Annotated in this window: 49 protein-coding genes and 1 pseudogene (1 of these 50 running past the window's edge); 18 read left to right on the forward strand and 32 right to left on the reverse strand. The window is 61.3% G+C overall.

Translation table 11 applies throughout. The features are described from left to right. Nucleotides 1-148 precede the first annotated feature (148 nt). The 9 genes from PMI28_RS04165 to PMI28_RS04135 all read right to left on the reverse strand — a co-directional run bounded on the left by PMI28_RS04165 (nt 149) and on the right by PMI28_RS04135 (nt 8,983). Nucleotides 149-1,528 carry a PepSY-associated TM helix domain-containing protein gene (locus PMI28_RS04165; RefSeq protein WP_007991230.1) on the reverse strand — a complete coding sequence of 460 codons (1,380 nt, stop codon included), beginning with the start codon at nt 1,526-1,528 and terminating at the stop codon, nt 149-151. 110 nt (nt 1,529-1,638) lie between these two features. Next, nucleotides 1,639-3,756: a TonB-dependent copper receptor gene (locus tag PMI28_RS04160; RefSeq protein ID WP_007991232.1), complete on the reverse strand. Its 2,118-nt coding sequence runs from the start codon at nt 3,754-3,756 to the stop codon at nt 1,639-1,641. Between the two features lie 191 nt (nt 3,757-3,947). Next, a complete protein-coding gene (locus tag PMI28_RS04155; RefSeq protein ID WP_007991233.1) occupies nt 3,948-4,391 on the reverse strand; it encodes a DUF2946 domain-containing protein in 444 nt (147 codons plus the stop codon). Nucleotides 4,392-4,412: 21 nt separating this feature from the next. Further along, a complete protein-coding gene (locus PMI28_RS04150) occupies nt 4,413-4,892 on the reverse strand; it encodes a copper chaperone PCu(A)C (RefSeq protein ID WP_007991235.1) in 480 nt (159 codons plus the stop codon). 46 nt (nt 4,893-4,938) lie between these two features. Continuing rightward, a complete protein-coding gene (locus PMI28_RS30035; protein ID WP_007991238.1) occupies nt 4,939-5,337 on the reverse strand; it encodes a DUF2946 domain-containing protein in 399 nt (132 codons plus the stop codon). 50 nt (nt 5,338-5,387) lie between these two features. Next, on the reverse strand, nt 5,388-5,696 hold the full coding sequence (locus tag PMI28_RS30040) for a hypothetical protein (RefSeq protein ID WP_007991240.1): 309 nt from the start codon (nt 5,694-5,696) through the stop codon (nt 5,388-5,390). Nucleotides 5,697-5,956: 260 nt separating this feature from the next. Next, nucleotides 5,957-6,685: a cobalt-precorrin-6A reductase gene (locus PMI28_RS04145; RefSeq protein WP_007991241.1), complete on the reverse strand. Its 729-nt coding sequence runs from the start codon at nt 6,683-6,685 to the stop codon at nt 5,957-5,959. Beyond that, nucleotides 6,682-7,779: a cobalt-precorrin-5B (C(1))-methyltransferase gene (locus PMI28_RS04140; protein WP_007991243.1), complete on the reverse strand. Its 1,098-nt coding sequence runs from the start codon at nt 7,777-7,779 to the stop codon at nt 6,682-6,684. Before PMI28_RS04140 ends, PMI28_RS04145 begins: the two co-directional genes overlap by 4 nt. After that, the gene (locus PMI28_RS04135; protein WP_007991244.1) at nt 7,772-8,983 is read right to left on the reverse strand and encodes a bifunctional cobalt-precorrin-7 (C(5))-methyltransferase/cobalt-precorrin-6B (C(15))-methyltransferase; all 1,212 of its coding nucleotides are present in this window, start codon (nt 8,981-8,983) and stop codon (nt 7,772-7,774) included. The genes PMI28_RS04140 and PMI28_RS04135 overlap by 8 nt, the downstream gene beginning before the upstream one ends. Nucleotides 8,984-9,198: 215 nt before the next feature. On the opposite strand from PMI28_RS04135, the gene cobG reads away from it, so the two are divergent. The 6 genes from cobG (at nt 9,199) to PMI28_RS04105 (ending at nt 15,292) form a co-directional block, all read left to right on the forward strand. Next, nucleotides 9,199-10,521 (forward strand): precorrin-3B synthase, encoded by a 1,323-nt coding sequence (cobG, locus tag PMI28_RS04130; RefSeq protein ID WP_033063579.1) that lies wholly within the window; start codon nt 9,199-9,201, stop codon nt 10,519-10,521. Further along, nucleotides 10,514-11,140, forward strand: a complete 627-nt coding sequence (locus PMI28_RS04125; RefSeq protein WP_007991247.1) for a precorrin-8X methylmutase — start codon at nt 10,514-10,516, stop codon at nt 11,138-11,140. The genes cobG and PMI28_RS04125 overlap by 8 nt, the downstream gene beginning before the upstream one ends. Beyond that, nucleotides 11,140-11,871 carry a precorrin-2 C(20)-methyltransferase gene (locus PMI28_RS04120; RefSeq protein ID WP_033063580.1) on the forward strand — a complete coding sequence of 244 codons (732 nt, stop codon included), beginning with the start codon at nt 11,140-11,142 and terminating at the stop codon, nt 11,869-11,871. Before PMI28_RS04125 ends, PMI28_RS04120 begins: the two co-directional genes overlap by 1 nt. Then, nucleotides 11,871-13,574 carry a precorrin-3B C(17)-methyltransferase gene (gene cobJ / locus PMI28_RS04115; protein ID WP_007991251.1) on the forward strand — a complete coding sequence of 568 codons (1,704 nt, stop codon included), beginning with the start codon at nt 11,871-11,873 and terminating at the stop codon, nt 13,572-13,574. Before PMI28_RS04120 ends, cobJ begins: the two co-directional genes overlap by 1 nt. Before the next feature lie 188 nt (nt 13,575-13,762). Beyond that, nucleotides 13,763-14,572, forward strand: a complete 810-nt coding sequence (locus tag PMI28_RS04110; protein WP_007991253.1) for a hypothetical protein — start codon at nt 13,763-13,765, stop codon at nt 14,570-14,572. Nucleotides 14,573-14,641: 69 nt separating this feature from the next. Continuing rightward, entirely contained in the window at nt 14,642-15,292 is a 651-nt protein-coding gene (locus PMI28_RS04105) for a hypothetical protein (RefSeq protein WP_007991255.1), read from the forward strand. A gap of 58 nt (nt 15,293-15,350) precedes the next feature. On the opposite strand, the gene PMI28_RS04100 is transcribed toward PMI28_RS04105, so the two are convergent. The 14 genes from PMI28_RS04100 to gcbA form a co-directional block, all read right to left on the reverse strand. Beyond that, nucleotides 15,351-15,947, reverse strand: coding sequence for a MarC family protein (locus tag PMI28_RS04100; RefSeq protein WP_007991257.1), 597 nt, complete (start codon nt 15,945-15,947; stop codon nt 15,351-15,353). Nucleotides 15,948-16,012: 65 nt separating this feature from the next. Next, nucleotides 16,013-18,790, reverse strand: coding sequence for a hybrid sensor histidine kinase/response regulator (locus tag PMI28_RS04095; protein WP_007991259.1), 2,778 nt, complete (start codon nt 18,788-18,790; stop codon nt 16,013-16,015). Nucleotides 18,791-18,889: 99 nt separating this feature from the next. Next, complete coding sequence (gene purD, locus PMI28_RS04090; RefSeq protein WP_007991262.1) at nt 18,890-20,185, reverse strand: phosphoribosylamine--glycine ligase; 1,296 nt, start codon at nt 20,183-20,185, stop codon at nt 18,890-18,892. Nucleotides 20,186-20,342: 157 nt separating this feature from the next. Then, nucleotides 20,343-21,950 (reverse strand): bifunctional phosphoribosylaminoimidazolecarboxamide formyltransferase/IMP cyclohydrolase, encoded by a 1,608-nt coding sequence (gene purH / locus PMI28_RS04085; protein ID WP_007991264.1) that lies wholly within the window; start codon nt 21,948-21,950, stop codon nt 20,343-20,345. A gap of 81 nt (nt 21,951-22,031) precedes the next feature. Beyond that, nucleotides 22,032-22,352, reverse strand: a complete 321-nt coding sequence (gene fis, locus PMI28_RS04080) for a DNA-binding transcriptional regulator Fis (RefSeq protein ID WP_007907419.1) — start codon at nt 22,350-22,352, stop codon at nt 22,032-22,034. Next, nucleotides 22,349-23,359, reverse strand: a complete 1,011-nt coding sequence (gene dusB / locus PMI28_RS04075; protein ID WP_007991268.1) for a tRNA dihydrouridine synthase DusB — start codon at nt 23,357-23,359, stop codon at nt 22,349-22,351. Before dusB ends, fis begins: the two co-directional genes overlap by 4 nt. A gap of 184 nt (nt 23,360-23,543) precedes the next feature. Next, nucleotides 23,544-24,797, reverse strand: a complete 1,254-nt coding sequence (locus PMI28_RS04070) for a DUF3426 domain-containing protein (protein WP_007991270.1) — start codon at nt 24,795-24,797, stop codon at nt 23,544-23,546. 30 nt (nt 24,798-24,827) lie between these two features. Next, nucleotides 24,828-25,706 carry a 50S ribosomal protein L11 methyltransferase gene (gene prmA, locus PMI28_RS04065; RefSeq protein WP_007991273.1) on the reverse strand — a complete coding sequence of 293 codons (879 nt, stop codon included), beginning with the start codon at nt 25,704-25,706 and terminating at the stop codon, nt 24,828-24,830. Nucleotides 25,707-26,014: 308 nt separating this feature from the next. After that, entirely contained in the window at nt 26,015-27,373 is a 1,359-nt protein-coding gene (accC, locus tag PMI28_RS04060; RefSeq protein WP_007991275.1) for an acetyl-CoA carboxylase biotin carboxylase subunit, read from the reverse strand. Nucleotides 27,374-27,390: 17 nt separating this feature from the next. Next, nucleotides 27,391-27,864, reverse strand: a complete 474-nt coding sequence (gene accB / locus PMI28_RS04055; protein ID WP_007991277.1) for an acetyl-CoA carboxylase biotin carboxyl carrier protein — start codon at nt 27,862-27,864, stop codon at nt 27,391-27,393. Nucleotides 27,865-27,888: 24 nt separating this feature from the next. Further along, nucleotides 27,889-28,344 (reverse strand): type II 3-dehydroquinate dehydratase, encoded by a 456-nt coding sequence (aroQ, locus tag PMI28_RS04050; RefSeq protein WP_007971361.1) that lies wholly within the window; start codon nt 28,342-28,344, stop codon nt 27,889-27,891. 132 nt (nt 28,345-28,476) lie between these two features. After that, nucleotides 28,477-30,222: a protein-disulfide reductase DsbD gene (locus PMI28_RS04045; protein ID WP_007991280.1), complete on the reverse strand. Its 1,746-nt coding sequence runs from the start codon at nt 30,220-30,222 to the stop codon at nt 28,477-28,479. A 181-nt stretch (nt 30,223-30,403) separates the two neighbouring features. Further along, entirely contained in the window at nt 30,404-32,350 is a 1,947-nt protein-coding gene (locus PMI28_RS04040) for a methyl-accepting chemotaxis protein (protein ID WP_007991281.1), read from the reverse strand. Between the two features lie 51 nt (nt 32,351-32,401). Further along, a complete protein-coding gene (gene gcbA, locus PMI28_RS04035) occupies nt 32,402-34,072 on the reverse strand; it encodes a diguanylate cyclase GcbA (RefSeq protein WP_007991283.1) in 1,671 nt (556 codons plus the stop codon). 480 nt (nt 34,073-34,552) lie between these two features. On the opposite strand from gcbA, the gene PMI28_RS04030 reads away from it, so the two are divergent. The 6 genes from PMI28_RS04030 (at nt 34,553) to PMI28_RS04005 (ending at nt 41,251) form a co-directional block, all read left to right on the forward strand. Continuing rightward, nucleotides 34,553-35,620: a DUF2333 family protein gene (locus PMI28_RS04030; protein ID WP_007991285.1), complete on the forward strand. Its 1,068-nt coding sequence runs from the start codon at nt 34,553-34,555 to the stop codon at nt 35,618-35,620. Between the two features lie 3 nt (nt 35,621-35,623). After that, entirely contained in the window at nt 35,624-36,193 is a 570-nt protein-coding gene (locus PMI28_RS04025) for an NUDIX hydrolase (protein ID WP_007991287.1), read from the forward strand. Between the two features lie 204 nt (nt 36,194-36,397). After that, the gene (locus PMI28_RS04020) at nt 36,398-36,769 is read left to right on the forward strand and encodes a translation initiation factor Sui1 (RefSeq protein WP_007991289.1); all 372 of its coding nucleotides are present in this window, start codon (nt 36,398-36,400) and stop codon (nt 36,767-36,769) included. A 219-nt stretch (nt 36,770-36,988) separates the two neighbouring features. Beyond that, nucleotides 36,989-38,902 (forward strand): arginine decarboxylase, encoded by a 1,914-nt coding sequence (speA, locus tag PMI28_RS04015; RefSeq protein WP_007991292.1) that lies wholly within the window; start codon nt 36,989-36,991, stop codon nt 38,900-38,902. A 232-nt stretch (nt 38,903-39,134) separates the two neighbouring features. Then, nucleotides 39,135-40,454 (forward strand): type VI secretion system Vgr family protein, encoded by a 1,320-nt coding sequence (locus tag PMI28_RS04010; RefSeq protein WP_007991294.1) that lies wholly within the window; start codon nt 39,135-39,137, stop codon nt 40,452-40,454. Continuing rightward, a complete protein-coding gene (locus tag PMI28_RS04005; RefSeq protein ID WP_007991296.1) occupies nt 40,451-41,251 on the forward strand; it encodes a DUF4123 domain-containing protein in 801 nt (266 codons plus the stop codon). Before PMI28_RS04010 ends, PMI28_RS04005 begins: the two co-directional genes overlap by 4 nt. Nucleotides 41,252-41,296: 45 nt before the next feature. Here PMI28_RS04005 and PMI28_RS04000 read toward each other — a convergent pair whose 3' ends face one another. After that, nucleotides 41,297-42,646 (reverse strand): MATE family efflux transporter, encoded by a 1,350-nt coding sequence (locus PMI28_RS04000; protein ID WP_007991298.1) that lies wholly within the window; start codon nt 42,644-42,646, stop codon nt 41,297-41,299. Between the two features lie 161 nt (nt 42,647-42,807). Next, nucleotides 42,808-43,101, reverse strand: coding sequence for a hypothetical protein (locus PMI28_RS03995; protein WP_007991300.1), 294 nt, complete (start codon nt 43,099-43,101; stop codon nt 42,808-42,810). A 261-nt stretch (nt 43,102-43,362) separates the two neighbouring features. Here PMI28_RS03995 and PMI28_RS03990 point away from each other — a divergent pair, with 261 nt between their 5' ends. Genes PMI28_RS03990 through PMI28_RS03975 form a run of 4 tightly spaced genes read left to right on the forward strand, consistent with a single transcriptional unit; the run spans nt 43,363 to nt 45,654 of the window. Continuing rightward, on the forward strand, nt 43,363-43,665 hold the full coding sequence (locus PMI28_RS03990) for a MazG-like family protein (protein WP_007971343.1): 303 nt from the start codon (nt 43,363-43,365) through the stop codon (nt 43,663-43,665). Beyond that, complete coding sequence (locus PMI28_RS03985) at nt 43,665-44,414, forward strand: methyltransferase domain-containing protein (protein WP_007991302.1); 750 nt, start codon at nt 43,665-43,667, stop codon at nt 44,412-44,414. Before PMI28_RS03990 ends, PMI28_RS03985 begins: the two co-directional genes overlap by 1 nt. 12 nt (nt 44,415-44,426) lie before the next feature. Then, a complete protein-coding gene (locus PMI28_RS03980) occupies nt 44,427-45,035 on the forward strand; it encodes a DUF4136 domain-containing protein (RefSeq protein WP_007991305.1) in 609 nt (202 codons plus the stop codon). Nucleotides 45,036-45,090: 55 nt separating this feature from the next. After that, entirely contained in the window at nt 45,091-45,654 is a 564-nt protein-coding gene (locus tag PMI28_RS03975) for a DUF4136 domain-containing protein (protein WP_007991307.1), read from the forward strand. A 135-nt stretch (nt 45,655-45,789) separates the two neighbouring features. Here PMI28_RS03975 and PMI28_RS03970 read toward each other — a convergent pair whose 3' ends face one another. The 3 genes from PMI28_RS03970 to PMI28_RS03960 form a co-directional block, all read right to left on the reverse strand. Further along, nucleotides 45,790-48,531, reverse strand: a complete 2,742-nt coding sequence (locus PMI28_RS03970; protein ID WP_007991309.1) for an ATP-binding protein — start codon at nt 48,529-48,531, stop codon at nt 45,790-45,792. Nucleotides 48,532-48,849: 318 nt separating this feature from the next. Next, a complete protein-coding gene (locus PMI28_RS03965) occupies nt 48,850-49,704 on the reverse strand; it encodes a MaoC family dehydratase (protein WP_007991311.1) in 855 nt (284 codons plus the stop codon). Between the two features lie 2 nt (nt 49,705-49,706). After that, on the reverse strand, nt 49,707-51,059 hold the full coding sequence (locus tag PMI28_RS03960; protein WP_007991313.1) for a 3-oxoacyl-ACP reductase: 1,353 nt from the start codon (nt 51,057-51,059) through the stop codon (nt 49,707-49,709). 264 nt (nt 51,060-51,323) lie between these two features. Between PMI28_RS03960 and PMI28_RS03955 the strand changes: the two genes are divergently transcribed. Further along, nucleotides 51,324-52,601 carry an acetyl-CoA C-acetyltransferase gene (locus tag PMI28_RS03955; RefSeq protein WP_007991314.1) on the forward strand — a complete coding sequence of 426 codons (1,278 nt, stop codon included), beginning with the start codon at nt 51,324-51,326 and terminating at the stop codon, nt 52,599-52,601. A gap of 256 nt (nt 52,602-52,857) precedes the next feature. Here the strand turns inward: PMI28_RS03955 and PMI28_RS31700 are convergent, their stop codons facing one another. Together PMI28_RS31700 and PMI28_RS31705 are read right to left on the reverse strand one after the other, a co-directional pair. After that, nucleotides 52,858-53,625 carry a methyl-accepting chemotaxis protein gene (locus tag PMI28_RS31700; protein ID WP_371319548.1) on the reverse strand — a complete coding sequence of 256 codons (768 nt, stop codon included), beginning with the start codon at nt 53,623-53,625 and terminating at the stop codon, nt 52,858-52,860. 90 nt (nt 53,626-53,715) lie between these two features. After that, a pseudogene (locus PMI28_RS31705) lies at nt 53,716-54,906 on the reverse strand (cache domain-containing sensor histidine kinase); the annotation flags it as partial. A 345-nt stretch (nt 54,907-55,251) separates the two neighbouring features. Here PMI28_RS31705 and PMI28_RS03945 point away from each other — a divergent pair. Further along, complete coding sequence (locus PMI28_RS03945; protein WP_007991318.1) at nt 55,252-56,145, forward strand: PA4780 family RIO1-like protein kinase; 894 nt, start codon at nt 55,252-55,254, stop codon at nt 56,143-56,145. A gap of 171 nt (nt 56,146-56,316) precedes the next feature. Here PMI28_RS03945 and cueR read toward each other — a convergent pair whose 3' ends face one another. Continuing rightward, entirely contained in the window at nt 56,317-56,730 is a 414-nt protein-coding gene (gene cueR, locus PMI28_RS03940; RefSeq protein WP_007991319.1) for a Cu(I)-responsive transcriptional regulator, read from the reverse strand. After that, nucleotides 56,727-57,671, reverse strand: partial view of a heavy metal translocating P-type ATPase gene (locus PMI28_RS03935; protein ID WP_007991321.1) — the 3' portion only. The gene runs 1,449 nt beyond the window's last position; 945 of the gene's 2,394 nt are visible here — the last part of the coding sequence; its start codon lies off the right edge, out of view; its stop codon occupies nt 56,727-56,729. The genes cueR and PMI28_RS03935 overlap by 4 nt, the downstream gene beginning before the upstream one ends.

The raw sequence follows: 57,671 nt of genomic DNA on the forward strand, positions 1-57,671 counted from the left end.
TTCGCGAGCAAGCCCGCTCCCACAGAAATTGCGTGAATCCTGTGGGAGCGGGATTGCTCGCGAAGAGGCCCGAAAGGACACCCTGAATACGAGAGGGTGACGCGCGGGGGAGTTTACAGCCCGTTGAGCCCCGCGCATCTCGCCTGTTTCAAGATGAAGATGAAGCCGATTCAGTTTGTCGGGTGAGGCGCGACAGCAGCACACGATCCAGCACCCACACCGCCACCAGCGAAGCACCCACCAACGGAAAGGCCACCGCCAGGGCAAACATGATCACCATCGCGGTTTTCCATTTCGGCAGGTCGTGGCGCAGCGGCGGCACGCCGAGTTTTCCTTGCGGGCGACGCTTCCACCAGATCACCACGCCGCTGACGGCGCTGAGCAGAATCATCAGGCAGATCAGCAACACCACGATCTGGTTGAACGCGCCGAACATCTTGCCTTCGTGCAGCATCACGCCGATTTCCGTGGCGCGGGCGACGGCGCCATATTGCTCGTAACGCACATCGGCAAGGACCTTGCCGGTGTATTGGTCGATGTGCAGCGTGGCATCATTGCGCGGGTCGTCGGCGAACACCGAGATGGTGAACACGCCGGACGCGGATTTCGGCAAAGTGATGCTGTAGCCCGGTTCGACCTTACTCTGCGTGGCGATGTTTTGTACGTCTTGCAGGCTGATAGTCGGCGCTGCCGGGCCGGCGTGCGCACCGTCGTGGGCCATGTGCTCGGCATGGTCACCGGACATCGGCATCGGCGTATTTTCCATGGCCCATGGCACGGTCTGGCGGGTCGCGGTGTTGAGGCTGCGCGCTTCGACATCGGACTTCGGCACGTCATCCCACATTGTCGCCGGAAAGACGTTCCATACCGCCGCGTACTGCTGGCCCCAGAACCCGGTCCAGGTCATACCGCTGAGCAGCATCACCAGCAGCAGGGACGCGCCCCAGAACCCGGTGACCGCGTGCAGGTCACGCCACAATACGCGCCCGCGACTGTTCAAGCGTGGCCACAGAATGCCGGCGGCCTGACCGCGCGGCCACCACAGGAAAACCCCGGAAACCACCAGCACCACACCCCAACCGGCGGCCAGTTCGATCAGCCGATCGCCGACGGTGCCGATCATCAGCTCGCCGTGAATCGCCCGCGCGATGGCTTGCAGATTGTTCTTGGCGTCTTGCTCGCCGAGGATGTCGCCGTGGTACGGGTCGACAAATACATTCAGCTCGGTGCCGCCATTGAGCACGACAAACTGGGCGCTGCGTTCGGCATTGACCGGTGGCAGGTACTGCTTGATCGTTGCTTGTGGATACGCGTCTTTCACCCGCTTGAGCAGATCGTCGGCCGGGGCGGTGTGATGACCGGCCGGGACGTTGAGCAGGCTGCTGTACATCAGCGAATCGAGCTGCGGTTTGAACAGATAAATGGTGCCGGTCAGGGCCAGCATCACCATGAAAGGCGCAACGAACAATCCGGCATAGAAATGCCAGCGCCACGCCAGGTTGTAGAAATTCACTTTGGGCTGTTTCATTACGTGTGCTCCGCTTGGCTGGATCTTTTAGTTGTTTGATTGGCGGTTGCCTTGCAACCGATCGCGAGCAAGCTCGCTCCTACAGGAGAGCGAGTCTGCTCGCGAAGCTTTTAGAAACTCATGTCCACTTTGGTCCAGAGCGTTCGCCCCGGTTCCTTGATGGCTTGCGGGTCATTGGCCGGGTAGCCGAAGCCGGCGTTGCCGGCCAGGTTCAAGTGCTCGGCGTAAGCCTTGCCGAACAGGTTGTCGACGCCGCTGCTGACCTTCCAGTTGTTGTTGATCCGATAGGCACCGTTGAGTGAGAACACGCCGAAGCCAGGCGTCTTGCCGAAATCCTTGCCGACCACGTTGCCCTTGTTCTGGTCGATGCGGTTTTGCGCGGCAACCACTCTCCACAGTGCGCCGGCGCTCCAGTTGTCTTCGCTGTAGGTCAGGCCGAAACGGGCATCCAGCGGCGGCATCTGCGGCAAGGCAGTGTCGTCGCTGCTGTTCTTGCCCCAGGCGTAGGCCAGGGTCGCGTCGGCTTTCCAGTTTTCGGTGAGGTTGTAAGCGGCGCCCAATTCGCCACCCATGATTCGCGCGTCGATGTTTTCGGCTTGCGAGGTCATGCCCATCATTCCGGGCGTATAGCTGAACAGGATGTAATCGCGCACCTGGCCGACGTAGCCCGAGGCCCAGGCTTCGAGCTTTTCGGTGTTGTACTGCAGGCCGAAATCGAGCTGGGTGGTTTTTTCCGGTTTGATCGAATCGAAGGCATTCACCGAACCGGCGGGGCCGGATTTGGGTGAAAACAGCTCCCAGTAATCCGGGAACCGCTGGGTGTGACCGAGGCCGGCATACAACGTGGTCGGGCTGTCGGCCAGGTCATGCTCGTAGCGGATGAAGCCACTCGGCAAGGTATCGGCGCGGGTGTCGTCGGCAGTCGGGTTCGGGCGGGACATCATTCCCGAGCCGATGGTCTGCCGAAAATCCTTGGCCGAGGCGCGGTCCAGGCGTGCGCCACTGATCAAGCGGTCACGGTCGGCGGCGTACCAGGTCAGTTCGCCGAACACACCGTAGTTATGGAAGTCGGCATCCTTGGTGTACGGCAGGTCCTTGTAGGTGTCGATGCCCATGGCGCTGCGTTGGCGATGCTCGTTTGTCTGCGCGTCGATGCCGCTGATCAGTTGCACATCGGCCCAGCGCCAGGTGGCCTTGACCCGGGCTCCGAGGGTCCGGCGGTCGACGTTGGAGGCCATGGGGCCGGCCATCATGCCGGTGCCGGACGGCGTGCGCAGGGTGTAGTTGTCCATCACGTGGTCGGCGTAGTTGTAGTAGACCTGGGCTTCGAGCTTTTCCAGTACGTCGCTGATGTTGGATTTCTCAAAGCGCAGGCCGAGGCTTTCGCGCAGGAACTGCGAACCGTCCATGCTGCGCCCGGCGTAGCGCGCTTCACCGTCACCCTTGCCGGCGGTCAGCTCCAGCAGGGTATCGGCATCCGGGGTCCAGCCGAGTGCGACGTCGCCGTTCCATTTGTCGTAGCGCGATGGGACGGTGTCGTTGTTGCCATCCTGGTAGTCGTCGGAATGCGCAGTGTTGCCGATGACCCGCACGTAACCCGACTGGCCGCCGGCCGCGGCGTCCACCAGTTTGTCGAAGCGCCCGTAGGAACCGGCCAGCACGCTGGCGTTGACCCGTGTGCCGAGTTCGCCGAAGTGCTCCGGCTCACGGTCGAACAGGATGGTCCCGGCCGAAGCGCCCGGCCCCCAAAGCACGGTTTGCGGGCCTTTGATCACAGTGAGTTTGTCGTAGGTTTCCGGGGAGATGTAGGAAGTGGGGGCGTCCATCCGGCCCGGGCAGGCGCCGAGCATCATGCTGCCGTTGGTGAGGATGTTCAGTCGCGAACCGAACATACCGCGCAGCACCGGGTCGCCATTGGTGCCGCCATTGCGCACCATGGCGAAGCCCGGAATAGTCTTCAGGTAGTCGGCGCCATCGCTGGCCGGCACCGGTTGGCGCGGGTCCTTGGGGTTGGTGACGATGGTCAGTGGCGAACTGGGTGCAACGGCGGTAATCACCGTCGGGCTCAGTTCTTCACTGTGACCGGCATGGTCATCGGCCAGCGCAGAAGGCGCCAGCAAAGCACCGCACAGGATCGCGGTGGCGTGCCTGAAACGAATGCAGGATTCGTTCAGGGCAAAAGAGGCTTGGGTAGTGCTCAAGCACGGGACAGCGGAAAACCTGGACATGACAACTTCCATCGAACAGTCGTAAACGACACGGCCGGCAGCCTGCGCAAACCCTGTGGGAGCGGGCTTGCTCGCGAAGAGGGAGTGTCAGCCAACACTGATGTCGCCTGGCACACCGCTTTCGCGAGCAAGCCCGCTCCCACAGGTTGCTGTGGTTGTCTTGCGGACCGTGTGAGATCGGAGGTGGGTGTTTACGCGACGGAAGGCGGGGCGCGGGTGCGGGCGCCGGGGAAGAAGGTTTGCCGGGCATGGCCCAGGCGTGGGGAGGGTATGGTGAAGGTGTTGGCGGGCGGGATGACGAAGTTGGCGAAAGACACGCCACCGGTCAGCGCCGGGCAGTTGAACAACAGGCTGCAATAGCCGCACTTTTCCCACAGCACATGCTGACCCGGGGCAGGCGGGCAATGCTCGGCGGTGGCTTGCGTGCCATGGTCGGCATGCTCCATCGCCGGCATGTCCATGCTCATGCTCATAGGCATGCTCATCGACATTGCATGCGAATCCATCGGCATCGACTGAGAAATCAGCGGACCGATAAAGATCATCAGCATGGCGAACAGGCTGATCCAGCTGCCGCGTGTCAGGCTCAATGCCTGATTGCGGGCCTCGGATGACCTGGCGCTAAGCGGGCGCATGGGCGTTTTCAGCTCGGGCGATTACGGCTGGTGCACGTGCGCTTGCATGCTTTCCGGTGCTTGCTTCTGCACCGTGACTTCAACTGTCACGTCACCGGCCTTTTCGAAATGCAGCGTCATGGGGAAGCGCTTGCCGTCACTGAGCAGGCTGCGGTCCTTGAGGCCCAGCAACATCACGTGATAGGCCATTGGCGCAAAAGTGACCTCGCCACCGGCGGGCACTTCCACGCTCGGTACGTGCTGCATTTTCATCATGTCGCCTTGCATCACGTGCTCATGCAATTGCGCTTCGCCGGCAATGGGTGTGTCGACGCTGAGCAGGCGGTCGGCGGTCTTGCCTTCATTGTTGATCACGAAATACGCCGCAACGGTGGGTGCATTGGGCGGCAACTCCTGGGACCACGGATGAGCGATTTCCAGTGTGCCGACTTTGTATTCGTGGGCATTGGCAAAGCAGGCAGGCAGCAGCAACGCGGCCAGAACGATGAGTTTGTTCAACATGGCAGTTCTCCGGAACGATTTAAACGCAGGTCAATTGCGAGAAAAATCACACCAGAGGGGAAGCGCGGGGATTGAGGCTCGGCCATTGCTGGCGCGGTGACGGGCTTTCGAGAGCGGTGGCAGGCACGCTTCGGTTGGACTCGAAGCGAGCGAAATACAGCTGTGGCGTATGCCCCGGCAACGCCACCAATGGCGCAGAACCCGAGCAGCACCAGCAATGCTGCATGTTGGAGTGATCGTCGCTTTGCGGGGCTTTCTGTTCAAGGTCCCCGATGGAAATCGCCATCATCTTGGTGCCGCTGGAGCTGCAAAAACTACCCCACAACAGTTGTTCGGCGGGTGACTTCGCCGTCTGTGCCATAGCTCCGGACATCGGCATGGCGAGCAAATTGAACAGCACTGCGAAGCAGGCTATCCAGGCAATTGCGAGCCGTTGTCGGGACATGGGACAAAATCCGTTTGGGTGGGCGATCAGGCGCGGGCTATTTAGCCTGATCAGGGCCGATAAGTAAAAAAGCGGCGTGCGGTTTGGTGTCGCAGCGCCCGAGTTAACAGGCTCAACATCCTTTGAGCAATTTCTGACTCCCCATTGTGAAAGAGTGTAGCGACTTCGATTCGAAATGCTTGGGCAAATGTTGGATCACTTTGGAGGCGTGAGCAGATGGTGTGGTTGACGTCTCTGGAAGCCAAACGAACAAAAGATCTGTTTCCCGAATCTTCTTCCTCGCTTGCCTTGTAGTTACACATATCGACAGGGGGCAGGAGAAATTCGGTGATATCGAATCGGGTGAATTTTTCTGTCATGCGAGCCTCCGAGCACTTCAATCATGGTGCCCGAAAACATAGAGGTTGAGCTCTGGGTCATCCAGTAGGTTGTTTTGGATGATGTTGTGCGTAATCTCTCGTTGATCTGTAGGCTTCAGCCTTTGTATAGCCGGTCAGGACGCCTTCGCGGGCAAGCCCGCTCCCACAGGGTTTCTTTATCTAGCCCTGGACTTGTGTTCGGTGAGGTCCACTGTGGGAGCGGGCTTGCCCGCGAAGGCGTCCTGACGTGTTCGCAAAAATCAGGTTGAAAACTGCTCTGTCATCGCTCGCAACAGGTCTGCGACCGAATCAAACTCCCGTTCCACGCTTGGCAATTCGGGGCGCTTTAAAACAATCACCGGCACCCCCCGCTCACGCGCCACTTCCAGTTTCGGCTCGGTCGCCGTGCTGCCGCTGTTTTTGCTGATCAGTACGTCGATGTTCCGCCGCTCGAACAACGCACGTTCATCCTCGATCAGGAAGGGCCCACGTGCGCCGATCACTTCGCAGCGTTCGTTGCCCGGATACACGTCCAGCGCACGCAGGGTCCAGAATTGCTCCGCGGGAATTTCATCCAGGTGTTGCAGAGGCTCGCGACCAAGGGTGAACAGCGGTCGGCGGAAGGGTTGCAGGGCCTCGATCAGTTCGGCCCAATCGCTGACTTCCCGCCAGTCATCGCCCGCCTGGGCTTGCCAGGCCGGACGCCGTAGCGCCCAGCAGGGGATGCCGCTCAATTGCGCGGCGGTCGCGGCATTCTGGCTGATTCGGGCGGCGTAGGGGTGAGTGGCGTCGAGCAGCAAGTCGATGCCTTCATCGCCAATGAATTGCGCCAGGCCTTCGGCGCCGCCGTAGCCACCGACGCGAACCTGGCATTGCAGATCCGTCGGCACCCGACCGACGCCGGCCAGGCTGTAGATATGCTGTGGCCCGAGCGTGCGGGCAATGGCCAGGGCTTCGGTCACACCGCCGAGCAACAGGATGCGCTTCATTGAAAAGCTCCTGCATGGCCAACAATCCCGCCCTGGCGATCAATGGCAAAGACTTCCACTTGAACCTGCGCTGGCACCACGCTGCGGGCAAAATCCAGGGCGTGCTGACAGACTGCATCACCCAGGGCGACCCCCGCTGCGGCGGCCATGGCCAGTGCCTGCTGGCTGGTGTTGGCCTCGCGGATGCGCTGTTGCAACGCCGCATCGGCGCCGACCTGCGCCGCCCATAACGCCAGTTGCGGCAGGTCAATGCTCGAATGACGACTGTGCAAATCCATGTGCCCGGCCGCCAGTTTGCTGATCTTGCCGAAACCACCGCACAGGCTGAGTTTATCCACCGGTACTTTGCGCAGGTGCTTGAGCACGGCGCCAACGAAGTCGCCCATTTCGATCAGGGCGATTTCCGGCAGGTTGTAGACCCGGCGCATGGTGTCTTCGCTGGCGTTGCCGGTGCAGGCGGCGATGTGCAGGTAACCGTTGGTTTTCGCCACGTCGATGCCCTGGTGGATCGAGGCAATGTAGGCCGCACAGGAAAACGGCCGGACGATGCCACTGGTGCCGAGGATCGACAAGCCGCCAAGAATGCCCAGGCGCGGATTCATGGTTTTCAGTGCCAGCGCCTCGCCGTTCTCGACATTGACCGTGACGTCGAAACCACCGCTGTAGCCGAGTTCGTCGGCCAGCCGGGCCAGGTGTTCACTGATCATTTTGCGCGGCACCGGGTTGATCGCCGGCTCGCCGACACCCAGCACCAGCCCGGGCCGGGTCACTGTGCCGACACCGCGACCGGCCTTGAAGCGAGTTCCCGGTTCGGCGCTCAGGCGCACCTGGGAGTAGAGCAGGGCGCCGTGGGTCACATCGGGATCGTCGCCAGCGTCCTTGAGGGTTCCCGCTTCGGCGCCGTCCTCGGTGAGGCGACAGAATTCCAGGCGCATCTGCACCTGCTTGCCCTTGGGCAACACGATTTCCACGGCGTCGACCGCTGTGCCATCCAGCAGCAGACGCGCCGCGGCGAGGCAGGTGGCCGTGGCGCAACTGCCGGTGGTCAGGCCACTGCGCAGGGGGGCGGGTTGTTCGGCGGTTTCGTCACGCATCGAAAGGTTTCGTCACGTCCAGCAAGGTAATCGGAAGGGCCTGGCGCCAGGTGTCGAAGTCGCCCAGCGGTTGGGCTTGCGCGATATGAATGCGGGTCAGCTCACCGCCGTGTTGCTCGCGCCAGGTCATCAGGGTCATTTCACTTTGCAGGGTGACCGCGTTGGCAATCAGCCGGCCACCGGGTTTGAGTTCGGCCCAGCAAGTATCGAGCACGCCTGCGCGGGTGACACCGCCGCCGATGAAAATCGCATCCGGCCGCTCCAGTCCGGCCAGGGCTTGCGGCGCACTGCCGCGAATCAATTGCAGGCCGGGAACGCCAAGGGCATCACGGTTGTGTTCAATCAACGCTTGTCGGCCGTCATCTGCCTCGATGGCCAGGGCGCGGCAACTTGGGTGGGCGCGCATCCATTCGATGCCGATCGAGCCGCTGCCGGCGCCGACGTCCCACAACAGTTCGCCGGGGATCGGGGCCAGGCGTGCGAGGGTGATGGCGCGCACATCGCGTTTGGTCAATTGGCCGTCGTGCTTGAAGGCGGAGTCCGGCAGTCCGGCCAGTCGGGACAGCCGCAATGTGTTCGGCTCGGCGATGCACTCGATGGCGATCAGGTTCAGGTCGGCGATCGGCGGATCCTTCCAGTCGCTGGCGATACCATCGATACGCCGCTCGACTTCACCGCCCAGGTGTTCCAGCACGGTGAGGCGGCTGGGGCCGAAGCCGCGTTCGCGCAACAGTGCAGCGATGGCGGCGGGGCTGCGGCCGTCGTTGCTCAATACCAGCAAGCGCACGCCGCTGAACAATTGCGCGTTGAGTGCGGCGACGGGACGGGCCACCACCGAAAGGGTGACCACATCCTGCAAGGGCCAACCCATTCGCGCAGCGGCCAGCGAGCAGGAAGACGGCGCAGGAAGCGTCAGCATCTCGGCCGCGGGGAGTTGCCGGGCGAGGCTGGCGCCGACGCCAAAGAACATCGGATCGCCACTGGCCAGGACGCAAACGGGTTCGCCACGCAGTGACAGCAGCGACTCAAGGCAGAAGGGACTCGGCCACGGCTGGCGTTCGCCGCGTATACACGGCGGGAGCAAATCCAGATGCCGCTGGCCACCGAAGATTTTCGCAGCGCGCAACAGCGCATGCCGGGCGTTCTTGCCCAGACCCTTGAAACCGTCTTCGCCGATGCCTACTACCGTCAGCCAGGGTGTCATGCCGTTCCTCAATCACGCGTTCAACGTTGTTGGGCGGCATGATAGCGCGGGTTCCTTGAGCTGACTGCCTTCTCTTCCCGGATGAGCCCGTTGACCGTAGGCCATTGAGGCCTGGCCAAGCATTCCGACCGGAGTCTTTTCATGCGGTGAAGCAAAGCAGGCATAATACCGCGCACTTTCGCCGTGAATTACCTCGCCACCTGAACGGGTCCGCCTTGAACGAACGTCCGCTGTCCGCTGCCTTACGCCCCTCGGCCTGCCCGGGGTTGCTGCGTATTGTGCCGGCACTGGATGGCGGCATCTGCCGGATCAAGTTGAACGGTGGTTCGATCAGCAGCGCTCAAGCCGAAGCCGTGGCGACTGCAGCCGAGCGTTACGCCAGCGGGACGATCGAGGCGACCAACCGGGCCAACCTGCAGATCCGCGGGATTGGCAACCAGCAAACGGCGTTGATCGACAGCCTGCTAGCCGCCGATCTGGGACCGCGCACGGCGGCTGGCGACGATGTGCGCAATCTGATGCTCAGCCCCGGCGCCGGGATCGATCGGCGCATGCTGTTCGACACACGCCCGCTGGCCGGGCAGATCCTTGCCACATTGCAAAACCACGAAAGTTTCCACGATCTCAGTGCCAAGTTCGCCGTGCAACTCGATGGCGGTGAAGACCTGGCGATGCTCGAACATCCCCATGACCTGTGGCTCTCGGCGTTTGAGCAAGACGGCGAGCGACGATTGGCGTTCGGTCTGGCGGGTTGCCCGACGGACCGGCCCGCCGGTTCGGTAGCACTGGATGACGGGCACGCGCTGGTGGTCGCGGTCCTTGAGTTGTTCCTTGAACTGGCGCGCCCCGAGCAGACGCGCATGCGCCATTTGCTGGCCGAATACCCGATCGAGGGCATTCTGCTCCGGCTGGAAGAGCGTGTGCCGCTGCAAGCGGTGATCGATTGGCAGCGGGTTTCGGGCGCCAGTGATTTGCACGTGGGTGCCCATCCCCAGGTCGAATCCGCTGTCGTCTATGTAGGGGGCGTGCCGCCGCTGGGACGGCTCGATCCCGCGATGCTGCGGGGTGTGGCACGACTGGCGCGCGAGTTCGGTGATTCCAGCCTGCGCTTCACACCCTGGCAAAGCCTGCTGCTGCCCAGTGTTCGCATGGAGAACGCCGTCGAAGTCATTCAGCGTTTGCGACGTTTGGGCTTGTCGTGCGACGCCGATCAGCCACTGTCCCGTTTGATCGCATGCACTGGCTCAAACGGCTGCGGCAAAGGCCTGGCCGAGACCAAGGGCGATGCCCTGCAACTGGCCGCGCTGCTGCACCGCCATGGACCGGCGCTGAACATACACCTGAGCGGTTGCCTGCGTTCCTGCGCCGCCGCGCATACGGCGCCCGTCACATTGCTGGCCGTCGCCCCCGGTCACTACGATCTCTATTTGCGCGATGCAGCGCAGCCGGGTTTCGGCGCGCTGCACGCACGCAACCTTACTATTGAAGCGGTCGCGACCCTGCTCGACGCCCGCTCACGGAGCCCCATTGATGCTTGATTACATCCGCGACGGTCAGGAGATCTATCGCAACTCCTTCGCGATCATCCGCGCCGAGGCCAACCTCGACCGAATCCCGGCCGATCTGGAAAAACTCGCGGTCCGGGTGATTCACGCCTGCGGCATGGTCGAGGCCATCGACGGTTTGCAGTTTTCCGAAGGTGCGGGCAAGGCCGGGCGTGATGCGCTGGCGGCCGGTGCGCCGATCCTGTGTGATGCGCGGATGGTCTCCGAAGGCGTCACGCGCGCACGCTTGCCAGCGAATAATCAGGTGATCTGCACCTTGCGCGATGACAGTGTTGCAGAACTGGCTCGCGAGCTGGGCAACACCCGTTCCGCCGCCGCGCTGGAACTATGGCGCCCGCACCTGGAAGGCAGTGTGGTGGTGATCGGCAATGCACCGACCGCACTGTTTTACCTGCTGGAAATGCTGGATGCCGGCGCACCGAAACCGGCACTGATCCTCGGCTTCCCGGTAGGCTTCGTCGGTGCCGCCGAATCCAAGGCAGCGCTGGCGGCGGACAGCCGTGGCGTGCCATTTGTCATCATGCAGGGGCGGCTGGGCGGTAGCGCCATGGCCGCCGCCGCCGTCAATGCCCTCGCCACGGAGATCGAATGATGCAGCAACCTGGACGTTTGATCGGCCTCGGCGTCGGTCCCGGTGATCCGGAACTGATTACCGTCAAGGCTTTGCGTTTGCTGCGCGAATCCCCGGTGGTGGCGTACTTCGTCGCCAAGGGCAAGAAGGGCAACGCCTTCGGCATCATCGAAGCGCACCTGCAGGAAGCCCAGAATTTGTTGCCGCTGGTGTACCCGGTGACCACCGAAGCCTTGCCGGCACCGTTGTCCTACGAGCAAGTGATCAGCGACTTTTACGATGATGCTGCCGACGAACTGGCCACGCATCTCGATGCGGGTCGTGATGTGGCGGTGATCTGCGAGGGCGATCCGTTCTTCTACGGCTCCTACATGTACTTGCACGACCGGCTCGCCGAGCGTTACCAGGCTGAAGTCGTGCCCGGTGTGTGCTCGATGCTCGGCGGCGCCTCGGTGCTCGGCGCACCGTTGGTGTATCGCAATCAGAGCCTGTCGGTGTTGTCCGGTGTACTGCCGCACGACGAACTCAAGCGTCGCCTGGCCGATGCCGATGCGGCGGTGATCATGAAACTTGGGCGCAATTTCCCCAAGGTTCGCCAGGTACTGGAAGAGCTCGGCCTGGCCGAGCGTGCGTTGTATGTCGAGCGGGCGACCATGGCCAATCAGAAGATCGTGCCGCTGGATCAGGTCGAGCCGATGTCCTCGCCGTACTTCTCGTTGATCATCGTTCCCGGTGAAAGGTGGCAAGGCTGATGACCCGTCCAGTTCCGGCGATTGTCATTCTTGGCAATGGCAGCCTCGCTACCGCACGCAACATTCAGCGGGTGTACCCCGCAGCCCTGATCCATGGCCTGGCCGAACGGGTCGAGGACGCGGATCGGGTTTATCGCGAATTCGGTGCGACCCTGCGCGAGCTCTATCAGCAGGGCACTCCAATCATTGCGCTGTGCGCGGCCGGGATTGTGATCCGCACGCTGGCGCCCTTGTTGCTGGAAAAGGGCGCCGAGCCACCGGTACTGGCGGTAGCCGAAGACGGTAGTGCGGTGGTGCCTCTGCTGGGAGGTCTCGGCGGGGTGAATGTGATGGCGCGGGAGATTGCCAGCGCGCTTGAAGTCTGTGCAGCGATCACCACCAGCGGTGAGTTGCGTTTTGGCACGTGCCTGCTCAACCCGCCCAGCGGCTATGCCCTTGGCGATCTGGAACTGGGCAAGCGTTTTGTTTCCGATTTGCTCGCCGGTGAAACGGTGCGCATTGAAGGTGAGGCTCCGTGGCTGGCGCAGGCGCAGTTGCCTGAAGATGCACAGGCCCGATTGGCGGTGCATGTCGGTCATGCCGAGCGCGCACCAGCCGCCAACGAGTTACTGATCTATCCGCGCAACGTGGTAGTCGCCGTCAGTGCCGGCGTGACCAACGTAGCGACGGCGGTTCGCGAGGCGTTGCATCAAGTAAAAGTCGCCACGCAATCGCTAGCCTGCCTGTTGGCTGCCGACACCGAAATGGCCAACCCGGCGCTGCGTGAAGCGGCGCTGGAACTAGGTGTGCCGTTGCGTTTTGCCAGTGCCGAGGCAGGTATCGGTGAGCGACTGCGCACCGCCATCGGCCAGCCTGTTTCTATCCTGGGTAACGACACCGTTGCCATTGCGGTAGCCGGGCAACCCGTGGACCCGTTGCAGATTGGCCGTCCACGCGGACGCCTGGCCGTGATCGGTCTTGGGCCGGGGGCCGCCGAACTGATGGTGCCGGCCGTGAAGGCGGAACTGGCCCGCGCAACCGACGTGCTGGGTTACGAAACTTACGTGCGCATGGCCGGACCGTTTCGTGCCGATCAAGTGCTGCATTGCACCGACAACCGCGAAGAGATGCAACGCGCCCGTCACGCTTTCGAATTGGCGGCCCAAGGTCGTTCGGTGGTGGTGGTTTCGTCTGGCGACCCGGGTGTTTTCGCCATGGCCGCTGCAGTGCTGGAGGCGCTTCACGAATCCAGCGACGCCCATTGGCATAATGTCGATCTTGAGATTTTGCCGGGGGTTTCCGCCTCGCTGGCGACGGCCGCCCAGGCCGGTGCGCCGTTGGGGCATGACTTCTGCGTGCTGTCGTTGTCGGACAACCTCAAGCCCTGGGCAATCATCGAGAAACGCCTGGACCTTGCCGCTCAAGCCGATCTGGCCCTGGCCTTCTACAACCCGATCTCGCGTTCTCGCCCGTGGCAACTGGGGCAGGCGCTCGATATCGTCGCCCGGCACCGCGTGCCTGAGACCCCGGTGGTGCTGGGCCGGGATATCGGGCGTCCGGGCCAGACGCTGCGGGTTACCACCCTTGGCCAGTTGACGCCTGATCAAGTCGATATGCGCACTATGGTGTTGATCGGTTCTTCGACTACCTGTGTATTCCCTCGCGCCGAAAATGGAGTTTGGGTCTATACACCGCGTTGGTATGGGAACAAGCCCGGTTCTTGAATGAGTGCGGCCTCTAATAAGAGGCCGCTATTTGACGCTTTAACTATGCCGGCTTCAATACGGGTCGTTACGGCCTGGTAACTATTGGCATAAGTTAAATTTTATATTCGGGTTGATGGTTGTTCTTGTATGTCTTAGTTTTGGTTTGCGCCGCATGGAGCGGCAGATTGTTAACCAAGGAACTTGATATGCAGAACCCGAACATTAATGACGCGGCACAATTGTCTTTTGATGTTGCCGCGCAAGATAGATACTTCAAACAGATCGAAGCACAACTCGCTGCCGTGCCTGCACGTCCACGGGCCAGGAGCCTGGCTGCAACGGTGAGCGTTTCAGCCATTCGCACCGCTCAGGAACATGATGCTTCGGTGGTAGGTCCGTCGCTTGTAGTGTTCGAGGAAAAACTTTCCGAAGACGACAAGCAAGATGCCCTGGACAGCCAGTCCTTTGCCGAAGCGGTGGTTCGCAAGCTACCCGACAACAGTACGCAAGAACAACGCTACGCCGCCTATAACGAGGCACTGACCGCAATCGGCTGGGTGACGGAAAGCTATACGCGTAAGAAGTACGATTCCAAAACGCTGACATTGACCATGAATGACGCGCTGCTGCAGATCCTTCAAACCGTTATCAGTGCCGGCTCCGGCAATGTGTTGAGCCTGGTGGCCGCCGGTTTCGAAAAACTCAAGGGCGACAAGGAAGCGTTGAAGATCGTCGATTCCGGAAGCAAGAACAGTGAGCTTGTCAGCTTCAAGGCTGTCCCTTGCGTCGTTGCGCCGGGTGGCGGCATGGCGATGGTCATGGGCGGGCTGGATGTGTACAGCAAGAACTACGACGGCAACTTCCTGTTTATCACTATCAATACTGAGGGTGTGCATCTTTTTCAAGCGGCAGGTGTGCGAAAGTTCAATAAGCGCGCTTTCGATCGCAAACGTCAGCAGGTTTACAGTTATATCGATCAGTTTGGTGATGATTTATTTAAGAAGTTGACGAGCTAATAAGCTCGTAAGGGAGTTGGTCAATGCAAATTGCTGATTGTCCAGGTTCTGGTCGGTGGGGGTTGCAATATGCCGGATCTTGCTGAAGCGATTGTAGTAGGGGGCTGTCTGCTGTCCTTTGCAGACAAGGTGCGCTTGCAGGATCAGCAAGACATACAGGACTGCCTGCTGTACGCAGAACTGGCGACAAATGATAAGTACCCTGGGCAAGTATCGAAGAAGGTCTGGTTCGATTATTACCAAGGCCGTTTGCTCAAAGCCGGCTTTACCTTGAAAACCATTGTTCCGTCCGAACCTTTCAGGGTGTCGAATGTTCGCCAGCTGCTGAACATCAGCCATACCGTGATTGGTCATTTGGGTTCGGAACGCTTGGGACAACTCGTCAAGGAAACCTACAGAGCATTGCAGCTCGACGAATTCGCCTGGGAGTTTTTCCGTGGCAATGTCATGCAGGGTGGTTTGGGTATTCTCAAGTGCGCACCTTGCGAACGCCTCGACTCGGGTGAAACGGTGGTCTGCCTTTACGGCATGCGCTACGACACCACTGTTATCGAGCAGGACTTCTTTTTCTGGAGCGAGTTTGACAAAGAAGTGGTCATCATCCCCGATGGCGGGGTGTTTGCTTTTGATCCCGAGGTGTTTGAAAACTATCGAGCGCGAGTACACGAAAAGATAGATAAGTATTCGGACAAGCTTCTCGTGCGCAAGCTAACGCTTTGAGCCGTTCGCAAAACGAAAAGGAAAAGGCCTTGTTGTGAGCAACAAGGCCTTTTTTCGGTCAAGGCACAAGGTATCCCTTCACCCCGGTGAAGATGATCTGTGCCGCGAGTGCGCACACGAACAACCCCATCAACCGGCTGACGATCTGTAACCCCTGGTCGCCAAGAATGCGCTCGATACGACCAGACAAAAACAGCACCACGCCCACGGTAAAACTGGCCAGGGCAATACTGACAATGGCCGTGAGCTTGTCGTCCCAGTGCGGCTGGCCAACGCCCATCACCAGCAGGGCACCGATGGTGCCGGGGCCGACCGTCAACGGAATGGTCAGCGGGACGATGGTCACATCCTGCTGCACATTGTCGGTCTGTACCGCCGATTTGCCTTGTGCCATCCCTAGCGCCGAGATGAACAGGACGCTGCCGGCGCCGATGCGAAAGGCGTCCACGGTAATGCCGAAGACACTGAAAATCACCCGGCCGAACAAATACAGCAGAACGCTGGAGACCAATGTGGCGAGCGCTACTTTCCAGGCCAGTCGACGCTGTTCCTTGCGCGAATAACCACGGGTCAGGCTGATGAAGCAGGACAACACGAAGAATGGGCTATAGAGCACCAGCATCTTCAGATAAACGCTGAACAACACATGGAGCATGGTGCCGGGCTCACTGGCGAGGGAAGTCGAGGGGGAGTCTATCAGGGGTTGTGAAGTCTGTCGGCTCAGGACGTTTGGGTCGCTGCGCGATTTTGCTGGTCACGCTGGGCGACCCAGTGCTCGATCAGTTCGCGCAACTGCGACAGCTCGACCGGCTTGGCCATGTGCCCGTCCATGCCGGCCTGTCGCGCACGCTCCTTGTGTTCGGTAAGGATATGGGCGGTCAACGCCACCACAGGGGTGCGAGCCCGCTGGTTGGCGACTTCCCATGCGCGCAATTGCTGGGTAGCCGAGAAACCGTCGAGGATCGGCATTTCGCAGTCCATCAGGACCAGGTCATAACGCTGGGCTTTCATCGCCTGCAAGGCTTCTTCGCCGTTGCAGGCGGTATCCGGTTGCAGGTTGAGCTTGCTCAGCATGCCGCGGATCACCTTGGTCGAGATGCTGTTGTCTTCGGCCACCAGGATGCGGAAGTCGCTGGGAACCTTGACCGGCAGGGCCGTGCCGTTTTGCACGGGCTGGGTGGCGACGAGACCTTTGTTGCGTTGGGTCAGTTCGTCGGCCAGGGTTGTCTTGAGGGTGTAGCCGGCCACCGGTTTGGCGAGGATGCGCTTGATCCCGGAGTTGCGCGCGATGATCTTGCTCGGCGCATTGCTGATGCCGGTGAGCATGATCAGCAGGATGTCATGGTTCAGGCTCGGGTCTTCCTTGATCTTGGCCGCCAGTTGCATGCCGGTCATGCCGGGCATGTTCTGGTCCAGCAGGACCACATCGAAATAATCGCGCAAATGCGCCTTGGTGCGCAGCAAAGCCAGCGCTTCCTTGCCGGAAGGTGCGGCGCTGACGTTCAGGCCCCAGGCACTGCATTGCTGCACCAACACCTTGCGACAGGTGTCGTTGTCGTCCACCACCAATACCCGCGCACCTTGCAGCGGACCGTCGAGGTCGGAGGTCGGGTGTTCGAGGCGGTCAGGGTCCAGGGGCAGGGTCAGCCACAGGGTGCTGCCCTGGCTGCTGCCACTCTTGATTCCGAATTCCCCCTGCATCAAGCGAATCAGCTGGCGGGCAATCACCAGCCCCAGGTTGCCGCCCAGGCGGGTGGCCGAAAGAAAATGCCGGCTGTGCAATTCGGCGTGCATCAGGGCGTCGCGCTCTTCGGCTTCCATGGGCTCGCCGCTGTCCTGCACGGCGATACGCAGGCGCGGTTTGGTGTTGCGCTCGTCGAGCGCCACGACGATCAGGATTTCGCCTTCATCGGTTTTCTTCAGGGCGTTTTCCAGCAGGCTCAACAGCGTCTGGCGCAGGCGTGTCGGATCACCGCTGATCACCCGTGGCACTTGCGGCTGGATGAAGCTGATCAACTCGACGTTTTGCTGCTCGGCCTTGGCGCGGAAGATGCTCAGGCAGTCTTCGATCAGCGCGTTGAGGTCGAACTGCACATCGTCCAGCTCGATCTGCCCGGACTCGAGTTTGGAAATGTCGAGAATCTCGTTGATCAGGGTCAGCAGCTCGTTGCCGGCGCTGTGGATCGTCTGCACATAGTCGCGCTGCTTGACCGAAAGCGGTGTGCCCAGCAGCAGCTCGGTCATGCCGAGGACGCCGTTCATCGGGGTGCGGATCTCATGGCTAATCTTTGCCAGGAACTCGGCCTTGGCGTTGATCTCGGCGTTGCTGGCCGCGAGGTCGCGACTGATGCTGAAACGGTCTTCGGTGATGCGGCGCTGGCGCTCGCTCAACGCAATGCTCATCAGCAGGCCGCTGATGCAGATGACCACCATCAATGTGGTGATCAGACCATGGGGTTCGATCAGGGTCAGTCCCAGCAGCGCGGGCAGGATGACCAGTGTCCCGAGGTTGAACACCACCATGGCCGCCACGAAGAGGCGGGCCGGGCGATAACCTTTTTGCCAGTGATAGGCGCTGATGAACAGCATGGTCAGGCCTGCCAGGGCGACCAGGCCGTAGGTAATGAAGTTCAGCGGCAGGGTATTGACGAACAGCAACATCAGGCCGCAGGCGGTGATGAGCAGGACCTCGCCGAGCAGCAACCGGTTCAGCGGATGCGGCCCGAGCGGGGAGAAGAAGCGATAGGCAAGCATCAGGCCGCAGGGCGCGGTCAGTAACAGTGCCAGGTAAGACCCCGGCGTTTGCAGTGCATGCCCGTCCGGCAGCCAGGGGCCGGCGAGGTTCAGCAACAACACCAGGCTGAGCATCAACAACCCTTCGCACATCGCCAACCAGAGGGCGCTGTGCGAGCGGGTGTAGGCGTAGCGGATGAGATTGTGCAGGATCAACATGGTGATGCAACCGAACAGCAGGCCATAGATCAGCGTCTGGTTCTGGTCGGCAGCTGCGAGGATCGCCGATTGCAGGGTGATATAGGGCCGTAACTGGTGGTCGGAGGCCAGTCGCAGGTAAACGTCGAGGGGATTGTCGCTTTGCGGCAGTGCCAGCATGAAGTCGCTGCTGGGTAATGGTCGCTCGGCCTGGGACTGCTCGTTGCCCGTGCTGGATTGATCGATCAGCTTGTCGCCGTCCAGCACATACATGTTGAACTGGCGCAGGTCGGGCGCGAACACCCGCAGCAATTGTTCGTGTTTGCCCGGTGCAAGCCTGAATCGCAGCCATAACGCGCCATCGGGTTCGGCCGCGGTAATGCGGTCGAGTTCGATGGGGCTGAATTGATTGGTGTAACGTGCGGAACGGATATCGCTCAGTTGCAGGTCGCCCTGTTCGTCAAGCAATACCGCCCAGCCACTGCCTTGCGCGGCCTGGGCCGGTAGCATGCAGAGCAAGGTCAACAGCGTGACGGTTAAGCTTATGGCAATCCTGAGCCAGCGCACGGCGAAATCCCTTCTTAGGTTGATGCCAGAATATAACGATGCGCGGCGCCGGAATAGCCAGGCAAGGAATTGCAATCCCTGCCTGGCGTGGTGTTTACCTTATTCCTGACTCTCGCCGCGCTCGCGGGCAATGGCGCGGTAGCCAATGTCCTTGCGATAGAAACAGCCTTCCCAGTCAATCGTAGCCGCCAGCTTGTAGGCCTGCTGCTGCGCAGCATCGACGCTGGTGCCCATGGCAGTGGCGCACAACACCCGACCACCGGCCGTCACTACCTGACCATCCTTGAGCGCGGTGCCGGCGTGGAAAACCTTGCCTTCCAGCACCGCGGCTGCATCCAGGCCCTTGATGGCTGCGCCTTTGGCGTAGTCGCCAGGGTACCCGCCAGCGGCCAGGACGATGCCGACGCTCGGACGTGGATCCCATTGCGCTTCCACTTTATCCAGCGCCTGGGCCAGGGCGGCTTCGACCAGCAGCACCAGGCTCGACTGCAGGCGCAGCATCACCGGTTGGGTTTCAGGGTCGCCGAAACGGCAGTTGAATTCGATGACTTTTGGGTTACCAGCCTTGTCGATCATCAGGCCGGCGTACAGGAAGCCAGTATAGACGTTGCCTTCCTCGGCCATGCCGCGCACGGTCGGCCAGATCACCAGGTCCATGACGCGCTTGTGCACGTCGGCGGTGACCACTGGCGCCGGGGAGTAAGCACCCATGCCGCCGGTGTTCGGGCCGCTGTCGCCGTCGCCGACGCGTTTGTGGTCCTGGCTGGTGGCCATCGGCAGCACGTTCTTGCCGTCGACCATGACGATGAAGCTGGCTTCTTCGCCATCCAGGAACTCCTCGATGACCACGCGTGAACCCGCATCACCAAAGGCATTGCCCGCGAGCATGTCGCGTACGGCATCTTCGGCTTCGGCCAGGGTCATGGCGACGATCACGCCTTTACCGGCGGCCAGGCCGTCGGCCTTGATCACGATCGGAGCGCCTTTTTCACGCAGGTAAGCGAGGGCTGGCTCGATTTCGGTGAAGTTCTGGTAGTCGGCAGTCGGGATCTTGTGGCGAGCCAGGAAGTCCTTGGTGAAGGCTTTCGAACCTTCCAGCTGCGCAGCGCCGGCAGTCGGACCGAAGCAATCCAGGCCGCGGCTGCGGAACAGATCCACAACGCCGGCAACCAGCGGCACTTCAGGGCCAACGATGGTCAGGGAAACGTTTTTCTCGGCAAAGTCTGCCAGTTGCTCAAGCGCCAGTACGTCGATGGCGACGTTCTCGCACTTGGCTTCGATGGCGGTACCGGCATTGCCCGGAGCCACGAACACCTTCTGCACGCGCGGATCCTGAGCCACTTTCCAGGCCAGGGCGTGTTCACGGCCACCGCTGCCAATGATCAAAACATTCATTTCAAAAACCTCGGATGACGCTAATTCTGTTGAGCATCGTAAAGATGCTTTACCTGTGGGAGCGGGCTTGCTCGCGAAAGCGGTGTGTCAGCCAACATCAACGTCGCTGACAGATTGCATTCGCGAGCAAGCCCGCTCCCACATTTGAATCGGTGTATCAGTGACGGAAGTGACGCATGCCGGTGAACACCATCGCGATACCAGCTTCGTCGGCAGCCGCAATCACTTCGTTGTCACGCATCGAGCCGCCTGGTTGGATCACTGCAGTCACGCCCGCCTTGGCCGCATTGTCCAGACCGTCGCGGAACGGGAAGAATGCATCGGAAGCCATCACCGAACCGGCTACCTGCAAGCCGGCATGTTCCGCCTTGATTGCAGCAATACGCGCCGAGTTCACGCGGCTCATCTGGCCGGCGCCGACACCGATGGTCTGGCGATTCTTGGCGTAGACGATGGCGTTGGATTTCACGTACTTGGCGACTTTCCAGGCGAAGATCAGGTCGTGGATTTCCTGCTCGCTCGGTGCGCGCTTGGTGACCACTTTCAGGTCGTCGGCGCCGATCATGCCGATGTCGCGGCTCTGTACCAGCAGGCCACCGTTGACGCGCTTGTAGTCCCAGGCAGCAGCGCGGTCAGCCGACCACTCGCCACAGGCCAACAGGCGTACGTTGGCTTTGGCGGCGACGATGGCGCGGGCTTCTTCGCTGACCGACGGAGCGATGATCACTTCGACGAACTGGCGTTCAACGATGGCCTTGGCGGTCTCGGCGTCCAGTTCGCGGTTGAAGGCGATGATGCCGCCGAACGCGGATTCGGTGTCGGTGGCGTAGGCCAGGTCGTAGGCCTTGCGGATGCCGCCTTCGGCATCAGGGCTGACGGCCACGCCGCACGGGTTGGCGTGCTTGACGATGACGCAGGCTGGCTTGACGAAGCTCTTCACGCATTCCAGCGCGGCATCGGTGTCGGCCACGTTGTTGTACGACAGTTCCTTGCCTTGCAGCTGGGTCGCGGTGGCGATGCCGACTTCGGCAGGCTTGGCTTCCACGTAGAACGCCGCGCTCTGGTGCGGGTTCTCGCCGTAGCGCATTTCCTGGGCCTTGATGAACTGGCTGTTGAAGGTGCGCGGGAACTCGCTGCGGCCTTCTGTGCTCAGGGTATCAGCCGCCTGGTTCACGGTGCCCATGTAGTTGGCGATCATGCCGTCGTAGGCAGCAGTGTGTTCGAAGGCCTTGAGCATCAGGTCGAAACGCTGAGCGTAGGTCAGGCCGCCGGCCTTGAGGTTTTCCAGGACGCTGGCGTAATCGCCGGCATTGACCACGATGGCCACGTCTTTGTGGTTCTTCGCTGCGGAACGGACCATGGTCGGGCCGCCGATGTCGATGTTCTCGATGGCGGTCGGCAGGTCGCAGCCAGGCTTGTTGATGGTGGCTTCGAACGGGTACAGGTTGACCGCTACCAGGTCGATCGGCTTGATGCCGTGTTCATTCATGATGGCGTCGTCGATACCGCGACGACCGAGGATCCCGCCGTGGATTTTCGGGTGCAGGGTCTTCACCCGGCCGTCCATCATTTCTGCGAAACCGGTGTAATCCGCGACTTCCACTGCGGCAACGCCATTGTCTTGCAGCAGCTTGAACGTCCCGCCGGTGGAGAGGATCTCGACGCCCAGGGCTGCAAGCTCCTTGGCGAATTCGAGGATCCCGGTCTTGTCGGAAACGCTGATCAAGGCGCGGCGGATCGGCAGGCGGGTAGTCTGGTCGGTCATTTCAATTTCCATCAAAAGCAAAGGAGTCAGCAAAAAAGGCGACCGGTTTTACGCGGGCGCCTTTCTGGTTTGATTGAATGCTTACAGCAAATCGTACTGCTTGAGTTTCTTGCGCAGCGTGCCACGGTTCAGCCCGAGCAGCTCGCTGGCCTTGGTCTGGTTGCCCTTGACGTAATTCATCACGCACTCGAGCAGGGGAGCCTCGACTTCGGAGAGCACCAGGTTGTACACATCCGTGACGGCAGCGCCCTCAAGGTGGGCGAAATAATTGTGCAGCGCCTTCTCGACACTCCCGCGAAGGGTCTGGCCTTCTTCGCTCGGTGTATTGAGGTGCTGTTTCAAATTCACGTTGTCGCTCACGGGTGTTGTTCCACTCACTAAAGTCTCGGTCATCATCGTCATGCGGCCACCCACTCTCCGTCCCCTGTCAGGCTCTTGTAACGTTCGGCGAAAAACGCCTGAACGTTGGCGCATTGTGTATCCGTACCATCCAAACGATTGAAGTGGGCGCGAAACTCCCTGGCGCCCGGCAGGGTTGCGAGATACCAGCCCACATGCTTTCGAGCAATGCGCACACCCATGACATCGCCATAGAAGGCGTGCAGGGCGGCCAGATGCTCTAGCAGAATGCGTTCCACCTCGATCAGTTCCAGCGCCGGGAGTTTCTCTCCGGTACGCAGGAAATACTCGATCTCGCGAAAAATCCATGGCCGCCCCTGGGCAGCCCGGCCAATCAACAAACCATCGGCACCGGTCGCGTCAAGCACGTACCGGGCTTTTTCCGGCGAATCGATATCGCCGTTGGCGAAGACCGGAATCGACACTGCCTGCTTGATCGCGGCAATGGTGTCGTACTCGGCTTCACCTGTGTACAGGTCGGCACGGGTGCGGCCATGCACCGCCAGCGCCGTAATGCCTGCCTGCTCGGCGATTTTCGCCACCGTCAGGCCGTTCTTGTTGTCCCGGTCCCAGCCGGTCCGGATCTTCAGGGTAACCGGCACATCGACCGCAGCCACGACGGCCTGCAGGATCTCGGTTACCAGGGCTTCATCCTTCAGCAGGGCGGACCCGGCAGCCTTGTTGCAGACCTTCTTTGCCGGACAGCCCATGTTGATATCAATAATCTGCGCGCCCATTTCAACGTTGGCGCGGGCGGCGTCCGCCAGCATCTGCGCGTCCCCACCGGCGATCTGTACCGAGCGTGGCTCGGGATCACCTTCGTGGATCATGCGCATGCGCGACTTGCGGGTGTTCCACAGGCTCATGTCGCTGGTGACCATTTCCGAGACGACCAGTCCCGCGCCCAAGCGCTTGCACAGCTGACGAAAGGGCTGGTCGGTGACACCCGCCATAGGGGCGAGAATCAAGCTGTTATGTAACGTGTATGGACCGATGCGTACCGCCGACATAGGACTTCCCTGTTGTGGGGCCGGATCATTAGAGTTCGAAAAAGGGTTGGCATGATACCCGCTCTCGATGACTGGATAAAGGCTGAATTGAACAAAATCTGAACAGTTACTCTGTTATTACCCATGGTTTGGTTTGCCAGGGGGAGTCGCAAAGCCGACGTCAATCCGCGAGCGAAGACGCGTTTCACTCCGGAGAATGAAAGCTCAGACTGTAGTTCACCGCCTTGGCGCCAGGGTCGAGAATGTCCAGGGCGATGTGGATTGGCGTTTGCGGAGGCATTTCCGCCATGCCTTCGAGATCGCCATTGAGGTACTCGCCGGGTTTGAAGCGGCGACTGGCGATCAGGTGGCCATTGAGGTCGGCAAAGCGCAGTTCCAGCAGCGGGAAAGGCTGGGAGAAGGGCGCGCGGTTATAGATGATCGCATCGACCACCAGTGCGCCATTGAACTCGGGATGGCTGCGCACTACCAGGTTACTGCTCTTGATTTTCGCAATGTCGACCTTGGAAGGCACGGTGCAGCCGATTTGCGGGCACAGTTGCTGGAACCACGGGCGATATTGATCCTGTCGCGCCAGTTCGTCGAAATGGTAGGCGATGTACTGGCCGGCGAGGGCACCAGCGGCAATCAGCACCAGCAGCAACCACAGCAGTCGCCGGCCCCAGGGCGAGCGACGTTTTTGCCAATCCAGTTGCAGCGGGTCGTCGGTCAGGTCTTGCAGCACTTCGGCACGCACGCCCGGTTCACTGCGTTCGCGTCGGCTGCGCAGCGGTTCGATCGAGGGCAGGTTGTCGTCGGATTCGTTCTCGTCGGCGGCCGACAGGCGTTCGTGGCTCAGTGGCGCATCGAGAGGGTCGTGCAGGCGCAAATGGGGTGGTTGCGGCTCGTCGTCGAGATCGACCGGCTCCAGAGACAGCGAAGGTTCGGTGCGCGAGGCTTTACTTGGTTCGACCGTCGGCTCTGGCGTTTCAAGGCTGTCGAGTGGTTCTTCGACTTGCATGCGATCGGCCGCCGACTCACTGAACAGGCTGTCGGACCACGGCTCCTCATCGTCTTGCCCGGTGCTATCGCGACGGGCGCTCAACGAGTCGTCGCGATGACGGCCGAACTCGGTGGTCGGCTGGATTTCCCGCTGTTCGAGGCGGGCGAGTTCTTCGTCGAGGTCGAGGCTGTCCAGGTCCAGCTCGGCAGCGCTCCATTGCTTCTGGCTGATGGCGCGCGGCGGCGATGGTTCGACGGGCTCCGCAGGCTCCACAGGCGGGAGCGGCGTCGCTACCGGTGGTTCCTTGCCGGCCTGCTCGAGCAACTGCTTGGCGGCATTGAACACCTGCAGGCAGGAGCCGCAACGTACCACCCCGCGCGCCACGCTCAACTGGGCATGGCTGACGCGGAAACTGGTTTGGCAATGCGGGCACTGGGTGACGAAGCTATCGGTCATGCGGCGATCCGGATTATGCAGGCGCTCATTCTAGCGCCGACGGCCAGTGATGCGCACCCAGCCATCGCGATTGGCGATCGGGTCCAGATCGAAGTCCTTGGCGTAAGCAGCGGCGACTTCATTGCCTTGTTCGGCGAGGATGCCCGACAGCGCCAGGCGACCGCCGGGCTTGACCAGGCCGGACAGCTGCGGCGCCAGGGAAACCAGCGGGCCGGCGAGGATGTTGGCCACCAGCACGTCGGCCTGCACTTGCGGCAAATCTTCTGGCAGGTACAGCGGGAACAGGTGTTCGGCGATGTTGTTGCGCCCGGCGTTGTCGCGAGAGGCTTCCAGCGCCTGCACGTCAATGTCGGTGCCCACGGCCTCCTTGGCGCCCAGCAACAGCGCGGCAATCGCCAGAATCCCCGAGCCGCAGCCGAAGTCCAGCACGTTGCAGCCTTGCAGATCCTGGCCGTCGAGCCATTCCAGGCACAGCGCGGTAGTCGGGTGGGTGCCGGTGCCGAACGCCAGGCCCGGGTCCAGCAGCAAATTCACGGCATCCGGTTCCGGCGCGGCGTGCCAGCTCGGCACGATCCACAGGCGCTGGCCGAAACGCATTGGCTGGAATCCGTCCATCCAGCTGCGTTCCCAGTCCTGGTCTTCGATCACTTCGCTGTGGTGTTCAGGCAGCGGGCTGCCGGTCAGCAGCTCCAGGTGGGCCAGTACCGGGCCGGGCTCGGTGCCACCTTCGAACAGGGCCAGCAGGTGAGTGTGGGACCACAGCGGCGTGGTGTTGAGTTCCGGCTCGAAGATCGGCTGATCTTCGGCGTCCATGAAGGTCACCGACACGGCGCCCACTTCAAGGAAAGCGTCTTCATAGGTTTCGGCTTGTTCTGGGCTGATGGCGAGACGTACTTGCAGCCAAGGCATGGCGGGCACCTTTGAAAAATATTGATTGCAGCCTAGCGGGCTGCGAGAAGCGCGCAAGTTTACGCGAGCGCGGGGCTTTTGTGGGAGTGGCTCGCTGTGATGCCGCATGTAGCAGCTGGCGAAGCCTGCGTTCGGCTGCGCAGCAGTCGTAAAACCTGAGCGCACGACCCTCCTGACACACCGCATGGACTGGATTCACGACTGCTTCGCAGCCGAACGCAGGCTTCGCCAGCTGCTACAAAGGTTGTTGCAATGCGCAGATACAACAAAGCCGCCCGAAGGCGGCTTTGTTTTGTACCAGCTAAAGCTTAGTGCTTCTCGCCAGCCAGCTTGTGCTCGAGGTAGTGAATGTTCACGCCCCCTTTGCAGAAGCCTTCATCGCGGGTCAGGTCGCGGTGCAGCGGGATGTTGGTCTTGATCCCGTCGACCACGATCTCGTCCAGCGCATTGCGCATGCGTGCCATGGCTTCGTCGCGGGTCGCGCCGTAGGTGATCAGCTTGCCGATCAACGAATCGTAGTTCGGCGGAACGGCATAGCCACTGTACAGGTGCGAATCGACGCGAACGCCGTTGCCACCTGGAGCGTGGAAGTGCTTGACCGTGCCCGGGCTCGGCATGAAGGTTTTCGGATCTTCGGCGTTGATCCGGCATTCCAGCGCGTGACCGCGGATGACCACGTCATCCTGGGTGAACGACAGCTTGTTGCCGGCGGCGATGCTGAGCATCTCCTTGACGATGTCGATGCCGGTGACCATTTCCGAAACCGGGTGCTCGACCTGGACACGAGTGTTCATCTCGATGAAGTAGAAGCGACCGTTTTCGTACAGGAACTCGAAAGTACCTGCGCCACGGTAGCCGATATCGATGCAAGCCTTGACGCAGCGTGCGAGTACTTCCTCACGTGCGTTCTCATCGATGCCCGGTGCCGGCGCTTCTTCGAGAACCTTCTGGTGACGACGTTGCAGCGAGCAATCGCGGTCGCCCAGATGGATGGCGTGGCCCTGGCCATCGGAAAGTACCTGAACTTCCACGTGACGTGGGTTGGTCAGGAATTTTTCCAGATAGACCATCGGGTTGCCGAACGCCGCGCCTGCTTCGGAGCGGGTCAGTTTTGCCGAGGAAATCAGGTCTTCTTCGTTATGCACAACGCGCATGCCGCGACCACCGCCGCCGCCAGCGGCCTTGATGATCACCGGGTAACCGACTTCGCGACCGATGCGCAGAGCGGTTTCTTCGTCTTCCGGCAACGGGCCGTCAGAGCCCGGAACGGTCGGTACGCCAGCAGCGATCATGGCGTGCTTGGCCGATACCTTGTCGCCCATCAGGCGAATGGTTTCGGCTTTCGGGCCAATGAACGCGAAGCCGGATTTCTCGACCTGTTCGGCGAAGTCGGCGTTTTCCGCAAGGAAACCGTAACCAGGGTGAATGGCGGTGGCGCCAGTCACTTCGGCCGCGGCGATGATTGCCGGAATGTGCAGGTAGGAGTGAGCGGCCGATGCCGGACCGATGCAGACGGATTCGTCTGCCAGGCCCAGGTGCATCAGTTCCTTGTCAGCCTTGGAGTAAACGGCGACGGTCTTGATGCCCATCTCTTTGCAGGCGCGCAGGATCCGCAGGGCGATCTCACCGCGGTTGGCGATCAGAACTTTTTCCAACTTCGCAGTCATCAAAGGCTCTCCGCGGTTCAAACGATGGTGAACAGCGGTTGGTCGTACTCAACCGGCTGGCCGTCTTCAACGAGGATGGATTCGATCACACCGCTGGTTTCAGCTTCGATGTGGTTCATCATCTTCATGGCTTCAACGATGCACAGGGTGTCGCCTTTCTTCACGGTCTGGCCGACTTCCACGAAGGACGGCGAGGTTGGCGAAGATTTGCGATAGAACGTACCGACCATCGGCGAACGGGCAACGGTGCCGTTCAGTGCTGGAGCGGCGGCGGCAGCAGGTGCAGCAGCGGCAGCAGCGGCAGCCGGAGCGGCGGCAGCGACAGGCGCGGGGGCCGGAGCATGCATTGGAGCCGGCGCGTAGTACTGCTGAGCCGGGGTCTTGCTATGACGGCTGATGCGTACGGACTCTTCGCCTTCCTTGATCTCGAGCTCGTCGATGCCGGACTCTTCCAGCAATTCGATCAGTTTCTTAACTTTACGGATATCCATGAATCATCAACTCCCAAGGGTCGGTCAGGGGCGGTTAACTTGTTGTTCAAGCTGTTCCAGGGCGGCCTCCAGGGCCAGTCGGTAACCGCTGGCGCCAAGGCCGCAGATCACTCCCACCGCTACGTCGGAGAAGTAAGAGTGATGGCGGAAAGGTTCGCGTTTGTGCACGTTAGACAAATGCACTTCGATGAATGGGATGCTCACCGCCAGCAGCGCGTCACGTAATGCGACACTTGTATGTGTAAAAGCTGCTGGGTTGATCAGAATGAAGTCCACGCCTTCACTGCGGGCAGCGTGGATGCGGTCGATCAATTCGTACTCGGCGTTGCTTTGCAGGTGCAGCAAATGGTGGCCGGCTTCACGGGCACGGCGTTCCAGGTCCTGGTTGATCTGCGCCAGTGTCGTAGCGCCATAGGTGCCCGGTTCGCGGGTGCCGAGCAAGTTCAGGTTGGGTCCGTGCAGAACCAGTAGGGTCGCCATCGGCTGTTCCTTTGTTATCCGTGTGCAATTGTCAGAACCCGGCGACTATGCCGCAAAGCCTTTGTGACTGTCCAGTTCTCTGCAATAGCCAGCACGATGACCGATGTTTGCGCGAAATATATGACTGCTTGATTAAATGTGGTCATTCGCCCTGGTAACGCGTTCGGCGAAGTCTTTGGCGTTGATCTCGCCGATCACCCGCACATCGGCACGTTCGGCACCGTCCTTGCCGAAAAACATCAGGGCCGGCGGACCGAACAACCGGTAACGGTCGAGCAGGGCGCGTTGCTCGGCGTTGCTGGCGGTGATGTCGAAACGGATCAGCCGGTAACCCTTGAGGCGTTCGACGACGATAGGGTCGTTTAGCACCTCATGCTCGATGACTTTGCAGCTGATGCACCAGTCGGCGTACCAGTCGAGCAACAGCGGTGTGCCAGATGATCGTGCGTCGGCGAGTGCACGATCCAGATCGGCCGGGGTGCTCACGGTTTGCCAGGCGCTGGTGCTTTGCGCAGGTCCGCTATTGTCAGCAATACGCGGCTGGCCAATCGGGTTGAGCGGGTCGGTCTGGCCGCTGAAGGCTCCGTACCAGCAGGCCAGCGCGTAAAACAGCAAGAACATGCCGAGCAATTGGCCCAGGCGCTTGCGCGGTGGTTTATAGACGAACTCCAGCGCCCCCATGAACAAGCCCACGCCGCCGGCCAGCAAACCGATCAGCAGCAAGGTGACCTGACCCGGCAGGACGCGGCTGAGCAGGCCGACGGCGAGCCCGAGCAACAACACCCCGATCGCGTTTTTCACGTAGACCAGCCACGGACCGCTTTTCGGCAGCCAGGCGGCGCCACCGGTGGCCACCAGCAACAGCGGTGCGCCCATGCCGAGACCGAGCATGAACAGTTTCAGGCCACCGCCCAGCGCATCGCCACTGGCACTGATGTACAGCAGCGCACCGGCCAATGGCGCCGAAACACAGGGTGAAACCAGCAAGCTGGAGACCACGCCCAACACCGCGGCGCCCCACAGTGACCCGCCTTTGGTGCGTCCGGCGATGTAGTCCAGGCGACTGCTGATGGCGTGCGGCAACTTGAGTTCGAATACGCCGAACATCGCCAATGCAAACACGGCGAAAAACATCGCGAACGGCACCAGCACCCAGGCCGATTGCAGCCGCGCCTGTAGATTGAGCTGGGCACCGAACAGGCCCATCAGCGCACCGAGCAGGGCAAAGCAGGCAGCCATCGGCAGCACATAGGCCAGCGACAGATTGAAACCGCGCCAGCCACCCACCTGGCCGCGCAGCACCACGCCGGACAGGATCGGCAACATGGGCAGCACGCAGGGCGTGAACGTCAGGCCCAGGCCCGCGAGAAAAAACAACGCCAGTTCGCGCCAGCTCCATGGATAAGTCGTCGCCGGGGCGCCGCTGCCGTCGATGCTCAGGCGCTCGGTTTCCGGCGGATAGCATAGGCCTTTGTCGGCGCAACCCTGATAGGTCACGGCCAGGGTGAAGGCGCGTTGATCGGTGCGCGGCAGCTCGACGTCGAGAATGCCGTGGTAGACCTCTACGTCACCGAAGTATTCATCATGCTTTTTCTGGCCGTCGGGCAGTTTTGCCGCGCCGAGGGCAACATCGGCTGGATCGGCGCGAAACTGAAAACGGTGGCGGTAGAGGTAATAACCTTCGGTGGCGACGAAGCGCAGCTTGATCGATTGCGGCGTGCTTTCTACCAGGCTCAGCTGGAAGGCTTCGCGCACCGGCAGGAAGTCGGCGCTGTTGTTGATCGAGCCCAGGGTCGAATTGGGACGATTTTCCAACAGGCCGGTGGCGCTGGCCGGCAGGGCGAACACTAAAAACAGTAGGCAGAGCAGGCGGCGCATGACGATCTCGCGTATCGGAATTGGGGGGATGATAGCGGACAGTGGGCCGGTGTGCAGGGGGGGGAGTTTTGCGGTGGGTTTTCTGACGCTTTCGCGAGCAAGCCCGCTCCCACAGGTGACCGCGTTCTTTCATGGCAAATACGGTTAAATGTGGGAGCGGGCTTGCTCGCGAATCGGTCTGTCAGACGCGAAAAGCCTGAACGGCGGTGTGCAATCGCCCACCCAGTACCAGCAGGTTCTCCCCTTGCTCACGCCCTTCGCCGATGCGCAGCAGATTATCCCCGCCCAACTGGTGAATCCGCTCACTGTGGTCACGGATCTCGCTGACAGCGCCACTTTGCTGGGCAGTGACATCGGCGATGCGCACCGCTGTGTCGGAAATGGTCTGGATTGCCCCGACGATTTTATCCAGCGCGCCATCGGCTGCCTGAGCCTGATTGGCCGTGGCTTCGGCGTGTTCGACCTGGGCGCGCATGCCTTCCACCGATTGCCGCGCAGCAGTTTGCAGCCCGGCGATCAGCGTCTGGATTTCTGCGGTGGCCCCGGCGGTACGTTGCGCCAGTGAACGCACTTCTTCCGCCACCACCGCAAAGCCTCGACCCATTTCCCCGGCGCGAGCCGCTTCAATGGCCGCGTTCAAGGCCAGCAGGTTGGTCTGGTCGGCAATCGAGCGGATCACCGTCAACACACCGCCGATGGTGGCCGACTCTTCAGCCAGGTGTTCGATCATTTGCGCATTGCCTTGCACTTCATCTACCAGCGCATGCAGGCCGGTGAGGCTCAGGCCGATGACTTTCTGCCCGTGCTCCACGGCCAGGCCGGCGTGGCGGCTGGCGTCGGCGGCCTGGCTGGCATCGCCGGCGACCTGCTGAATGGTCGCTTCCAGTTCGCTGAGGGAGTCGCGGATCAGTGCCGTGTCGCCGGCCTGGTGTTCCGCACCGTCATGTAAATCGTTGCTCAGGTCGGCCAGGGTGCGGCTGCTGCCGGCCACTTGCTCGGCATTGAGGCGAATGGTCCCCACCAGATCCACCAGATAAGCGCGCAAGCGGTTGAGCGACGCCTCAATGTCATGCAATTCGCGGTTGGTGTTGCCCAGTTGAATGTCACGGCTGAAGTCGCCTTCGGCCCAGGTCGACAGGGCCGGAGCGAGGTTGGTCAGGGTCCGGGCCAGTTTGCGCTGCAGGGTATCGATCAGCAGGGCGATCAACAGAATCAAGCCGATCATCACGCCTTGCATCAGCCGTACTTCACCCTGGATCTGCCCGTGCTGGGCGCGCACCACCGGTTCCAGCCCGGCAATGGCCTGTTGCACGTCGGCGATTTTCAAGTGAGTTGCGGTGCTGAGATCGGCGCGTCTGCGGATTTGATCGCGAGTGCGCGAAAGCTCGGCCGGGTAGCGGGTGAGCAGGCTGTTGAGCTCGCGCTTGAGGCCGACGCCGGCATCTTCGGCGACGGTTTTTTCCTTGTTCTCAAGGCCCATCATCGAGGCGAAGTCATCGGTGTTCGATTCGCTGCTGGTGGTCACGCCCAGTAAGGGCAGGGCATCGAGTTTCTCGGCCTGGGTGCGGATGTTGGCGACTTCGCGCTCGACATCGGCGGCCAGTTCACTGCGGCCGCTGCTGACCAGTTTGTCCCGCGCCAGCGACAATTTGCCCAAGTGCTGCGACGCGATGAGCAGCGGCGTCAGGTAGGTCGCATTACCGCTGGCGTACTGGCTGAGCTGATCGAGGCTGGCACTCAGTTCGCGCTCGGCCTGCAGCAGCAAGGCTTGTGGGTCGCCTGCCAGTTTGCCGGCAGCCAGCAGGTCGGTTTTGCTGAATTCTTCAAGGGTCGACAGGCTGGGACGCAACGTCTCGGCCAAGGCCGGTGGCAATTCGCCGAGCTCTTTTTGCAGGCTGTCGATGCCCTGGGCGGCACTGCTCAGGCGCAGTGCATCGCCGCTGCCAAGGTAATCCTCGATGCTGCGGGCGACTTCATTCTGAAATTGCTGCGACAGGCCCAGGTAGCGCTCCATTAATAGATACGGACGCTCAAGGGCTTTCTGCGACCACCACAACGTCGCGCCGAGGGCCACGCACACGGCCACCAGAAGGAGGGTATTGAGATTGGTCAGCAGCTTCAGGCGCATTCGGACTACCAACGGCAGAAATGGTAAGTGCCTGAAGTTATTGCGTTTCTGTTACAGGGTTATGACCGTATCGGTCGATTCCGATAAAAAGGTGGCACTTTGCTTTGATGTGCGAGCGGCCTGTACGCGATTGCGTCCGCCGCCCTTGGCACGGTACAGCGCCTCATCGGCCTGACTGGCCATCATCAGGCTGTCGGAGCTTTCGCATAACTCCACCACCCCGGCACTGAAGGTGCACCACAGATCCTGGGGTTGCGCGGGGTAGTGAATCTCGGCAAAACGCTGGCGGATTTCATCGAGCACGTTGTAGGCCGCTTCGATATCGGTGTCCGGCATGACGATGGCGAATTCCTCGCCACCGTAGCGGCCGATGAAGTCGCTTTTGCGCAGGCGTTGCTTGAGAAACAGCGCCAGGCTTTTGATCACCCGGTCGCCCATGGGGTGGCCGTGGCTGTCATTGACCCGTTTGAAATGGTCGATGTCGAGCATGGCAAAGCTCAGCGGCTTGCTTTCGCGGCGGGCGCGGAACGAGCAGTCTTCGAGCAATTGCAGGATATGCGTGTGGTTGTACAGGCCGGTGAGGCTGTCGCGGACCATCCGTGCCTTGAGATTGCGGGCCCTTGCTGCGCGGTTGCGCACGGTGGTGATCAGGTGCCGGGGCTTGATCGGTTTGGTCAGGAAGTCATCGCCGCCCTCGCTCATGGCGTCGAGCTGCTTGTCCAGGTCGTCTTCGGCCGACAGGTAAATGATCGGCACGCTGACATAGCGGTCGTTGTGACGGATCACCTTGGCCAATTCCGTACCGGTGCAGGCCGGCATGTACATGTCGAGGATGATCAGGTCCGGCTGGAAGTCCGCCAGTTCGGCCATGGCCTGGATCGGTTCGATCAATGTCCGGGTGACGATCCCGGCGCTGTTGAGCAGGCGCTCGGTGTGCAGGGCCTGGGCACGGGAGTCGTCGATGATCAGTACTTTATAAGGTTCGTACTGGGCGACGCAGGTCAGGACTTCGATCTTCTCCAGCAGGCTCGACGCTTCAAGGGTGCCGGTGAGGAACTCCTGGCCACCGGCGCGCACGGCGGCGAGGCGGGTCGGGGTGTCGGTTTCGTGCAGGCTGAAGAACAGCAGCGGCAAGCGGTGATCCAGGCCTTCCTGGGCTTCGGCGGCCAGTTTCAGGCCGACACCGGGGCCGCTGAAATCCACGTCCATGACAATCGCCGCGGGCAAGCGCTCGATCATCGATGAGCGAAACGCGTCTACGCTGTCCAGGGACTGGGCGCTGAGCCCGAAGAATTCCAGTTGTTTGGCCAGGCGCTCGGCGCGGTCGTGATCCTGCAGCACTACGTAGATGGGTTTGCGCAGCGGTGGCAGGAAGGTTTGATCGAGCTGATCGCCATGGCGCAGGCCAGTGCGCGACAGGCGTTGCATCAAGCGATTGAGGTCGGTGATCAGGCCGCTGCTCAGGCGTCCGCGATTGGCGTCGACAGCCTCCAGGGACTGACCAATGTGGTGGGCCAGTTGCGTGTGTTCCGGTTGCTCGAAACGCTCGGCGAAACGCAGCAGGCGCAGATTGGCCTCGCTCAGTTCCGAAAGGTCGGCGGTGGACCACTCACTGCGTTGCAGGCGCTGCCATATCTCAAGAATCTGACGAGCCTGATGAATTACCCGCTGGGCAAAGTGGTGCTTGAGGCGCTCGCGGCTGGGGTCTTCTGGCTCGGTCATATCCTGACTACTAGTTAGGGTGCACACTGAGGTCGACTGGTGGCTCTATGCTAGCACCACTTTTCCATTACATGAGTGCTGTACGTCAATAATCTGCAATGTGAGTTCATTCAGTTTGTGACTGATTGGTCCGGTTCTGGCCTTTAAAGTCGTGCTGTGCAGGGGCGAAGTCCTTGCATCAGGGCACTTGAGGGGCGTGGGGTGGCAATTGGCGAGTGACTGACATTTGGCAGTTCGTGATTTTTTGTCTGCGTTGATCGGCCCGGTTTTTTCTTCTCAGGGGCTCAGGGATTCCCTTAGGGGGGCAATCCAAACCATAGGGGGGATTTCGACGGCTGCGGCGTTGTCAGGTGTGCAGGAACTCTTTTCATCTGCAGCCGGTAATTTTTCCCATCGATGCAATGGCGGGTGCCGGGCCAAGGCACGTTGTTGTATGGTTGTGGTCGAACCGTGAACTCAAGAGCTTGAAAGGATATCGCCATGCTGGACTGGAAGAACCGCACAGGCAGTGCGCCTGAACGTGCCGCTGAACCGAAGTCGGAGACCCGCAGTTACCTGGGCGGTCTGTTGTTCAGCCGGGCGCTGGCCACTTTACTGGGCATCTACCTGTTGGTGGCGAGTGTCCTGGGCTGGTACTGGAGCCAGGAGCCGGCGCTGTTCCCGGTCCAGCAAACCGCCCAACTGGCCGCCGAGAAAGAAGGCAAGCAGATGGTCGTCGGTTACACCACGGTGGAAACCCTCAAGACCGTCGCCGGCACCTTGCTGACCAAACCGGGCGGCTATATTTCCAACGACCGATTCCCGCCAGGCCTGTGGATGGACAACATGCCGAGCTGGGAGTACGGCGTGTTGGTGCAGGTCCGCGACCTGAGTCGTGCGTTGCGTAAAGACTTCGCCCGTTCGCAGTCGCAGTCTGCCGAAGACGCCGACCTGGCCAAGGCCGAGCCGCGTTTCAACTTCGACAACAAGAGCTGGGTGCTGCCGTCCAGTGAATCCGAATACCAGGAAGGCATCAATTCCCTGAGCCGCTATCAGGCGCGCCTGTCCGATCCGAACCAGAAGAGCGCATTGTTCTATGCCCGCGCCGACAACCTGAACAACTGGCTGGGTGATGTCGGCACGCGTCTCGGCTCGCTGTCGCAACGACTGTCGGCCAGTGTTGGCCGGGTCAAGCTCAATACCGCGTTGAAAACCGAGGTGGTGACACCGGGTGTGGCGCCGCAGGTCGATGAGGAAATCGTCGAGACTCCATGGTTGCAGATCGACAACGTGTTCTACGAAGCCCGCGGTCAGGCCTGGGCCTTGTCGCATTTGCTGCGCGCCATCGAAGTCGACTTCGCCGATGTGCTGGCCAAGAAGAACGCCACGGTCAGCGTGCGCCAGATCATTCGTGAACTGGAAGCGTCGCAGGAGCCGGTGTGGAGCCCGATGATCCTCAACGGCAGCGGCTTCGGTGTGCTGGCCAACCACTCGCTGGTCATGGCCAACTACATTTCCCGGGCCAACGCGGCGGTGATCGATTTGCGTCAATTGCTCAATCAGGGCTGAGTCATGGTTGATAACTCTGTCGAAGGAATGCGAGAAGCCGCACACCGTGCGGCCTCCGATGCCGAACAGATCGCCTGGGTCGACGAGCAGGACAACCTGCTCGGCGCCCTGGTCCGTTCCGACTTGCGCGAGCGCGGGCTGATCGGGCGCGGCACCTACATTATGTTGTTCAATTCCGCTGGCGAGCTGTGCGTGCATCGACGCACACTGAGCAAGGCGATCTATCCCGGTTACTGGGACGTGGCGGCGGGGGGCATGGTGCTCGCCAGCGAAACCTACGCCGAATCGGCGGCCCGGGAACTGGAAGAAGAGCTGGGCGTGAGCGGTGTGGAGTTGACCGCCCACGATCACTTTTTCTTCGAGGACACTGGCAATCGCCTGTGGTGCTCGGCGTTCTCGGCGGTGTGGGACGGCCCGTTGATCCTGCAGCCGGAAGAGGTGCTCGAAGCGCGCTTTATCCCCATTGATCAGGTCATGCTGGAGATCGAGCAAAAGCCTTACTGCCCGGACTCGTTGGCGGCGTTAAAGCGCTATCTGAAGGCTCAGCAAAGCAACGTCGCAAAACAGCTATAAATTGGCGCCGATTGGCTCTTAGCAATCGGCGTTTTTGCCGTTACACTGCGCGACCTTTTTAAACTGAACCGGTATTGCTCCTACACAAGGTCGTAATTGGGTTGTACCGTTTCAGTAGCGCTGCCCCTGCCTGAGTGGGGCTTCGCGGTCGATTGCACTTCCCAAGTGCTGCGACCAGTCTTTGTCCTCCGAAGAGGATTGCCGGTGGCCAAAAAAGCCGCATCCTTCGCCGCCCTGGGCGGCCTGGTATTTTCCACCGACGCAGGTCGTCATTGCCCGGAATGCAGTAAACCGGTGGACGCCTGCATCTGCAAACAGACCGTTATCCCGGCCGGCGACGGCATCGCGCGCGTGCGTCGCGAAAGCAAGGGCCGTGGCGGCAAGACGGTGACCACCATCACCGGCGTGCCATTGGCTGAAGACGCGCTCAAGGAACTGGCCACGACGTTGAAGAAACGCTGTGGGACCGGAGGGGCGTTGAAAGACGGTGTCATCGAAATCCAGGGCGATCATGTCGAGCTACTCTTGGCAGAACTGATCAAGCTCGGTTTCAAAGCGAAGAAGTCCGGCGGCTAGCAGCCTCTGTGAAAACCACCCTCGGCTTGATCCGGTCCTGATGGCATTCAGGCCCGGCGGCGTCCACATGGTTTTCACAGAGCCTGTTCATGACCGGTTTCTAAACTCACTGCGGTCGGCGGGGTCTATTGCCTCGTTGACGAACCGTCATTTTCATTCTTTAGACTGCGCCGGCCTGAACCCAGGCGACGCACTATGACTTCTTTATAGGGGACTTCGATGTCCGTACGACGCACACGCAAAGACGATGGCAGCCAATGGACAGTTGCGGACAGCCGCAGTGTTTACGGGATTCGCCATTGGGGGGCCGGGTATTTCGCGATCAATGACGCCGGTCGCGTCGAAGTTCGTCCGAACGGTCCGAGCAGCTCGCCTATCGACCTGTTCGAGCAAGTCGACCAGCTGCGCAAAAGCGGCCTGTCCTTGCCATTGCTGGTCCGTTTTCCCGACATCCTGCAAGACCGCGTGCGTCAGCTGACCGGCGCGTTCGATTCGAACATCGAACGTCTGGAATACCAGAGCAAGTACACCGCGCTGTACCCGATCAAGGTGAACCAGCAGGAAGCGGTGATCGAAAACATCATCGCCACCCAGAACGTTTCCATCGGTCTGGAAGCCGGTTCCAAGCCTGAACTGCTGGCAGTGCTGGCGCTGGCGCCGAAGGGCGGCACCATCGTTTGCAACGGCTACAAGGATCGTGAGTTCATTCGCCTGGCGTTGATGGGCCAGAAGCTCGGCCACAACGTGTTCATCGTGATCGAGAAAGAATCCGAAGTCGGCCTGGTGATCGAAGAAGCGGCCTCGCTCAAGGTCAAGCCTCAGGTCGGCCTGCGCGTGCGCCTGTCGTCCCTGGCATCGAGCAAGTGGGCGGACACCGGCGGCGAGAAATCCAAGTTCGGCCTGTCGGCGGCGCAACTGCTGTCGGTGGTCGAGCGTTTCCGCGCGGCCGGCCTGGACCAGGGCGTTCGCCTGCTGCACTTCCATATGGGTTCGCAGATCGCCAACCTCGCTGACTACCAGCACGGCTTCAAGGAAGCGATCCGTTACTACGGCGAATTGCGTAATCTCGGCCTGCCGGTGGACCACATCGACGTCGGCGGTGGCCTGGGCGTGGATTACGACGGTACGCACTCGCGTAACGCCAGTTCGATCAACTACGACATGGACGACTACGCCGGTGTCGTGGTCGGGATGCTCAAGGAATTCTGCGATGCGCAGAGCCTGCCGCACCCGCACATCTTCTCCGAAAGCGGCCGCTCCCTGACCGCGCACCACGCCATGCTGGTGGTGCAGGTGACCGACGTCGAGAAGCACAACGACGACGTGCCGCAGATCGAGAACAAGGAATCGTTGCCGGAAACCGTGCAGTGGCTGGTGGACCTGCTGGGCCCGACCGACATCGAGATGGTCACCGAAACCTACTGGCGCGCCACGCACTACATGAGCGATGTCGCCGCCCAGTACGCCGACGGCAAGCTGACCCTGGCCGAGAAAGCCCTGGCCGAGCAATGCTACTTCGCCGTGTGCCGTCGCCTGCACAACTCGCTGAAGGCGCGCCAGCGTTCCCACCGCCAGGTGCTGGACGAACTCAACGACAAACTGGCCGACAAGTACATCTGCAACTTCTCGGTGTTCCAGAGCCTGCCGGACACCTGGGCCATCGACCAGGTCCTGCCGATCATTCCGCTGCACCGTCTCGACGAAGAGCCACTGCGTCGTGCGGTACTGCAGGACCTGACCTGTGACTCCGACGGCAAGATCAACCAGTACGTCGACGAGCAGAGCATCGAGACCAGCCTGCCGGTGCACGCCCTGAACGAAGGTGAGGATTACTTGCTGGGTGTGTTCCTGGTCGGTGCCTACCAGGAAATTCTTGGCGACATGCACAACCTGTTCGGTGACACCGACTCGGTGAACATCTACCAGAACGCCGACGGCAGCGTGTACCACGCCGGTATCGAAACCCACGACACCATCGAAGACATGCTGCGCTACGTGCACTTGTCGCCGGAAGAACTGATGACTCACTACCGCGACAAGTGCGCCAGTGCCCGCATCAGCGCAACCGAACGCACCCAGTTCCTCGATGCCCTGCGCCTTGGCCTGACCCGTTCTTCTTACCTGTCTTCCTGAGGTCAGCACCACGCTCATCAGGTTGTCTGAAATTTTTCCGTTTACCGCGGAAATTTCAGATGACCTGGTGCGGCGATTCTGTTTTTTCAAGCGAAACTGCCCACGTCCTTGGCAATCCATGCCATTTGGTCTTCTTTTCGCGTAGGTCATTTCCTAAGTTGTACTTCGGCACTCTACTCGGCCATGTCTCTCAGCGAGAATCCCCGGCCGCCCCTCCTGTAGAGAAACGCCGATGTTCAATCCAGTCAGCGAACCGTCATTTCGTCTGGATGTAGCAGGTCTGCCCGACTCCTTAGAGGTCCTGGCCTTTACCGGTAGAGAGGCCATCAGCGAGCCGTTTGTGTTCGACATGGAACTGCTGATCGATGACCCGATGCTTGACCTTGCCCGTTTGCTGTACCGCCCGGCCTCCTTGCATTTCGGGCCTGCCGAAAGCCACGTGCATGGACAACTGCATGAGCTCGTCCAGCGTGATCATGCTTCGGGTATCCGACTCTGCCAGGTGCGCCTGGGGCCAAAAGTAGCGTGCCTGGCCCAGCGCTTCAGCCAACGGATCTTCAGCGGCCGTTCAGTGCCGCAAATCCTCGACCAGGTGCTCAAGGAGCATGGTATTACCGGCAAAGATCGACGCCTGGAGCTCGGCGGCGATTACCCGCCCAGGGATTTGTGTACGCAATATCGAGAGTCGGACCTGCAATTTCTCCAGCGACTGTGTGCCCAGGAACGCCTTCACTATCACTTCGAACACCGGGCCCGCGGACACTGCTTGGTGTTCAGCGATGATCGGCAGCATTTTCGGTCCGGCGAACCTGCAATATTCCGCAGCGAGGGCGATCGGCCGGCGGTGCGGCGGTTCGAACGTCAGCGCTGCAGCGAGACTGCGACGCAACGAGCCGAATGCCGGACGGACCTGGCGACCTTGCGCAGCGGTCAGCTGATGCCGCTGTCCGGTCATCCGGTTGCCGAATGCAATCGACTCTGGCTGCTGACCCACGTCGAGCATTGGGGCAACCGGGAGGCGGCGACGCCTTACCATAATCAGGCCCGGGCCGTGCACTGGCCGACACCACTCAAGCCACCCCGTGCGATGGTCAAACCACAAATGCATAGCTTGCAACGGGCGTGGGTAGTCGAGGTCGATGAACCAAATCCTGACCCGGCAAGGCCGGTAGCGGTGCAATTCGACTGGCTGTATCAGGGCGAAGGGGCGACGCCCAGTCATTGCTGGTTACCCCTGGCCGGGCAGTTGCAAGCCTCAACGTTCTCGCCATTGCGGGAGGGGACTGAGCTGGTCGTGAGTTTTGTCGAGGGCGATCCCGATCAACCGCAGATAACCGGCTTGCTGCATGCACCGGCAACGGTCGAGGTGACAGGCGCTGAACCCCCCCAGCCCACCCGCACCCATGTAGAGGGCCTGGAGCAATGGTTGCGCTCGGGAGAGCCATTGATGGTGCTGTGCCTGCTTCCCGGCGGTGGCAGCTTCAACCATTGCGCACAGGCGTTGTGCACCTGTCGTCTGGCGACACGGCTTGACCAGAGCGCCGGGGCATGATGGCCACAAGCACGCCCGAGGCACCTGCGCAGTGGTTACTGCTGGATGTGCCGGGTACGCCGCAGGCGGGTGTCGCCCTGAGGCAGATGTTTGCGCAGGCCCGGTGGTCGGGGTTGTTCGAAGGTACGGAGTGGCATGCGCTGCGTGAGCAGGGACCGGTCCTGATCGATCTGCGCACATGCCCGGCATTGGCCGATTTATGCCGCGTCGACGGGCAACGCTGGCCCGGATTGCTGATGGTCAGCGAGGCCAGCGCATCGTCGTTGCTGGCGCATTTGCGGCGCATGCTCACGGTCACGCTTGGCCTGCACCGGGCCCTTCTGAGTTACTACAACCCGATCACGGCCAGCTATTTTTTCGATGCCTGCGATGCCGCTGAACTGAGTCGCTGGCTAGGTCCTGTCAGTCATTTGCGCTGGTTCGGCGGTACCTGGGCCGACCGCGCGATGGGTTGTGCAGGCTGGCAACGTTTGTCCAACCCGGGGCTGGCGGTCAGCCCGTTGGCGATCGAAGAAAGTCTCAACGCCGGGCAACTTGAAAAACTGCAAACCTGCCTGCTCGAACAGCATACCTGGCGCTGGAGCCAATCCACCGGTGCCGATTTCCCTCGCCTGTGGACCCATGTGCAGGAAGGGCTGGCGCTGGGTTTCAGCGAGCGCCCGGTGCTTGATGGCTGGATATGGCTGCGCCTGCAGTATCCCGATTCCGTGCCCGTGCAGCCGCTGCCGGGGCTGACCCAACAGGAGCGCCTCGATAGCCTGCGTCACCTGTGGCAGAACGACCCGCCTTGGCCATAAGGTCGAAATTGATGGTGCGGTCTATTCGACGGCTGTCCCGCCCCCTCAGTGAGTGCCGCTGGCGAACCAGCCATCGTTGCGGCGCAGACGCCAGGCAATCACACCGAGGGTCAGACTGCGCAGCAGCATGAACACCAGAAAGGTTATCCACAGGCCATGGTTGCCCCAGCCTTGCAATGCCCAGCCGAAAGGCAGCACCAGCGCCACTGTCAGCAGCATGCCGTTGCGCATTTCCCGGGCGCGGGTGGCGCCGATGAACAGGCCATCGAGCAGGTAACTCCAGACGGCAATCAGCGGCAGTACGGCGAGGTAGGGCAGGTAGATGAACGCGGTGTCGCGCACGCTCTGAATATCGGTTTGCATCTCGATGAACAAGTGCCCGGCAAACAGAAACAGCGCGGCAAAGCCCAGGCTCGCCAGCAACGACCAGCCGCATGCCACCACCAGCGAACGGCGCAGGGCATCGCGGTCGCGGGCACCAAGAGCATGCCCGCACAACGCTTCGACGGCGTGGGCCAGGCCATCGAGGGCGTGGGCGGTCAGCAACAATCCATTGAGCAGCAGGGCATTGGCAGCGACCGTGGCGTCGCCCAGTCGCGCGCCTTGCACGGTGATCAGGAAAAACACCGATTGCAGCGCCAGGCTGCGGATGAAAATGTCGCGGTTGACCGCCAGCAATGGCCGCCAACTTTGCCACAGCGCCAACGCTGCCCAGACGATGTGACCGGGATAGGCGCGCAGGGCTTTGCGGGTCATCAGCAAACCGATCAGCGCCCCCGTCCATTCGGCAATCACCGAGGCCCGGGCCGCACCGACCACGCCCCATTCCAGGCCGAGGACGAACCACAGGTTCAGGGCAATGTTGACCAGGTTGGTGCTCAGCAGAATCGCCAGCGGCGCCCGGGCATTCTGGGTGCCAAGGAACCAGCCGACCAGCGCATAGCTGGCGAGCGCCGCCGGCAGGCCAAACAGACGGGTGTGGAAGAACTCGCGGGTCAGTTGATCGAGCTCCGCCGACGGTTGCATGAAATGCAACGCCACCCCGCTCAATGGCACGCCCACCGCACCCAACACAATGGCCAGGCCGATAGCCAGCAACAGGCCTTGCAACAGGATCTGCCGCAAAGCCGCGCCATCCCCGCGCCCGGCCGCCTGGGCGGCGAACCCGGTGGAGCCCATGCGCAGAAAACCCATGGCCCAGGCGAGGAAGGTATACAGACTGGCCCCGACCGCGACGGCGCCGAGTTGATGAGCGTGGGGCAGGTGACCGATGACGGTGCTGTCGACCAGCGCCACCAGCGGTACGGAAATGTTCGAAAGAATCATCGGCGCGGCGAGTGCCCAGACCCGGCGATGGGTAGGGCGGTCGCGCCAGTCGGCGGTCAGGTTGGACATGCAGGCTCCTTGGGGAGTCGGCATTGTAGCGGCACATCGAGAGCAAGCCGCGATCAATTGTGGGAGCGGGCTTGCTCGCGAAAGCGGTCGTCCAGTTAATAAAGATTCGACTGACACTCCCTCTTCGCGAGCAAGCCCGCTCCCACAGGTGTTCGGTGGTGTCAGTGAATGATCCAGCTGAGTAACCAAAGCCCCAGCATCAACCAGATGATCCCCATGATGAACGACGCATTGAGAAATGCGCGGATCGCCGACCACAGCAGTATCAGCCCGAGGATCAAGGTCACGATACTGACGATCGAGGTGTCCATGCCCAGCGCGCTGGACAAGCCTTCGACAAAGTTGCTGCTGGCGTTGCTCAACAGATTGAACAGCCCACTGAGGCCATCAACGATGAAGCGGATGATCGAGCCGAGTACCTGGCCGAGCCATTCGGAAAAACCTTCTACCTGCATGGAATGGGCATCCTGATTAAAGAGAATTGAGTCTTGGGCTGTCGATCATGCTGCCGAGTTCCCACAAGCATAGAGCGTTGCACAATACCTGTGGGAGCGGGCTTGCTCGCGAAAGCGGCTGTCCAGTTAAAAATGATTCGACTGACACTCCGTCTTCGCGAGCAAGCCCGCTCCCACAAAAAAACAATGCCAACCGCTCAATCTTTGTCACTTGCCTTCACTCGTCATCCCCCCGAAGCTATACGCCTTCAGGAGAGCCCGATGAACCTTGTTGAACTGACCGAACGCCTGCACGCCATCCGTGACCGCAATGACTGGCGGCAATTTCACAGCCCGAAAAACCTGGCCATGGCCGCGAGCGTGGAAATGTCCGAGCTGGTGGAGATTTTCCAGTGGCTGACCGAGGACCAGTCACGCCAGTTGCCGGCGGACAAACTCGCCCACGCCGGGCAGGAAGTCGGTGACATTGTCCTTTATCTGTTGCTGTTGTGCAGCGAGCTGGGTCTGGACATGGAAGCCGTGGTGCGCAGCAAACTGGCGGACAGCGAACGGAGGTTCAGCTGATGAGCGACCGCCATTTCGATCAACTGGCGACCCGTTTCGCCGAAAAAATCTACGGCGGTGCCAAAGGTGCCATCCGTCTGGCGGTGTTGCAGGCCGATCTGGCCGAAACCTTGCCCGACCGGCCGCTGCGCGTTCTGGACATCGGCGCCGGCCTTGGCCACATGTCGCTGTGGCTGGCCCAGCGCGGCCATCAGGTGACCCTCGCCGAGCCTGCCGAACCGATGCTCGAAGGCGCCCGTCAGCGCTTTGCCGAAGCCGGGCAGAGCGCCACGTTCATTCAGGCACCGTGGCAGGAACTGCTCGGGCAGCTCACCGAACCCTACGACCTGGTGCTGTGCCATGCCGTGCTGGAGTGGCTGGCCGAACCCCACGCCATCCTGCCGGTGCTGCATCAGTTGACCAAGGCGGACGGCTGGCTGTCCCTGGCGTTCTACAACCGCGACGCGCTGATTTATCGCAACTTGCTCAAGGGCCATTTCCGCAAGATGCGCAAGAACGACATGGCCGGCGAAAAGCAGAGCCTGACCCCGCAACAGCCCCTTGATCCGCGCGAGCTGGCGGCGCTACTTGAAGGTCTGTGGAAGGTCGAAAGCAAGAGTGGAGTGCGGGTTTTTCACGATTACATGCCAGTGGAATTCCAGGCCCGCGCCGAGCTGGTGGACCTGCTGGAAATGGAACTGGCCCACCGTCGTCATCCAAGCTTTGCCGGGCTTGGGCGTTACTTGCACTGGATCTGTCGGCCTGTTTGATCGGAGCTCGAAATGAAAAATCATTCAGGTGTACTGGTGTTCTGCCTGGGGCTGGCCGCCTGTCAAGGCAGCAACCCTTATGTCGCCACGTCCAACCCTTTGCCACCGGCGCCACCCCAGGCCGCCACCACTTTTGACCGCAGCGCTTACCCGGCAGCCCCGCGAGACTATGGACGCTACCGCAGTTGGGCCTGGCTCGATGGGCATCTGCCAGCGGGCACCGCCTGGGCCGATTCGGCGCAAGTCGCCGAAGCAGTCAGCAATGCGCTGGATCAACGCGGCTTGCGCCCATTGCACGACAATCGCCCGGCCGACCTGTTTGTCAGCGCCGACCTGCGGATGGAAACCCGCTTGCGTCAGGTTCGGGACGACTATTACGGCGGCGGTTATGGCGGCTACAACGGTTACGGCCCTGGATATGGCGGATACGCCACCGTGCCGATCATCCGTACCTATCAGGAACAGGTCGTGGTCGTGCAGGTGGATATGTTTGACGCCAAAAGCGGTCAGCCGGTGTGGAGCTCCAGCGCTGAAACCGGCAACCGGGGCAGCGAAAGCGAGCGGGCCGATGCCATACGGGAAGCTGTGGAAAAGGCAATGTCGGCGTATCCTCCTAGTTAGCTTCTTGTAGATAAGAAGCGTTCCACAGGATCATGTCTTCAACCGGAGAATCATCATGTTCCGCCGTTTTGTTTTACTGGCAGTGGCCGCGCTGCTCAGTGCCTGCGCCGCCAACCAGGTCAATCATGACTTCGACGCCAGCCGCGACTTTGCTGCCTATCGCAGCTGGACCTGGAAAGAACCCGCCCTGCAATACCGTCCCGATGATCCACGGATCAAGAGCGACCTGACCGAACAGCGCGTCCGTCAGGCAGTTGCCGATCAACTGGATCAACGTGGTCTGCGCCCGGCCGCCGCAGGTGCCAAGGGTGACTTGAATGTACAGGCCTACCTGATTGTCGAAGAGCGGCAACAACAGGTGACCACCAATTACGGCGGTGGGTGGGGAAACCCGTGGCATGGCTACTACGGCGCACCGATGTACAACGAAACGCGCAATGTCAGCTACAAAGTGGCGACCATCCAGATCGACCTGCTTGATGGCAAGGACGGCAAACTGGTGTGGCGCGGCAGTGACGAACAGATACTCAGCCGCACGCCGAACCCGTCGGATCGTCGCGATGCCATCTGGGAAACAGTCACGCGGATATTGGCCAACTATCCACCGCACACCTCCTAGAATCCGCCGGCCCTACAACCCCTGTGCTCCCACAGGGGTTTTTTTATGGTGCGCTGGCGAGCCTGAGGATCGACCTGAACAAGTTGAGGCAGGTGCCAACCTCAGTTGTCACCCGGGACGCCCAGCTCTGGTGATCTAGTCCGGCGTCACGATCGGCAGTTCGATGCAGAAGCGCGCGCCCTCGGCCCAGTTCCTGGCGCTCAGTTTGCCGCCCATGTTTTCAACGATGCCATAGCTCACCGACAGCCCCAGACCGGTGCCGACGCCGACCGCTTTGGTGGTGAAGAACGGCTCGAAAATCCGCTCCAGCAAACGCGGGTCGATACCGCCGCCGTTGTCCTCGACCCACAGGCGTACCAAGTGGGTGTCCCGTTCGGCGTACAGGGAAATCCACGGCTTGAACCCGGGGTTGGCCTCGCGCTTGCCGAGCAATGCATCCCGGGCATTGACCATCAGGTTGATCAGCACTTGTTCAAGCTGATCGACATGGCCGCGCACCTGCACTTCAAAACTGCACTCGCTGATGCGCAGGTCGACGCCTTTGCCATGCATGTCCTCGGACAGCAGCGACAGCGTGCCTTCGATGGCCTGGGTCGGGTTGAACGGTTGCTGCTCGATTTCCGAGCGACGGCCGAATACCCGCAGGTGGTCCACCACCCGTGCGGCACGCTGCAATTGCGCGTCGATGCGATTGAGCTTGTCGATCAGGTAATCGACCTGCGCGTCGCCGTTGTTCAGGCGCTTGAGCACATTGACGACGGCCATGCGCATCACATTCAACGGCTGGTTGATCTCATGGGCCAGGCCGGTGGCCATTTCACCGAGGGTGGCCATTTTCGCGCTTTGCGTGAGCTGCTGCTGCGAGCGCCGCACTTCGGTGTTGTCGCGCCCAACGGCCTGAACTTCGAGCAACCGGCCCTGTTCGTCAAATACCCCGCGATCGGACCAGACCCACCAGGCGTGTTCGCGGCCGGGTAGTTGCAAGTTGATCTCGGCGGTGCTGACCGGAAACTCGGGGCTCAATTGGTTCAGCCGCCGGATGAATGCATCGCGCTGTTCCCCGGACATCCAGCTGCCCAGATTCATCCCCGGCAGTTGCTCGGGCGCCAGTTCCAGATAAGTCGCCAACGGACGGTTGCCGAAGGTCAGGGTCAAGTCCGGGAGGTAGCGGCAGATCATCGCCGGCGAGTCTTCCACCAGAATCCGGTAGCGTTCTTCGCTTTGCCTGACCTGTTCGGTGGCCAGGGTCGCATCGGTGACGTCCAGCCACAGGCCCACGGCTTCCACCGGCAGGCCGAGGTCGTCGCGCAATAATCGGGCTTCATCGAGCAGCCAGTGATAGCCGCCACGACTGTCGCGCAGCCGATAGCGGGCACGCACCGAGCCTTTACGCAGCAACTGGCGGGTGCGCTCGAAATACTGCAGGCGGTCGTCGGGATGCACCCGCGTCGCCAGCGTCCCGGGGGCGCAGTCGGCGAGGGTCCAGCCGAGCAACGGCATCAGGCTGTCGCTGAAGAACACCGGTTGCAACGCACCTTCGACATAGCGCTGCAGGTAAATCACCGCCGGTGAACTGGCGATCAGATTGTTCAGGCGCGCATGGGCGGCGGCAGCGTTCTGCTCCTGGTTCTTGATGTCACTGATGTCGAGCATGAAGCCCACCACACGACGGCTTTTCCCCACGCCCAGGGCTTGACCTTGCAGGCGATACCAGACCGGCGCGAGGGTGTCATCGGCGCGATGCAAACGCACGCACAGCAGCAGGGGCGTACTCGCGTCCTGCAAGTCTTGCAGGCGAATGCGCAGTTCTTCGCGGTCGGCGGGATGTATTTGGGCGAGCCAGTTTTGCAGGGGCAATCGTGTTGCTTCAAGGTTCAGGGTACTGGCCAGCGAGGGCGCCAGTTGAATGTCGCCGAGATCGCCGAAGACTTCCCACCAACCTGTGCCCAACAAGGATTGCAGCGATTCCAGGCGCTCCAGTTGCAGATGATGCCGATGCTCGCGCAGGCGTTCGAGCAAAGGACAGGCGAGCGCGGCGGTGATTTGCAGCCAGTCGCGTTCCGTGACATCGGGGGCACGTTGTGGCGCCGTGAAGTAACCGCACAGCAACCAGGCGACCACCCCTTGAGCGTCTTGATAGGGCACGGCGAAGCCATCGGTATTGCCGAACGTGCCTTGCAGGCGCGGGTGTTCGCGCAGGTTCAGGTGCTGCGGCGCCGAGCCGCTCAAACTGTCCAGTCCCGTGCCCAGGCGTTGACCGTTTTGCCAAAGTTGCGGTGTATCTGAGGCCGCGTAGTGCTGGTGAATTTGCCAACCCTGTTCCTGCTCATCGAACAAGGCCAGGGCAATGCACGGAATCTGAAAGCGCTGCGCCAGGTTTTGCAGTTGTTCGGCCAGCATCTCGTGCAGGCGCGTCAGGCTGCACAGGCGCAACTGTCCGGCGATTTGCATCGCCAGCATCTGGCATTGTTCGCGGTTGCGCGATTGCCTGCGCTCAAGCAGCAGGTCGCCGATGTCCAGCATCTGCAACAACCAGGCATCGGCCAAGGGTTGCACCCAGCCGCGCAGATGCAGCGGGGGACCGTTGAGGCTGTAAAAGTCCAGGTCCAGTGTTTGTCCCTGCCAGTCCGCCGGCGCACCTTCGATGACGAGGTTGCTGTGGGGCAACAGGAAGTCGAGCAGATGCGGGGCCTGCGCGCCTGGAGGGGGCTGGACCAGCAAGTGCCGCAGTGGACCGCTCAGTTGAACGACGCGCCCCTCGGCATTGAGCTGCATCTGCAATCCGACGCTGTGCACCCGCAGCGCCTCTGGCGGCTCCGACGGGGGCGGCGGATGGCGATGGAGCAGGCGCCCGAACAGTTTGTCCCCGGCACTCAAAATTGCAGGCTCGCACTGGCTGTGAGGGGCGCAGGCAGATTCGGCATCTGACTGATGCCCGGGAGGCTGGCTTTCATGAGTGCGTCTACCCTGACTATCACTGAGTAATGTCAGCATAGAATCATTCAGACAAAACGGACGTTTTTTACCAAACGCAAAGCTTAGTCCCACTAACGCTCGGCCTGATGAGTGGTGAAGGGCATCTGTGTACGCCGATCTGTGGGAGATTCTATGGTTGAGGGGAAGCCCTCAACTGTCGTCACCGTGCCACTCGTCACCGCCACTCGGTGCCATAGCGCAACATGGCATTCAGCTTTATCAGGCAACCGGCCGCCAATGCCCGACCATATGCTCCAGATCCCCGGCACCCACCAACTGCAAATCCCCGCCAGGTCCCGGCGCACTGGCCAGTAGCGTCACCTCGCCGGGCAACCGTACCGGTTTCCTGAACTGCACCGCGATCTCGATATTCGCCGTCGGCAGGTGCCCGGCCAGCGCCGCCAGCGTACGCGCCTTGTTCCATAAACCATGGGCGATGGCAGTCGGGAAGCCGAAGAGTCGGGCACTGGCCGCGCTCAGGTGGATCGGGTTGTAGTCGCCGGATACCTTGGCGTATTGCCGGCCGATGTCCGAGGGCGCTTTCCAGTGCTCGACTTCGGTCAAGGCCAGACTGCTTGCCAGTTGCTCTTCGAGCGGTTCGCCCTCGAGTTTTACGCCGCGACAGAGCATCCGGCTCTGCGCCTCCCACAACGGCCCCAACTGGTCGTCGAGAGTGGTCTGCAAATCGAACGTCGCACCTTTGGCGTGGGGTTGCAGGTTCTGCACTTGCACGCTGACGCGCACCCGACTCACCCCGCCCATGGGGCGCCGCACACGAATGCGATTGCTCAGGTGGATCAGGCCCAGCAGCGGGAACGGGAAGTCCCTGATCGTGAGCAACTGCATCTGCAAGGCAAACCCGAGGATATGCGGATAGGTCGGCGGCAGCAGGCCGTTGTCGGCGAAACCACAGACCTTGCGATAGGCCGCCAGGCGCATGGGATCGACATCGACCCAGCAGTGCAAACCCGAATCGGGCAGGCAGGTGCCAGTGATTTTTCGCCGAGTCGCCGCTCGTGCGTACAACCCCGGCAGGCTGGGTTCGCGGTTAAGTGTGTACCAGTCGGTGATCATCCTTAAGCTCCCAGAACGCTTTGCCCGCAAACGCGCAACGCTTGTCCGGTGAACGCACCGGTGCCCGGTTGCGCGAGCCAGGCCACGGCCTCGGCGACGTCTTGCGGCAGGCCGCCCTGGCCAAGCGAGCTCATTCGTCGTCCGGCTTCGCGCAGGCCGAAGGGAATGTGCGCGGTCATTTGCGTTTCGATGAACCCCGGCGCCACAGCGTTGATGCTGATGCCGCGCTCATTGAGCAGCGGTGCCCACGCTTGCGCTAGGCCGATGAGCCCGGCCTTGCTCGCCGCGTAGTTGGTTTGCCCGCGATTGCCGGCGATGCCGCTGATGGATGCGAGCAGAATCACCCGGCCGTTGTCGTGCAGGGTGCCGCTGTCGAGCAGGGCTTTGGTCAGCACTTGCGGTGCGTTGAGGTTGACTGCCAGTACGGCGTCCCAGAAGTCGGGGGTCATGTTGGCCAGGGTTTTATCCCGGGTGATGCCGGCGTTGTGCACCACGATGTCGAGGCCGTCGGGCAGCTGTTCGATCAACTGCGTGGCGGCGTCTTCGGCGCAGATGTCGAGGGTGATGCTGCGCCCGCCGAGGCGTGCAGCGAGAGCTTCGAGATCGGTTTTGGCCGCTGGCACATCGAGCAGGATAACGTCGGCACCGTCACGGGCCAGGGTCTCGGCGATGGCGGCACCAATGCCCCGCGCCGCGCCGGTCACCAGAGCCTTGCGTCCGGCGAGTGGGCGTGTCCAGTCGGTGACAGGTGTCGAGCATGGATTCAGGCGAATGACCTGCCCGGACACGAAGGCACTTTTGGGTGAGAGGAAAAACCGCAGCGGGCCTTCCAGTTGCACCTCGGCACCTTCGCCGATGTAGATCAATTGCAGGGTGCCGCCGTTGCGCAACTCCTTGGCCAGGGAACGGCTGAAACCTTCCAGGGCGCGCTGCGCACTGGCGGCGAACGGGTCACGCAGGGTTTGCGGATCGCGCCCGAGAATCACCAGATGCGCACAGTGATCGAGGTTTTTCATCAGCGGCTGGAAAAACTCGCGCAGTTGCTTGAGCTGATCGGTGTGCAGCAGATCACTGGCGTCGTACACCACGGCCTTGAGTTTCGGTCCGTGGCCGGGAATCCAGGCGGTCGCTATCGAAGGCTCGGTGCCGTAGCTGTAGATCGCGTCGGTCAGACGATTGGCGAGGGCGCTGACTTGCTCCGCCAACGGCCCGCCGCCGATCAGCAACGCACCTTCCACGGGCCGCAGCCGGCCTGCCTGCCAGCGCTCCAGTCGGGTCGGTGCCGGCAACCCCAGAGCGCCGACCAGGCGATGGCCGATGGACGAATTGGCGAAGTCGATATAGCGGTCAGACATGGAACGCGCTCCGAAAGCTGGGATTCAAAGTGTGGACCATGAGTGGCGATCAGTCGTTCGATCCACGAGATAAGGCCTACGCTTGGTTACAGCAGAGTAGTTTGTCGCAGGATTTATGGTGCAACGCTGTCCCTGTGGGAGCGGGCTTGCTCGCGAAAGCGGAGTGTCATGCAACATTGATGTCGACTGACACGACGCCTTCGCGAGCAAGCCCGCTCTCACAAGGGGCCGTGTTCAGTTCAGATAATTCATCAGGAGCTCTTCATGACCCAACTGCGCCGCGTCGCGATCATTGGCGGTAACCGGATTCCGTTCGCCCGCTCCAACGGCCCCTACGCCACGGCCAGTAACCAGGTGATGCTCACTGCCGCCCTCGAAGGCCTGATCGAACGCTACAACCTGCATGGCCAGCGCATCGGCGAAGTGGTCGCCGGCGCCGTGCTCAAGTTGTCGCGGGACATGAACCTCACACGTGAGTGTGTACTCGGTTCGCGACTGTCGCCCGCCACCCCGGCCTACGACATCCAGCAGGCGTGCGGCACCGGGCTGGAAGCAGCGTTGCTGGTGGCGAACAAGATTGCCCTGGGCCAGATCGATTGCGGCATTGCCGGTGGTGTGGACACCACCTCGGATGCCCCGATCAGTGTCAGCGAGGGCCTGCGCAAGATCCTCCTGCAAGCCAACCGCGCCAGGACCACCGGCGACAAACTGAAAACCTTCCTGCAATTGCGCCCCAAACATCTGATCCCCGAGTTCCCGCGCAACGGCGAGCCGCGTACCGGGCTGTCCATGGGGCAGCATTGCGAGTTGATGGCCCAGACTTGGAACATCCCTCGCGAAGCACAGGATCAATTGGCGCTTGAGAGCCATCAGAAGCTGGCCGCGTCCTACGCCGAAGGCTGGCACAACGACCTGATGACACCGTTCCTGGGGCTCACCCGCGACAACAACCTGCGCCCGGATTCGACCCTGGAAAAGCTCGCCGCGCTCAAGCCGGCCTACGAGAAAAGCGCCAGGGGCACCCTGACCGCAGGCAACTCCACGCCACTGACCGATGGTGCGTCACTGGTGCTGCTGGGCAGCGAAGAATGGGCCAAGGCTCGCGGGTTACCGATTCTTGCCTACTGGCGCGACGGCGAGGCGGCGGCGGTGGATTTCGTCAACGGCGCGGAAGGGTTGTTGATGGCGCCGGTCTACGCTGTGCCGCGTTTGCTGGCGCGCAATGGCCTGACCTTGCAGGACTTCGACTACTACGAAATCCATGAAGCCTTCGCCGCTCAAGTGCTGTGCACATTGAAGGCCTGGGAAGATCCGGAATATTGCAAAACCCGTCTCGGCCTCGACACGGCGTTGGGCTCGATTGACCGCAGCCGACTTAACGTCAAGGGCAGTTCACTGGCGGCGGGGCACCCGTTTGCCGCCACGGGCGGGCGCATCGTCGCCAACCTGGCGAAGCTGCTGGACGCGGCGGGCAAGGGGCGGGGACTGATTTCGATTTGCGCGGCGGGCGGGCAGGGCGTGACCGCCATCATCGAGCGCTGAGCAAAAACAACTGTGGGAGCGGGCTTGCTCGCGAAAGCGGTATAGCAGTCAACATTGATGTTGAAGCTGATGCCCTCTTCGCGAGCAAGCCCGCTCCCACAGGTTTTCAGGGGCGGCAAATAAGCTGTGCCTGGCACAAGTCCTGTAGGAGCGAGCTTGCTCGCGATGGCGGTCTATCAGTCAACATAGATATTGAAGCTGATGGCCTCATCGCGAGCAAGCTCGCTCCCACAGGGTTTAGTGGTGAGTTTGCAAATCAGGTGCGGAACCTGCGCACCAACCCGTCCAGCTCATTCGACAACCCGGCCAGGCTCTGGGAATCCAGGCGCGCCGAGTTGGCCAGTTCCGCCACCAACTGCGCATCGCCATGGATCTGGCTAATGTGCCGATTGATGTCTTCGGCCACTTGATGCTGTTGTTCCGCCGCGGTGGCGATCTGGGTGTTCATATCGCGGATCACGTCCACCGACTCGCGAATCTGCCCGAAGCTGTTGCGCGCTTCACCGATGCGCGTCACCGATTGCTGGGACACCTCCAGGCTGGCGTGCATCTGTTGGGTCACCTGGCTTGTGCGTTTGGCCAGGTTGCCCAGCAGACCGTCGATTTCCGCCGTGGAGTCGGCCGTGCGTTTGGCCAGAGCTCGAACTTCATCGGCCACCACGGCAAAACCGCGACCTTGTTCACCAGCCCGGGCCGCTTCGATAGCGGCGTTCAGTGCCAGCAGGTTGGTCTGCTCAGCAATCGAACGGATAGTCCCGAGGATCGACTGAATGTCGTTGCTGTCGCGTTCGAGCTGTTGCATCGACTGGGCCGACTGTTCGATTTCCTGGCTCAGGCGATCCACGCTGTTCACCGCCGCATCGATCTGCTGCTGACCTTCGCGCGCCTGGCGCTGGCCACTGTCGGCAGACTCCGCAGCCTGACTGCAAGAGCGTGCGACTTCGTTGGCAGTGGCGACCATTTCGTGGAACGCCGTGGATACCATGTCCACCGCTTCACGCTGGCGCCCGGCGGCTTCGGCCATGTCGCTGGAAACCTGGGTCGAACTCTTGGACGTGGCGAGGATCTTGCCCGCCGCACCGCCGATGTTCTGGATCAGGTTGCGAATAGCGGTCAGGAACTGGTTGAACCAGTTGGCCAGTTGCGCGGTTTCGTCGTTGCCACGGATTTGCAGGTTCTGGGTCAGGTCGCCTTCGCCCTGGGCGATGCCTTCCAGGCCGCTGGCCACGCTGCGGATCGGACGCACGATGAGGCTGGCAAAGCTGGCGCCGACGATGGCGAAGACGACGGCCAGAACGGCGGCGATGATGGCGATCAACCAGGTCAACTGGGTCGCGGAACTCATCACGTCGTTCTGTTTGATCAGGCCGATGAAGGTCCAGCCCAGTTGCTCCGATGGCCAGACGTTGGCCATGTAGCGCTCGCCGTTGAGCTCCACTTCCACCAGACCCTTGCCGGCCTTGGCCAGTTGCGCGTAGCCGTCGCCGAGGCTGTTCAGCGGTTTGAAATTGTGTTCCGGTTGTTTCGGATCCACCAGGACCGTGCCGGTGTTTTCCAGCAGCATCAGGTAGCCGGTTTCGCCGAGCTTGATCTGTTTGACGATTTCGGTGAGCTGCTTGAGCGTCACGTCGATGCTGACCACGCCGCCGTTGGTGCCCAGCTTGTTGTCGATGGTGCGCACGGTGCTGACGTAGGTCGCGTCGTCCTGGGCCCAGTAGTAGGCCTCGGTGCGGAACGGCTTGCCCGGTTTGGCCTGGGCGGCCTTGTACCAGGGGCGCTGGCGCGGGTCGTAGTTGCTCAGTTTCGGATCATCCGGCCACGACACGTAACCGCCCGCCGCCGTGCCGAGGATGGCATAGGCGTAGGCCGGGTGGCTGTTGCCCAGGTCCTGGAGCAGGGTGAAGACTTTTTTGTCCGCCTCGCCTTGAGGGATGCTCTCGGCGTTGGCGGCCATGTAGGTCTTGAGGCTGTCGTCGGAGTTTCGGATCAACGGCTGCCTGGCCAGGTAATCGACGTTCTGGCTGATGCCGTCAAAGAACAACTGCATGGCATTGCTGACCTGACGAATCTCGCGGGCACTGCCGTCGATGAATTCGTCCCTGGCATCACTGCGCAGGTTCAGCACAACGAGGGTGGCGACCAGTACCACAGGCAGGCAGGCGATGATTGCAAACGCCCAGGTCAACTTCTGTTTGATGTTCATCCGCGCTCCAGATTTTCTTGTAGGCCCACGCAGTGCAGATGACTCGCGGTTTTTTGGCAGCCGTAAACGTTCTTGGTCAACCCGGGTCCTTGAGTGCGGCATCGCTTTTGTTGTGGCAGCGATTGTCGGACAAATCACTCTGTCACTAAGGACTTCGGCTGTTGTCGGAGGAAATTGAGGCCTGTTTGGAAAAATCCTACGGAAGGTATGAACAGTGGTGTCAGTTTCTGTCGCAATTGCCCTCAATACCCTTGCACAACAAGTGACGCAGGCTCGGCTATGATCTGGAACGATCCGTGGCGGTGGTCGGTTTTATCTGATGAAACCGGCACATTGTGTGCATTCTGCAATGCTCATAAGTCGGCAACCCCTCCCCCCGGTGAGTGGATTGCCGTATAACGAATGACTTTCGCGTGTTTGGTAATAAAGGACCCACAATAAAAGCTGATGAAGACTCCAAAACGCATTGAACCCCTGATCGAGGACGGTCTGGTCGACGAGGTGCTGCGCCCACTCATGAGTGGTAAAGAAGCAGCTGTTTATGTGGTGCGCTGCGGTAACCAGTTACGTTGCGCGAAGGTTTACAAGGAGGCGAACAAACGCAGTTTCCGTCAGGCGGCCGAGTACCAGGAAGGCCGCAAGGTGCGCAACAGCCGTCAGGCCCGGGCCATGGCCAAGGGTTCCAAGTTCGGGCGCAAGGAAACCGAAGACGCCTGGCAGAACGCCGAAGTGGCGGCGTTGTTTCGCCTGGCCAATGCCGGTGTGCGGGTGCCCAAGCCGTATGACTTCCTTGAAGGCGTGCTGCTCATGGAGCTGGTGGCCGACGAGTACGGTGATGCCGCGCCACGTCTGAATGATGTGGTGCTGGAGCCGGATCAGGCTCGCGAGTATCACGCGTATCTGATTTCCCAGATCGTGCTGATGCTGTGTACCGGCCTGGTGCACGGCGACTTGTCCGAATTCAATGTGCTGCTGACACCGACCGGCCCGGTGATCATCGACCTGCCGCAAGCGGTGGACGCGGCGGGCAACAACCACGCGTTCAGCATGCTGGAGCGTGACGTGGGCAACATGGCGTCCTACTTCGGGCGGTTTGCGCCGGAGTTGAAGAAGACCAAGTACGCCAAGGAAATGTGGGCCTTGTACGAGGCTGGCACCTTGCACCCGGCCAGCGTCCTGACCGGCGAGTTCGCCGAATCGGAAGATCTGGCCGACGTGGGCGGCATCATGCGCGAAATCGAGGCCGCACGCCTGGATGAAGAACGCAAGCAAGCGGCACGCGCGGCGGACGATGCTCCACCGGGCAAGACCGAAGAGCCGCCTCCACCGTGGATGCAGTGATCGGATAAAAAACCGGCTTCGGCCGGTTTTTTTGTGGGTGCCTGCTTCCAGACACAGGAGAACTAATGTGGGAGCGGGCTTGCTCGCGAAGGCGTCGTATCAGTAGACATCAATGTTGCATGACACACCGCCTTCGCGAGCAAGCCCGCTCCCACAGGGAATAGCCTGCGATCAGGCTCGGGCCGGGGTGGCACAGCACCCCGACTCCAGATTCTTCAGGATCGGACAATCCGGCCGATGATCGCCCTGACAGTGCTCAACCAGATCCTGCAATGTATCGCGCAATTGCCCCAGTTCACGGATCTTCTGGTTCAACTCATCGATATGCTGGCGGGCCAAAGCCTTCACATCGGCGCTGGCGCGTTGGCGGTCTTGCCAGAGCGTCAACAACTTGCCGACTTCCTCCAGGGAAAACCCCAGGTCCCGCGAGCGCTTGATGAACGCCAGCGTGTGCAGGTCATCATCGCCGTACACCCGGTAACCGCTGTCGGTGCGATGGGCCGCCTTGAGCAGGCCAATGGACTCGTAGTAACGGATCATCTTTGCGCTCAGGCCACTGTGGCGGGCCGCTTGGCCGATGTTCATCGGTTGTCCTCCAGGTCCTTGGGTTTCCAGGTTTTCAACAGTAGCGCATTGCTCACCACGCTGACGCTCGACAACGCCATGGCCGCACCGGCCAGCACCGGGTTGAGCACGCCAAACACCGCGAGCGGAATGCCGATCAGGTTATAGACGAAGGCCCAGAACAGATTCTGGCGGATTTTTGCATAGGTCTTGCGGCTGATCTCCAGCGCTGCTGGCACCAGTCGCGGATCGCCGCGCATCAGGGTAATGCCGGCCGCGTGCATGGCGACGTCGGTGCCGCCACCCATGGCGATGCCGATATCGGCGGCGGCCAGTGCCGGGGCGTCGTTGATGCCGTCGCCGACCATCGCCACCACAGCGGTTTTTTTCAACGCGGCGACCGTGGCGGCTTTGTCCGCCGGCAGCACTTCGGCATGCACATCGTGGATGCCCAGCGCCTCGGCCACCACGTTGGCGCTGCCACGATTATCACCGGTCAGCAGGTGGCTGCTGATGTTTCGTGCGCTCAGTTGTTGCACCGCTTGCAACGCGCCGGGCTTGAGGGTGTCACCGAAGGCGAACAGGCCCAGCACGCGTGGCTCGGGTTTTTGTTCGATCAGCCAGGACAAGGTCCGGCCTTCGCTTTCCCACTCGATCGCCGAGTCGGCCAACGGCCCGGCGTTCAGGCCGTTGTCTTCCAGCAGGCGCCGATTGCCCAAGGCCAAGCGACGGCCCTCGAGGCTGCCGGCGATGCCACGCCCGGTCAGGGACTGGCTGTCGCTGACATCGGCCACCGTCAAATGGCGTTCGGCACAGGCATCCAGAACAGCCTTGGCCAGCGGATGCTCACTGCCGCGTTGCAGGGCGCCGGCCAATTGCAGCAGGCTGGCTTCATCACCGTCGATGGCACTTAGATGAGCGATGCGCGGGGCGCCGGAGGTCAGGGTGCCGGTTTTGTCGAA

The sequence above is a fragment of the Pseudomonas sp. GM48 genome (assembly GCF_000282335.1).
Taxonomy (GTDB): Bacteria; Pseudomonadota; Gammaproteobacteria; order Pseudomonadales; family Pseudomonadaceae; genus Aquipseudomonas.

Excerpts from the sequence above, each read along its gene's own strand:
- PMI28_RS03985 (WP_007991302.1), top strand. The coding sequence starts at position 43,665 with ATGAGCGACCGCCATTTCGATCAACTGGCGACCCGTTTCGCCGAAAAA.
- PMI28_RS04010 (WP_007991294.1), top strand. The coding sequence starts at position 39,135 with ATGTTCAATCCAGTCAGCGAACCGTCATTTCGTCTGGATGTAGCAGGT.
- PMI28_RS31700 (WP_371319548.1), bottom strand. The coding sequence starts at position 53,625 with ATGGCCGAAGCCGCCGGGCGCCAGCGTGAAGCGGTGGACATGGTATCC.
- PMI28_RS04000 (WP_007991298.1), bottom strand. The coding sequence starts at position 42,646 with ATGTCCAACCTGACCGCCGACTGGCGCGACCGCCCTACCCATCGCCGG.
- PMI28_RS04120 (WP_033063580.1), top strand. The coding sequence starts at position 11,140 with ATGCAGCAACCTGGACGTTTGATCGGCCTCGGCGTCGGTCCCGGTGAT.
- PMI28_RS30040 (WP_007991240.1), bottom strand. The coding sequence starts at position 5,696 with ATGACAGAAAAATTCACCCGATTCGATATCACCGAATTTCTCCTGCCC.
- dusB (WP_007991268.1), bottom strand. The coding sequence starts at position 23,359 with ATGTCGGCGGTACGCATCGGTCCATACACGTTACATAACAGCTTGATT.
- PMI28_RS04005 (WP_007991296.1), top strand. The coding sequence starts at position 40,451 with ATGATGGCCACAAGCACGCCCGAGGCACCTGCGCAGTGGTTACTGCTG.
- PMI28_RS04100 (WP_007991257.1), bottom strand. The coding sequence starts at position 15,947 with ATGCTCCATGTGTTGTTCAGCGTTTATCTGAAGATGCTGGTGCTCTAT.
- PMI28_RS04025 (WP_007991287.1), top strand. The coding sequence starts at position 35,624 with ATGGTTGATAACTCTGTCGAAGGAATGCGAGAAGCCGCACACCGTGCG.
- PMI28_RS03995 (WP_007991300.1), bottom strand. The coding sequence starts at position 43,101 with ATGCAGGTAGAAGGTTTTTCCGAATGGCTCGGCCAGGTACTCGGCTCG.
- cobJ (WP_007991251.1), top strand. The coding sequence starts at position 11,871 with ATGACCCGTCCAGTTCCGGCGATTGTCATTCTTGGCAATGGCAGCCTC.
- fis (WP_007907419.1), bottom strand. The coding sequence starts at position 22,352 with ATGACGATGATGACCGAGACTTTAGTGAGTGGAACAACACCCGTGAGC.
- PMI28_RS03980 (WP_007991305.1), top strand. The coding sequence starts at position 44,427 with ATGAAAAATCATTCAGGTGTACTGGTGTTCTGCCTGGGGCTGGCCGCC.
- PMI28_RS04105 (WP_007991255.1), top strand. The coding sequence starts at position 14,642 with ATGCCGGATCTTGCTGAAGCGATTGTAGTAGGGGGCTGTCTGCTGTCC.
- PMI28_RS04045 (WP_007991280.1), bottom strand. The coding sequence starts at position 30,222 with ATGCGCCGCCTGCTCTGCCTACTGTTTTTAGTGTTCGCCCTGCCGGCC.
- PMI28_RS04155 (WP_007991233.1), bottom strand. The coding sequence starts at position 4,391 with ATGCGCCCGCTTAGCGCCAGGTCATCCGAGGCCCGCAATCAGGCATTG.
- prmA (WP_007991273.1), bottom strand. The coding sequence starts at position 25,706 with ATGCCTTGGCTGCAAGTACGTCTCGCCATCAGCCCAGAACAAGCCGAA.
- PMI28_RS30035 (WP_007991238.1), bottom strand. The coding sequence starts at position 5,337 with ATGTCCCGACAACGGCTCGCAATTGCCTGGATAGCCTGCTTCGCAGTG.
- PMI28_RS04030 (WP_007991285.1), top strand. The coding sequence starts at position 34,553 with ATGCTGGACTGGAAGAACCGCACAGGCAGTGCGCCTGAACGTGCCGCT.
- PMI28_RS03945 (WP_007991318.1), top strand. The coding sequence starts at position 55,252 with ATGAAGACTCCAAAACGCATTGAACCCCTGATCGAGGACGGTCTGGTC.
- PMI28_RS03990 (WP_007971343.1), top strand. The coding sequence starts at position 43,363 with ATGAACCTTGTTGAACTGACCGAACGCCTGCACGCCATCCGTGACCGC.
- PMI28_RS03975 (WP_007991307.1), top strand. The coding sequence starts at position 45,091 with ATGTTCCGCCGTTTTGTTTTACTGGCAGTGGCCGCGCTGCTCAGTGCC.
- PMI28_RS03965 (WP_007991311.1), bottom strand. The coding sequence starts at position 49,704 with ATGATCACCGACTGGTACACACTTAACCGCGAACCCAGCCTGCCGGGG.
- PMI28_RS04145 (WP_007991241.1), bottom strand. The coding sequence starts at position 6,685 with ATGAAGCGCATCCTGTTGCTCGGCGGTGTGACCGAAGCCCTGGCCATT.
- aroQ (WP_007971361.1), bottom strand. The coding sequence starts at position 28,344 with ATGGCGACCCTACTGGTTCTGCACGGACCCAACCTGAACTTGCTCGGC.
- PMI28_RS04165 (WP_007991230.1), bottom strand. The coding sequence starts at position 1,528 with ATGAAACAGCCCAAAGTGAATTTCTACAACCTGGCGTGGCGCTGGCAT.
- cueR (WP_007991319.1), bottom strand. The coding sequence starts at position 56,730 with ATGAACATCGGCCAAGCGGCCCGCCACAGTGGCCTGAGCGCAAAGATG.
- gcbA (WP_007991283.1), bottom strand. The coding sequence starts at position 34,072 with ATGACCGAGCCAGAAGACCCCAGCCGCGAGCGCCTCAAGCACCACTTT.
- PMI28_RS04070 (WP_007991270.1), bottom strand. The coding sequence starts at position 24,797 with ATGACCGATAGCTTCGTCACCCAGTGCCCGCATTGCCAAACCAGTTTC.
- PMI28_RS03955 (WP_007991314.1), top strand. The coding sequence starts at position 51,324 with ATGACCCAACTGCGCCGCGTCGCGATCATTGGCGGTAACCGGATTCCG.
- PMI28_RS04150 (WP_007991235.1), bottom strand. The coding sequence starts at position 4,892 with ATGTTGAACAAACTCATCGTTCTGGCCGCGTTGCTGCTGCCTGCCTGC.
- PMI28_RS04135 (WP_007991244.1), bottom strand. The coding sequence starts at position 8,983 with ATGACACCCTGGCTGACGGTAGTAGGCATCGGCGAAGACGGTTTCAAG.
- purH (WP_007991264.1), bottom strand. The coding sequence starts at position 21,950 with ATGACCGACCAGACTACCCGCCTGCCGATCCGCCGCGCCTTGATCAGC.
- PMI28_RS04040 (WP_007991281.1), bottom strand. The coding sequence starts at position 32,350 with ATGCGCCTGAAGCTGCTGACCAATCTCAATACCCTCCTTCTGGTGGCC.
- accC (WP_007991275.1), bottom strand. The coding sequence starts at position 27,373 with ATGACTGCGAAGTTGGAAAAAGTTCTGATCGCCAACCGCGGTGAGATC.
- PMI28_RS04160 (WP_007991232.1), bottom strand. The coding sequence starts at position 3,756 with ATGTCCAGGTTTTCCGCTGTCCCGTGCTTGAGCACTACCCAAGCCTCT.
- PMI28_RS04110 (WP_007991253.1), top strand. The coding sequence starts at position 13,763 with ATGCAGAACCCGAACATTAATGACGCGGCACAATTGTCTTTTGATGTT.
- PMI28_RS04125 (WP_007991247.1), top strand. The coding sequence starts at position 10,514 with ATGCTTGATTACATCCGCGACGGTCAGGAGATCTATCGCAACTCCTTC.
- purD (WP_007991262.1), bottom strand. The coding sequence starts at position 20,185 with ATGAATGTTTTGATCATTGGCAGCGGTGGCCGTGAACACGCCCTGGCC.
- accB (WP_007991277.1), bottom strand. The coding sequence starts at position 27,864 with ATGGATATCCGTAAAGTTAAGAAACTGATCGAATTGCTGGAAGAGTCC.
- speA (WP_007991292.1), top strand. The coding sequence starts at position 36,989 with ATGTCCGTACGACGCACACGCAAAGACGATGGCAGCCAATGGACAGTT.
- PMI28_RS04140 (WP_007991243.1), bottom strand. The coding sequence starts at position 7,779 with ATGCGTGACGAAACCGCCGAACAACCCGCCCCCCTGCGCAGTGGCCTG.
- PMI28_RS03960 (WP_007991313.1), bottom strand. The coding sequence starts at position 51,059 with ATGTCTGACCGCTATATCGACTTCGCCAATTCGTCCATCGGCCATCGC.